This is a genomic window from Embleya sp. NPDC059237 (assembly GCF_042754105.1).
Classification (GTDB): domain Bacteria; phylum Actinomycetota; class Actinomycetes; order Streptomycetales; family Streptomycetaceae; genus Embleya.
The window spans coordinates 1,273,246-1,330,916 of the sequence record NZ_JBHZAE010000001.1; the positions used below are offsets into that span (position 1 = coordinate 1,273,246).

The 57,671-nt window shown below is 70.7% G+C and carries 53 protein-coding genes and 1 tRNA gene (1 of these 54 running past the window's edge); 36 read left to right on the forward strand and 18 right to left on the reverse strand.

The window, feature by feature from the left end:
* Positions 1-564: 564 nt before the first annotated feature.
* On the forward strand, positions 565-864 hold the full coding sequence (locus ACFXKZ_RS05580) for a hypothetical protein (protein ID WP_379996684.1): 300 nt from the start codon (positions 565-567) through the stop codon (positions 862-864).
* Here ACFXKZ_RS05580 and ACFXKZ_RS05585 read toward each other — a convergent pair.
* From ACFXKZ_RS05585 to ACFXKZ_RS05600, 4 genes are all read right to left on the reverse strand, one after another.
* Entirely contained in the window at positions 833-1,078 is a 246-nt protein-coding gene (locus tag ACFXKZ_RS05585) for a hypothetical protein (protein WP_078974732.1), read from the reverse strand. The two genes, ACFXKZ_RS05580 and ACFXKZ_RS05585, sit on opposite strands and share 32 nt — an antisense overlap.
* Positions 1,075-1,365, reverse strand: coding sequence for a hypothetical protein (locus ACFXKZ_RS05590; RefSeq protein WP_126639535.1), 291 nt, complete (start codon positions 1,363-1,365; stop codon positions 1,075-1,077). The genes ACFXKZ_RS05585 and ACFXKZ_RS05590 overlap by 4 nt, the downstream gene beginning before the upstream one ends.
* A 157-nt stretch (positions 1,366-1,522) precedes the next feature.
* Complete coding sequence (locus ACFXKZ_RS05595; RefSeq protein WP_379996686.1) at positions 1,523-1,990, reverse strand: hypothetical protein; 468 nt, start codon at positions 1,988-1,990, stop codon at positions 1,523-1,525.
* Between the two features lie 8 nt (positions 1,991-1,998).
* Positions 1,999-2,508, reverse strand: coding sequence for a SigE family RNA polymerase sigma factor (locus tag ACFXKZ_RS05600; protein WP_379996688.1), 510 nt, complete (start codon positions 2,506-2,508; stop codon positions 1,999-2,001).
* Between the two features lie 302 nt (positions 2,509-2,810).
* Here ACFXKZ_RS05600 and ACFXKZ_RS05605 point away from each other — a divergent pair, with 302 nt between their 5' ends.
* From ACFXKZ_RS05605 to ACFXKZ_RS05660, 12 genes are all read left to right on the forward strand, one after another.
* A complete protein-coding gene (locus ACFXKZ_RS05605; RefSeq protein WP_379996690.1) occupies positions 2,811-3,194 on the forward strand; it encodes a hypothetical protein in 384 nt (127 codons plus the stop codon).
* A 166-nt stretch (positions 3,195-3,360) separates the two neighbouring features.
* On the forward strand, positions 3,361-4,650 hold the full coding sequence (locus tag ACFXKZ_RS05610; RefSeq protein WP_379996692.1) for a cytochrome P450: 1,290 nt from the start codon (positions 3,361-3,363) through the stop codon (positions 4,648-4,650).
* Between the two features lie 519 nt (positions 4,651-5,169).
* The gene (locus ACFXKZ_RS05615) at positions 5,170-5,922 is read left to right on the forward strand and encodes an SAF domain-containing protein (protein WP_379996694.1); all 753 of its coding nucleotides are present in this window, start codon (positions 5,170-5,172) and stop codon (positions 5,920-5,922) included.
* Entirely contained in the window at positions 5,919-6,911 is a 993-nt protein-coding gene (locus tag ACFXKZ_RS05620; protein ID WP_379996696.1) for a hypothetical protein, read from the forward strand. Before ACFXKZ_RS05615 ends, ACFXKZ_RS05620 begins: the two co-directional genes overlap by 4 nt.
* A complete protein-coding gene (locus ACFXKZ_RS05625) occupies positions 6,901-8,808 on the forward strand; it encodes an ATPase, T2SS/T4P/T4SS family (protein ID WP_379996698.1) in 1,908 nt (635 codons plus the stop codon). Before ACFXKZ_RS05620 ends, ACFXKZ_RS05625 begins: the two co-directional genes overlap by 11 nt.
* Positions 8,809-8,812: 4 nt before the next feature.
* Positions 8,813-9,784 carry a type II secretion system F family protein gene (locus tag ACFXKZ_RS05630; protein WP_379996700.1) on the forward strand — a complete coding sequence of 324 codons (972 nt, stop codon included), beginning with the start codon at positions 8,813-8,815 and terminating at the stop codon, positions 9,782-9,784.
* Positions 9,781-10,656: a type II secretion system F family protein gene (locus ACFXKZ_RS05635; RefSeq protein ID WP_379996702.1), complete on the forward strand. Its 876-nt coding sequence runs from the start codon at positions 9,781-9,783 to the stop codon at positions 10,654-10,656. Before ACFXKZ_RS05630 ends, ACFXKZ_RS05635 begins: the two co-directional genes overlap by 4 nt.
* A 44-nt stretch (positions 10,657-10,700) precedes the next feature.
* Entirely contained in the window at positions 10,701-11,006 is a 306-nt protein-coding gene (locus ACFXKZ_RS05640) for a hypothetical protein (protein ID WP_379996704.1), read from the forward strand.
* 97 nt (positions 11,007-11,103) lie between these two features.
* The gene (locus ACFXKZ_RS05645) at positions 11,104-11,463 is read left to right on the forward strand and encodes a TadE family protein (protein ID WP_379996706.1); all 360 of its coding nucleotides are present in this window, start codon (positions 11,104-11,106) and stop codon (positions 11,461-11,463) included.
* A 5-nt stretch (positions 11,464-11,468) separates the two neighbouring features.
* A complete protein-coding gene (locus ACFXKZ_RS05650) occupies positions 11,469-11,918 on the forward strand; it encodes a TadE family protein (protein ID WP_379997316.1) in 450 nt (149 codons plus the stop codon).
* A 5-nt stretch (positions 11,919-11,923) separates the two neighbouring features.
* Entirely contained in the window at positions 11,924-12,391 is a 468-nt protein-coding gene (locus ACFXKZ_RS05655; protein ID WP_379996708.1) for a pilus assembly protein TadG-related protein, read from the forward strand.
* Positions 12,388-17,205: a LysM peptidoglycan-binding domain-containing protein gene (locus tag ACFXKZ_RS05660; RefSeq protein ID WP_379996710.1), complete on the forward strand. Its 4,818-nt coding sequence runs from the start codon at positions 12,388-12,390 to the stop codon at positions 17,203-17,205. The genes ACFXKZ_RS05655 and ACFXKZ_RS05660 overlap by 4 nt, the downstream gene beginning before the upstream one ends.
* A 78-nt stretch (positions 17,206-17,283) precedes the next feature.
* Here ACFXKZ_RS05660 and ACFXKZ_RS05665 read toward each other — a convergent pair whose 3' ends face one another.
* On the reverse strand, positions 17,284-17,850 hold the full coding sequence (locus ACFXKZ_RS05665; RefSeq protein ID WP_379996712.1) for a prepilin peptidase: 567 nt from the start codon (positions 17,848-17,850) through the stop codon (positions 17,284-17,286).
* 145 nt (positions 17,851-17,995) lie between these two features.
* Here ACFXKZ_RS05665 and ACFXKZ_RS05670 point away from each other — a divergent pair, with 145 nt between their 5' ends.
* Genes ACFXKZ_RS05670 through ACFXKZ_RS05690 form a run of 5 tightly spaced genes read left to right on the forward strand, consistent with a single transcriptional unit; the run spans position 17,996 to position 25,047 of the window.
* Positions 17,996-18,937, forward strand: a complete 942-nt coding sequence (locus ACFXKZ_RS05670; RefSeq protein WP_379996714.1) for an AAA family ATPase — start codon at positions 17,996-17,998, stop codon at positions 18,935-18,937.
* Entirely contained in the window at positions 18,934-19,935 is a 1,002-nt protein-coding gene (locus tag ACFXKZ_RS05675) for a hypothetical protein (protein ID WP_379996716.1), read from the forward strand. The genes ACFXKZ_RS05670 and ACFXKZ_RS05675 overlap by 4 nt, the downstream gene beginning before the upstream one ends.
* Positions 19,932-22,814, forward strand: coding sequence for a hypothetical protein (locus ACFXKZ_RS05680; protein WP_379996718.1), 2,883 nt, complete (start codon positions 19,932-19,934; stop codon positions 22,812-22,814). Before ACFXKZ_RS05675 ends, ACFXKZ_RS05680 begins: the two co-directional genes overlap by 4 nt.
* Complete coding sequence (locus ACFXKZ_RS05685) at positions 22,811-24,145, forward strand: TIR domain-containing protein (protein WP_379996720.1); 1,335 nt, start codon at positions 22,811-22,813, stop codon at positions 24,143-24,145. The genes ACFXKZ_RS05680 and ACFXKZ_RS05685 overlap by 4 nt, the downstream gene beginning before the upstream one ends.
* Entirely contained in the window at positions 24,142-25,047 is a 906-nt protein-coding gene (locus ACFXKZ_RS05690) for a DUF4231 domain-containing protein (RefSeq protein WP_379996722.1), read from the forward strand. Before ACFXKZ_RS05685 ends, ACFXKZ_RS05690 begins: the two co-directional genes overlap by 4 nt.
* Positions 25,048-25,101: 54 nt before the next feature.
* On the opposite strand, the gene ACFXKZ_RS05695 is transcribed toward ACFXKZ_RS05690, so the two are convergent.
* From ACFXKZ_RS05695 to ACFXKZ_RS05715, 5 genes are all read right to left on the reverse strand, one after another.
* Positions 25,102-26,217: a terpene cyclase gene (locus tag ACFXKZ_RS05695; RefSeq protein ID WP_379996724.1), complete on the reverse strand. Its 1,116-nt coding sequence runs from the start codon at positions 26,215-26,217 to the stop codon at positions 25,102-25,104.
* Positions 26,218-26,385: 168 nt separating this feature from the next.
* Complete coding sequence (locus tag ACFXKZ_RS05700) at positions 26,386-27,519, reverse strand: FAD-dependent oxidoreductase (RefSeq protein ID WP_379996726.1); 1,134 nt, start codon at positions 27,517-27,519, stop codon at positions 26,386-26,388.
* A gap of 128 nt (positions 27,520-27,647) precedes the next feature.
* The gene (locus tag ACFXKZ_RS05705) at positions 27,648-27,998 is read right to left on the reverse strand and encodes a hypothetical protein (protein ID WP_379996728.1); all 351 of its coding nucleotides are present in this window, start codon (positions 27,996-27,998) and stop codon (positions 27,648-27,650) included.
* On the reverse strand, positions 27,995-28,657 hold the full coding sequence (locus ACFXKZ_RS05710) for a hypothetical protein (RefSeq protein WP_379996730.1): 663 nt from the start codon (positions 28,655-28,657) through the stop codon (positions 27,995-27,997). The genes ACFXKZ_RS05705 and ACFXKZ_RS05710 overlap by 4 nt, the downstream gene beginning before the upstream one ends.
* Entirely contained in the window at positions 28,654-28,821 is a 168-nt protein-coding gene (locus tag ACFXKZ_RS05715; protein WP_379996732.1) for a hypothetical protein, read from the reverse strand. Before ACFXKZ_RS05715 ends, ACFXKZ_RS05710 begins: the two co-directional genes overlap by 4 nt.
* Before the next feature lie 249 nt (positions 28,822-29,070).
* Between ACFXKZ_RS05715 and ACFXKZ_RS05720 the strand changes: the two genes are divergently transcribed.
* A tRNA-Leu gene (locus ACFXKZ_RS05720) sits at positions 29,071-29,154 on the forward strand.
* Positions 29,155-29,326: 172 nt separating this feature from the next.
* On the opposite strand, the gene ACFXKZ_RS05725 is transcribed toward ACFXKZ_RS05720, so the two are convergent.
* Positions 29,327-30,055, reverse strand: coding sequence for a TetR/AcrR family transcriptional regulator (locus ACFXKZ_RS05725; RefSeq protein ID WP_126639629.1), 729 nt, complete (start codon positions 30,053-30,055; stop codon positions 29,327-29,329).
* A gap of 433 nt (positions 30,056-30,488) precedes the next feature.
* Here ACFXKZ_RS05725 and ACFXKZ_RS05730 point away from each other — a divergent pair, with 433 nt between their 5' ends.
* From ACFXKZ_RS05730 to ACFXKZ_RS05760, 7 genes are all read left to right on the forward strand, one after another.
* Positions 30,489-31,988, forward strand: coding sequence for an MFS transporter (locus tag ACFXKZ_RS05730; RefSeq protein WP_379996734.1), 1,500 nt, complete (start codon positions 30,489-30,491; stop codon positions 31,986-31,988).
* Positions 31,989-32,027: 39 nt separating this feature from the next.
* Entirely contained in the window at positions 32,028-33,035 is a 1,008-nt protein-coding gene (locus ACFXKZ_RS05735) for an isopenicillin N synthase family dioxygenase (protein ID WP_379996736.1), read from the forward strand.
* A gap of 336 nt (positions 33,036-33,371) precedes the next feature.
* Positions 33,372-34,367, forward strand: coding sequence for an isopenicillin N synthase family dioxygenase (locus ACFXKZ_RS05740; RefSeq protein ID WP_379996738.1), 996 nt, complete (start codon positions 33,372-33,374; stop codon positions 34,365-34,367).
* A 91-nt stretch (positions 34,368-34,458) separates the two neighbouring features.
* Positions 34,459-35,223 carry a class I SAM-dependent methyltransferase gene (locus tag ACFXKZ_RS05745; RefSeq protein WP_379996740.1) on the forward strand — a complete coding sequence of 255 codons (765 nt, stop codon included), beginning with the start codon at positions 34,459-34,461 and terminating at the stop codon, positions 35,221-35,223.
* Between the two features lie 70 nt (positions 35,224-35,293).
* The gene (locus ACFXKZ_RS05750) at positions 35,294-36,022 is read left to right on the forward strand and encodes an NAD(P)-dependent oxidoreductase (protein ID WP_379996742.1); all 729 of its coding nucleotides are present in this window, start codon (positions 35,294-35,296) and stop codon (positions 36,020-36,022) included.
* 160 nt (positions 36,023-36,182) lie between these two features.
* Positions 36,183-36,938, forward strand: coding sequence for a transposase (locus ACFXKZ_RS05755; protein ID WP_379996744.1), 756 nt, complete (start codon positions 36,183-36,185; stop codon positions 36,936-36,938).
* Between the two features lie 283 nt (positions 36,939-37,221).
* Positions 37,222-38,133, forward strand: a complete 912-nt coding sequence (locus ACFXKZ_RS05760) for a hypothetical protein (protein WP_379996746.1) — start codon at positions 37,222-37,224, stop codon at positions 38,131-38,133.
* 110 nt (positions 38,134-38,243) lie between these two features.
* On the opposite strand, the gene ACFXKZ_RS05765 is transcribed toward ACFXKZ_RS05760, so the two are convergent.
* Genes ACFXKZ_RS05765 through ACFXKZ_RS05780 form a run of 4 tightly spaced genes read right to left on the reverse strand, consistent with a single transcriptional unit; the run spans position 38,244 to position 42,999 of the window.
* Entirely contained in the window at positions 38,244-39,722 is a 1,479-nt protein-coding gene (locus ACFXKZ_RS05765; protein WP_379996748.1) for an FAD-dependent monooxygenase, read from the reverse strand.
* On the reverse strand, positions 39,719-41,305 hold the full coding sequence (locus tag ACFXKZ_RS05770; RefSeq protein ID WP_379996750.1) for a class I adenylate-forming enzyme family protein: 1,587 nt from the start codon (positions 41,303-41,305) through the stop codon (positions 39,719-39,721). The genes ACFXKZ_RS05765 and ACFXKZ_RS05770 overlap by 4 nt, the downstream gene beginning before the upstream one ends.
* Before the next feature lie 53 nt (positions 41,306-41,358).
* Positions 41,359-41,898 (reverse strand): SRPBCC family protein, encoded by a 540-nt coding sequence (locus ACFXKZ_RS05775; RefSeq protein ID WP_379996752.1) that lies wholly within the window; start codon positions 41,896-41,898, stop codon positions 41,359-41,361.
* 57 nt (positions 41,899-41,955) lie between these two features.
* Complete coding sequence (locus tag ACFXKZ_RS05780) at positions 41,956-42,999, reverse strand: 3-oxoacyl-ACP synthase III family protein (protein WP_379996754.1); 1,044 nt, start codon at positions 42,997-42,999, stop codon at positions 41,956-41,958.
* A 264-nt stretch (positions 43,000-43,263) separates the two neighbouring features.
* Here ACFXKZ_RS05780 and ACFXKZ_RS05785 point away from each other — a divergent pair, with 264 nt between their 5' ends.
* Complete coding sequence (locus tag ACFXKZ_RS05785) at positions 43,264-44,280, forward strand: amidohydrolase family protein (protein ID WP_379996756.1); 1,017 nt, start codon at positions 43,264-43,266, stop codon at positions 44,278-44,280.
* Positions 44,277-45,077, forward strand: a complete 801-nt coding sequence (locus ACFXKZ_RS05790; RefSeq protein WP_078974696.1) for an arylamine N-acetyltransferase — start codon at positions 44,277-44,279, stop codon at positions 45,075-45,077. Before ACFXKZ_RS05785 ends, ACFXKZ_RS05790 begins: the two co-directional genes overlap by 4 nt.
* Before the next feature lie 262 nt (positions 45,078-45,339).
* On the opposite strand, the gene ACFXKZ_RS05795 is transcribed toward ACFXKZ_RS05790, so the two are convergent.
* The 3 genes from ACFXKZ_RS05795 to ACFXKZ_RS05805 form a co-directional block, all read right to left on the reverse strand.
* On the reverse strand, positions 45,340-45,699 hold the full coding sequence (locus ACFXKZ_RS05795; RefSeq protein WP_379996758.1) for a transposase: 360 nt from the start codon (positions 45,697-45,699) through the stop codon (positions 45,340-45,342).
* A gap of 184 nt (positions 45,700-45,883) precedes the next feature.
* Entirely contained in the window at positions 45,884-46,681 is a 798-nt protein-coding gene (locus ACFXKZ_RS05800) for a VOC family protein (RefSeq protein ID WP_379996760.1), read from the reverse strand.
* Between the two features lie 60 nt (positions 46,682-46,741).
* Entirely contained in the window at positions 46,742-47,410 is a 669-nt protein-coding gene (locus ACFXKZ_RS05805; protein WP_160161564.1) for a flavodoxin family protein, read from the reverse strand.
* 201 nt (positions 47,411-47,611) lie between these two features.
* Between ACFXKZ_RS05805 and ACFXKZ_RS05810 the strand changes: the two genes are divergently transcribed.
* The 8 genes from ACFXKZ_RS05810 to ACFXKZ_RS05845 form a co-directional block, all read left to right on the forward strand.
* Positions 47,612-48,007, forward strand: a complete 396-nt coding sequence (locus ACFXKZ_RS05810) for a YybH family protein (RefSeq protein ID WP_379996762.1) — start codon at positions 47,612-47,614, stop codon at positions 48,005-48,007.
* A gap of 400 nt (positions 48,008-48,407) precedes the next feature.
* A complete protein-coding gene (locus ACFXKZ_RS05815) occupies positions 48,408-49,649 on the forward strand; it encodes a 3-deoxy-7-phosphoheptulonate synthase (protein ID WP_379996764.1) in 1,242 nt (413 codons plus the stop codon).
* Positions 49,646-50,416 (forward strand): 2,3-dihydro-2,3-dihydroxybenzoate dehydrogenase, encoded by a 771-nt coding sequence (locus ACFXKZ_RS05820; RefSeq protein WP_379996766.1) that lies wholly within the window; start codon positions 49,646-49,648, stop codon positions 50,414-50,416. Before ACFXKZ_RS05815 ends, ACFXKZ_RS05820 begins: the two co-directional genes overlap by 4 nt.
* 13 nt (positions 50,417-50,429) lie before the next feature.
* Positions 50,430-51,131: an isochorismatase family protein gene (locus ACFXKZ_RS05825; RefSeq protein ID WP_379996768.1), complete on the forward strand. Its 702-nt coding sequence runs from the start codon at positions 50,430-50,432 to the stop codon at positions 51,129-51,131.
* Entirely contained in the window at positions 51,128-53,080 is a 1,953-nt protein-coding gene (locus tag ACFXKZ_RS05830) for an anthranilate synthase family protein (RefSeq protein WP_379996770.1), read from the forward strand. The genes ACFXKZ_RS05825 and ACFXKZ_RS05830 overlap by 4 nt, the downstream gene beginning before the upstream one ends.
* Positions 53,077-55,062, forward strand: coding sequence for an FAD/NAD(P)-binding protein (locus ACFXKZ_RS05835; RefSeq protein ID WP_379996772.1), 1,986 nt, complete (start codon positions 53,077-53,079; stop codon positions 55,060-55,062). Before ACFXKZ_RS05830 ends, ACFXKZ_RS05835 begins: the two co-directional genes overlap by 4 nt.
* Positions 55,059-56,444, forward strand: a complete 1,386-nt coding sequence (locus tag ACFXKZ_RS05840; protein WP_379996774.1) for a lyase family protein — start codon at positions 55,059-55,061, stop codon at positions 56,442-56,444. The genes ACFXKZ_RS05835 and ACFXKZ_RS05840 overlap by 4 nt, the downstream gene beginning before the upstream one ends.
* A gap of 881 nt (positions 56,445-57,325) precedes the next feature.
* Positions 57,326-57,671, forward strand: partial view of an IS701 family transposase gene (locus tag ACFXKZ_RS05845; RefSeq protein ID WP_379996776.1) — the start only. The gene runs 875 nt beyond the window's last position; only the first 346 of its 1,221 coding nucleotides appear in the window; its start codon is at positions 57,326-57,328; its stop codon lies off the right edge, out of view.

A 57,671-nucleotide genomic window follows, 5' to 3' on the forward strand; every position in this document is an offset into this window, starting at 1 on the left:
CGCCCGCTCGCCCGCTCGCCCGCTCGCCCGCTCGCCCGCTCGCCCGCTCGCCCGCTCGCCCGCTCGCCCGCTCGCCCGCTCGCCCGCTCGCCCGCTCGCCCGCCTGACGTGCCGTTGGCCGCCCCCGGTTCTGGGGGCTTGGGGGTCCGCGGCTCCCGGCTGGGTGGCGTTGGTTGCCCCGATGGGGTCTGGGGCTTTCGGCTGGGTGCCGTTGGTCGCCCCGGTTCCGGGGGCTTGGTGGTCTTGCGGCTTCCGGCCAGGTGCCGTCGGTCGCCCCGACGTGGTCTGCGGCTTTGGCCGGGTGCCGTCGGGTGCCCCGATGTGGTCTGCGGCTTTGGCTGGGTGGCGTTGGTTGCCCCGATGTGGTTTGTGGCTTTCGGGTGGGTGGCGTTGGTTGGCTCGGTTCTGCGGGATTGGGGGTTTGGGGCCTTCGGATGGGGTGGGTGAGGGAGGGTGGCCGGTGGGGGTGGATGTGTGGGGGTGGGGGCTTTGGGGCCTGGGTTGCGGGAAATGGTTTGGGAACGTGGTTAGTGTGCCGGGGCCGGCTCCGCTATCTTCTGCCGAATGAGCAGGATCCGTAAGACAGCGATCATGGTTGTGGCATGTTTCGGCCTCGCCTTCGCGGGCGTGGCCTCCGCGTATGCGATTCCCGGTCAGCATCCGCAGGTGCGCAAGGTGTGTCGCGTCCTCGACCCCGAGGTCAAGCAGGCCAAGCGCGGCAACCACGTCGGTCGCACCGGTGAGCCGAAGGTTCACCGGCAGCGACACGACGGCGTGATGGGTGAAGTGGCCGACCACTACTGCGTACCGGGTGGCGGGAAGCACCACAAGGTCAACCCAGGTGCACGACCTGCAGCACGGTGACGGTTGTCGTCCCTTCGTTGAGCAGTACCACCACGATCAGGGGCCCCGCCGCTGCGGTGCGGACGATTCGGTCGTCCTCGCCGTAGCGGACGGTGGCCGTGTACGGGTCGCAGACCAGTTTGTACAGCAGCATTCCCCAGTGGTTGAGCGTGGTTTCGGGGAAGCGGTCGATGACCTCTTGGTGCTCGATGCCGATCCTCGGGCGCCACGTCACGCGGCACTGCTTTGCGCTCGGCCGCGGGAGATCCACTTGCGGACGATTTCCTCGTCCACCTCGTCGAGGTCCGGGTCCAGGCCCGTGGCCCGAACCTGCGCCGCGAGGGCGCGTGCGTGCGGCAGGCCGGCGATCAGTTCCTCCGCCGCCTGTACGTAGCGGGCCAGCAGGCCCGGCAGATCGCCGATCGGCGTCAGATTCACCAGACGCAGGAATTCGTGGCGGGCTTCGGGGTGCGGGAGCGCATGCGCGATGCGATCCACGGTCCACGGGTCCGTGCTGTTCACGCCGGCCCTCTCCTCACTCCGGACGAATGATCCGGGATCAGATTAGGGGCCGAGCGCGGGTGTGGGGGGCTACGACGTGATCAGCAGATGACAATCCGCATTCGGTGGATGGCGATCCGCATCGATAGGTGACAATCCCTCAATTTCCGGCTATTCACTAGCATTTGACCCCCTTGACGGCCAAGCACTTGGCCTTGCGCTCGTCTTCGAGCGTGGTGGTCGGCGGTGTCGTGCGCCCGCCGCTCCGCGGCTGCGTCTCCGGCGGGGTCCGCTCCTGTCGCGTCTCCGCCTGGGCCGTCGGCCGGTCGCCGGCGGACTCCGGTGCCGCGGACGCGGGTTGGGCGGAGGCCGGCGCGTCCACGGCGGGGTTCGGCCGGGCCGTCTCCGTGGCCCCCGTCGTCGCCGCGGGCCGAACGTCGGTCCCCGGCCGCACGGTTGCCTGCTGCGAGGGCGTCAGGAACAGCCCCGTGCCGGCGATCACCAGTACGCCCACCCCGGCGCCGAGGGCCGCCACGCGGCGGCGCCGGCGGATCCGCTTGCCACCCGCCACGGCCGCGTCCACCACGCTCGGGAAATCGGGCTCGGGCTGATCGAGCATCAGCGCGAACAGGTCGCGATCGTTCATGGTCGGCCTCACCGTTCGGACAGCTCCCACATCTGCTCGCCGACGAGTTCGCGCAGCCGGTTCAGCCCGCGCGCGCTCTGGCTCTTGACCGTGCCGGTACTGATCCGCAGGGCCTCCGCCGTCTGTTCGATGCTCCAGTCCTCCCAGAAGCGCAGCACGAGCACGGCCCGATAGCGAGGCGGCAGCCGGAGCAGCGCCGCCTGCAGGGTCATCCGCAGATCCGGCGACGAGGACTCCTCGCTCGGCCGCTGCGGGAGTTCGTCCACCGGCTCCTCGCGCCAACGGCCCTTGCGGTGCTGGTCGATGTACGTGCGGGTGAGCACCACGCGGGCGTACGCGTCCACATTGCCGTCGCGGTTCAGTCTGCCCCACGCCGTGTACATCTTCATCAGTGTGGTCTGGGTGAGGTCCTGCGCTTCGTACCAGTCGCCGCACAGCAGGTACGCGGATCGACGCAGCTGGGCCTGGCGGGCCTCGGCGTACTCGCGGAACTCCCGTTCACGGGCTGCCTCCCTCACGCGGTCGGCAGCGGAGTTGCCAGGGGGTGGTCGCGGGAATCGCGCACCGTGATCTCCTCCTCACCGGGTCCCCCGCGGGCATGGCCCGAGAGCGCCCGGCCGGTGCCGGGGCGTGCGTTTGCCTGCATATCGAGGGGCCTGTCACAGGGGATACGCGCGCCGACGGCCCCGGGTTGCACGGCGGTTCGGAGATGTTCCGCACGTGGGCGGCGTGGGTCGGCGGTGCAACGTGGCTCGGTCGGCGGGCGTATTTCTCTTGTGGAAGGTCCGAATGTCCGACTGTCCAGTGAAGGGGTACGCACATGACGAATCGTCAAAGCCGGCCGCCCGGGCAGGCGATGCGTCTGGTGGGGCCGGTCGCCGCCGTGTTCGCCACCGTCGGGATCGCGGTGGGGTCCTGGGTCGGCATCGCGTCCGCCTCGGGCGCCGGGGAGCCGAAGTCGGTACCCGCCTCGGTGACCTCGGTGGTCGACCCGACCGCGGACCGGACCGCGACGCACACGGTGCCCGGGCCGCGTGCGGCCACGGGCCGGCCCACGGTGGTCACGCCGGGGAAGCCGTACGTGGCCAGGAAGTCGGACCTGGAGCGCAACGCGCGCGTGGACCCGAAGCCGGCCACGGGCCGACGTGGGCCCGAAACGGCAGTGCTCCCGCGCACGGCGCGCGAGCCGGACGCGAGGCCGTGAAGCGGTGGCGGCAAGCGGCGAATACGCTCGAGCCCGCCGCAAAACACGTCGGCGCACCGGCCCGGGTCCACTCCCGAACCGGCGCGCGGCGCGGATGCCGGCTGCGGGCCCCGGCCGCTTCGGGGACCGCGTCGTCTCGTCCCCATCCCCGTCGAGGAGTTGCCGCGTGGTTCCGATCGCCCCGGGCGCAGTGCCGTTGCTCGGACATACCCCGGCGTTGTTGCGCGGGCGCTGGGACTTCGTGTCCTCGCTGCGGGCGCACGGGCCCATCGTGCGGATCCGGGTCGGGCCGAAGGAGTTGTACGTCCTCAACGATCCCGCGCTCGTGCGCTGCGTGCTGGTCGAACACGCGGACACCGTCGAGCGGGACGGCTTCTTCAAGCAGGCCCGGCTGCACATCGGTGACGGGCTGGCCGCTTCCGACGGGCCGCTGCATCGGGCCCGGCGGCGTACCGTGCAGCCCGCGTTCCAGCGGTCCCGGATCGGCGGGTACGTGGATGTGATCCGGCGGCAAGCCGAGGACGCGAGCGCGCAGTGGTTGCCCGGATCCACACTCGCGCTCGATCGGGAGATGAGCGAACTCGGCCTGGCCACGCTCGGTCGGCTGATCTTCGGTGAGGACCCGGCCGCGGACGCCGCCGTTGCCGAACTGCGGCGCTCGTTGCCGATGTTCATCCAGGAGGTGTTCACCCGCACGGTGCTGCCCGAGTGGGCGCGCCGGTTGCCCACTCCCGGCAACCGGCGTTTCGCCGAGACCGGCGCCCGGTTGCGCGACACGATCGCCGCGGCGGTGGACGCGGGTTCGGGGGAGGGGCTGCTCGGCGAGTTCGTCGGGATGGGCATGTCGCCGGAGGTGGTGCGGGACGAGGTGGTGTCGATGCTGATCGCCGGCAACGACAACACCAACGCCACCCTCTCGTGGGCCTTTCACGAGATCGGCCGCAACGAGGACGTCCGCAAGCGGCTGCACGCCGAGTTGCACGAGGTACTGGCCGGCGGGCCGCCGACCGCGGAGAACCTGGGCGCCCTCGTATATACAAGGAGTGTTATCGACGAGACGCTTCGGCTGTACGCGCCCTGGCTGGTGGTGCGTCGGGCCAATCGCGATGTCGACGTGATGGGGCATCACATCCCGAGTGGTGGCGACGTGTTGTACAGCCATCACGCGCTGCACCGGGACCCGGAGTTGTTCCCCGACCCCGAGCGCTTCGATCCGGACCGCTGGGCGGAGCCCGGCTTCCGAGGGCGTGCGCGCGGCGTGTACATGCCCTTCGGCGCGGGCGTGCACCGGTGCGTCGGCGAACACCTGTTCCTGGCCCAGATCGTGACCACCGTGGCGGTGGTGTGCGCGCGATGGCATCTGGAGCCGGTGCCCGGCAAGCCGTCCCGGCCACGGACGAGCGCGCTCCCGCGCCCCGGGCACCTGCCGGTACGGGCCATCCGCCGACGCGTCTGAACTCCGCCGAATGGTCCGGACTTCGCCGCCATGCCACCCGATCGTCAACGCATCGACATGACGACACATCCGCCGTTTTGCCGGATCGGCCCACGGCGCGCGAGAGTTCCTCGCACATCGGATCGAGTACCGTGCGCGGCGTCGGCTCGGCCGCGCGATATCACGTTCGGGCGCGCGCGGTGCGGTCCGAACCCGGCCGGCCAACAATTGCCCGAAAGTGCTTGCGGCGGGGCTCGTTTCGGGACCATCGTGGGGCCCGTTCGGTGTCCGGAACGAGATGCTTGCCCGTGATCTTGGGTGGGGTCGGGTTCGTCACATGGCGTCCGCGATCGTGCTGGTTGACGGGGTGCGTCGAAGTCGCGGAATGCATCGAATGATCAACTTCGGCGGCGGTTTTCGAGCCGTTCACCATTCACCTGACAGTGTGTGTGGTGGAAGATACGAGCGGTAGCTCCGAAGTGGATCACGGTCCGCGCGGAACCTGGGTGGACCCGGCAGAGCAAGGGGGCGGAGCCGGTGGTGAAGGCAGCTACGGAACGGCCATCGGGCAACGGCGTCGCGACACCGGGCGCGACCGCCGGCGCGATGCCGGTCACGCCCACGCGCAGCCTCGGCGCCAGACGCCGGCGGCCCGCGCTCATCGCGCTCTCGGTCGCGCTGATCGCGGCGGGCGGACTGGGCTCGGCGGCGTTCTATCAGATGGGCGACAAACGGGTGCCGGTGCTCGCCGTGGCCCGCACGGTGCCCTACGGCCAGACGATCGCCGCCGAGGACCTGCGGGTCGTGGAGATCAACGACGCGCCCGGGCTGCGCCCGATCGGATCCGGCTCCAAGGGCGTCATCGTGGGCAAACGCGCCGCCGTCGAGCTGCGCGCGGGCTCGCTGCTGACCTCGGATCAGGTCACCGAGAAGATCGCGATCCAACCCGGCGAGACGCTGGTCCCGATTGCCGTGGACGCCACCAGGATGCCGGTCCAGCGGGTCACCCCGGGCACCCGGATCCTGGTCGTGACCTCGGTTGCCGCGCCCGCCGGGGCCAACGCCGTGCCGGCGCAGCCCGTCACCATCGCGGCCACCGTGATCCGAGCCAGTGCCGCCGACCCGAACTCCGGTTCCGGCAAGGCCGTCCTGGACGTGGCCGTGCCCGCCAAGGACGGCCCCACGCTCGCCCTGCAGGTGGTCGACGGTCGGTTCTCCATCGTGGTGCTCAACACCGGGAACGCGGACGCGGCGCCCAACCCCGCGCCGGGCAAGGCCGGAGGCACCCCATGACCGTCGTCGCGGTCACCGGCGGCACGGGCGCGCCCGGTGCCACCTCGACCGCGCTCGCACTCCTGCTCACCTGGCCGCTGCCCGCCGGCCGCCGGGTGATCCTGATCGAGGCCGATCCGGACGGGGGTTCGATCCTCGCGGGCGCGCTCCAGGGTCGGGTTTCGGCCGAATACGGCCTGCACCAACTGGGCGTGGCACACCGTCAGGGAAATCTCGTCGACGCCTTCTTCCGGCAACTCGTCGACCTGTCCGACGGCCGCCGCGAACGCCTGCTGCTGCCGGGCCTGGTCGACCCCACCCAGGCCTCGGGACTCGCCTACACGTGGGATCCCATCTCGCAACTCGCCGCCGGGCTGGGCAACCAGCAGATTCCGCACGACGTGATCGTCGACCTCGGCCGGCGCGGCACCACGGGCGCGTCGGCGATCGTCGCGCGCCGCGCCGACCTGGTACTGCCGGTCGTCCGCGGCACATTGCCCTCGCTCGCCCAGGCCCAGCCCCGACTGACCGCGCTGCGCAACGACCTCGACACGCACGGGACCGGATCCGACTCGATCGCCCTCGTGGTGATCGAACAGGGACGCTACTCCCGGCAGGAGATCGGCAAACACCTCGAGGCGCCCGTACTCGGCCTGGTGCCGTTCGACCCGGAACGCGCGCGGGTGTTGTCCGACGGCGAGGGCGACACCGGCAAACGTTTCCTGCGTTCGAGGTACATGCGGGCCGCGCGGACCACCGCGGACGCGGCGATCAACTTGGCCGCACAGCGACGCATGCGCCTTGCTCCACGCCCCACGTCCGGCGGGCAGTTGCCCGCCGGTCCCGAGGCGCCGGCGCCGAGCGACGGCTGGGCCCAGGCGGCGGCGTACATCCGCCGATCCGACACCGAGCCTCGCCCCGAGTCGCGTCCCGAGGCCCACCCCGAGGCACCCGCCGAGGCCGAACCGGCGCACCGCCCGGCCGGCGAGGAGGCCGGTCATGTTCGATAACGCCCGCCCCCTGCACCCGGATCCGCACAACAAACCGGAACCCCCACCCCCCGCCGAGACCGGCGGCCACCCGCAGATACACGTCGTCCCGGGGCGCCCCGAGACGGAGGACGTGTTCTACGCGCCGCCCCCGCTGCGCACCTGGCCGGAGGGCTTCCAGCGGGCCGGCGCCGATCCCGCGAGCGGCCCGGAGCACACCTGGTCGGCCGGCGCGGGCGCGCTCACGCCCGCCGTGGGCCACGTCCCGCCGCCGACCCCCGCCAACGGCACACCCCTTCCGCCGACCGCGATGTCCGCGCCGACCGCGGTGCCGGCCCCACCGCACGCCGTGCCAGGGGTGAACGGCCACGTCAACGGCGCCGCCCGCCCGGCCGGTTCGCGCGACGGCATGTTCACCGTGCCGCCGACCGCGAGCGTGAGCGCCAACGGCGTCGGCACGGTCAGCCGCCGCCCGTCCGCCGCGCCCGCCCCCACCGGCACCGGCCCGCACGCCCCGCTCACCGCCGCCCCGAAGCCGCCCCGCAACCCGTCCGGAGAACCGGTCGTGGACCCGGCCGTGGTGCGGATACTGAAGGACCGGGCGGCCGAACAGCTGCACGAGTTCGACAAGTCTGCGCCCGGCATGACCACCGGCGACCGGGAGCAGCGCGGTCGCGCGATCGTCGCCCAGGTGGTCGCCGAGTGGGCCGACATCACCGCCCGCGAGCGCGGCATCTCCACCACGCCCGCCGAGGACCGGGCGATGGCGCGCGCGGTGTGGGACTGGTTGTTCCGTGCCGGGCCGTTGGAGCCGTACCTGACCGACCCGGCCGTGGAGAACATCCTCGTCAACGGCTACGACACGGTCTGGGTCGACTACGCGGACCGCCCCCGCGTCCAGGTGCCCCCGCTGACCGCCTCCGACGACGAACTCCGCGAGTTGTTGCGCGACCTGGCCCGCCGGCACGGCAGCGGCGAGCGCACCCTGTCCACCGCGCAGCCCACCCTGGCGCTGCGTCTACCGGACGGCTCCCGGCTCCAGGCGATCACCGAGGTCACCCCGCACACCTACGTGACCATCCGCCGGCACCGGGTGCGTGACGTGCGCCTCGCCGAGCTGATCGGACTCGGCACCCTGGACCGCACGTTGGCGGCCTTCCTCGGCTCGCTGGTCCGGGCGAAGAAGAACCTGATCATCTGCGGCACCCAGGGCGTCGGCAAGACCTCGCTGCTGCGTGCGTTGTCCCACGAGATTCCCCGGGACGAGCGGATCGGCACCTTCGAAACCGAACTGGAGTTGTTCCTGCACGAGTTGGGCCACCTGCGCCAAGTGGTGGCGATCGAGGCCCGCGAGGGCAACGGCGAACGCGGCATCGACGGCAAGTCGGCGGGCGAGTTGACCATCGGCGAACTGATCCCCTCCGCGCTGCGCATGTCGTTGTCGCGGATGATCGTCGGCGAGGTGCGCTCCAGCGAGATCGTGCCGATGTTGCGCGTGATGACCAACGGCGAAGGCGGCTCCATGTGCACGCTGCACGTGCGCGAGCCGGACATGATCTTCGACCGGATCGCCGAACTCTGCCTGGAGTACGGCGCGCACATGAGTCCCGAACTGGCCTACCGGCTGGCCTCCAACGCCGTCGACTACGTCGTCTTCGTGCGGATGATCGACGAGACGGCCATCGGCGGCAAACGGCATCGTTTCGTCTCGCACGTCCTGGAGGTGACCGGGATGGGCGAACACCGCCGCCCGGCCGTGAACACGATCTTCGCGCCGACCGCCGACGATCCGCGCGCCACGGCCCGGATGTACCCCTCGGACATGCCGGATCTGATCCGGGCCGGGTTCAGTCCGCATCTGCTGGACGAACCGCACGGCTGGCGCCCGTTGCGGCTCAAGCTGCACCAGGCCGGGTGATCGTATGGGTGACGCGTTGTTGGTCGCGGTGTGCGGATGCCTGCTGGTCGGCGGTGTGATCGGATTGATCGTCGGGCTCGTCGGCACCTACGACGACCCGACCCCCAAGCCGCCGGGCCGCATGGAGTCGGCGATCCGCCGGATGCGGTCCGGACCGGTGACGGCCCGCCAGCGCACCGCCCGCCGGATCCGGCTGTCCGTCGGTGTCGTGGTGGCCGCGCTGGTCTGGCTGTTCACCGGATTCCTGGGCGCCGGGCTCCTGGTGATCGCCGCGTTCTCCGGGTTGCCCTGGCTGCTCGCGCCCACCAGGAGCGACCACAGCGTGATCAAGCGCCTGGACGCACTCGCCGAGTGGACCCGACGGATCGCCGACCTGATCGAACTGGGCGCCGGGCTGGAGAACGCGATCCTCACCTCGCGGGCCACCTGCCCGGAGCCGATCGTCGAGGAAGTCGGCGATCTGGTCAGCCGATTGCAGTCCCGGTGGCGCCCCGAGGAGGCGCTGCGGGCGTTCGCGGCCGATCTGGGCGACGCCACGGCGGACAAGATCGCGGCGGCGCTGATCCTGCGCTCCTCGGACCGCGGGCCGGGCCTGGCGATGGCGCTCAAGGACCTCGCCACGACCGTGCGCGAAGAGGTGCGCCAGCGCCGGGCGATCGAGGCGGACCGGGCCGGCGCCCGGATGGCCGTGCGCTGGATCACCTACATCACCCTGGGGGTCACCTCCCTGGTCGTGGTGATCAACCGCGACTACGCCGCGCCGTACGGCACAGCGCTCGGGCAGATGGTCCTGCTACTGATGGCGATCGCCTACGTCGGCACCCTGGTCTGGATGCGTTCGCTGGCGGCCGATCGGGTCAAGCCCCGCTTCCTGGTGGCGGATCCGCGCAGCGTGGTCAAGGCGGCCAGGGCGGTGGACGTGCAGCAGGAGCAGGGTGTGCACACCGCGCCCGTATTGCGGGGTGAGTGGTCGTGATCCCACCGATGGTGATCGTCAGCGGGTGTGTGCTCGGCGCCGGAGTGGCGGTGCTGGTTCGCGAGTTGTGGCCCGCGCCGCCGGACCTGGGCAACGCGCTGCACCGCCTGTCCGGGATGCCGAAGCGGCGCACGGAGCAGACGGGCAGCAAGTACGACGACCGACTGGTCGCCATGGTCCGGCACGTCCCGGGCTTCAGGGTGCCGCACCGCGAACTCGACCTGGTCGGCGAGACCGTCGCACAATTCGTGCGCACCAAGGCGCTGTTGGCCCTGCTCGGACTGCTGTTGCCCGCGATGCTCTCGGCAGTGCTGACCGCGGCCGGAATCGGCATCGCGTTCTACGTACCGCTGTTCCTGTCCCTGGCGGTGGCGGCGGGGATGTGGTTCATCCCCGACTATGCGCTGCGCGACCAGGCCAAGTCCGCCCGGATCGAGTTCCAACACGCGGCTGCCGCCTACCTGGACCTGGTGGCGCTGGGCCGGGCGGGCGACGCGGGCCCGGCGGAGGCGTTGGAACGGGCCGCGGCCGTGGGGGACGGTTGGGCCTTCGCCCGGATCCAGGACGCGTTGGCGCGGGCCCGCGTGGGCAGCGCCGACCCCTGGGACGGACTGCGCGACCTGGCCAAGGACCTGGACCTGCCCGAACTGGCCGACGTGGCCGACATCATCGAGATGGCCGGGACCGAAGGCGCCGCCGTGTACGGCACGTTGCGCGCCCGGTCCCAGTCGCTGCGCGTGGAACTGCTCGCGAACGAACACGAAAAGGCGAACGCGGACTCGGAACGGCTCACCGTTCCGGGGACGATGCTCGTGGTGATCATGGGAATCCTGCTCGGATTCCCGGCAATTTCCCGGATGTTCTCGGTATGAACGACCTTCGGATTCCGAGCCGTTCTCCGGAAGGAGTACAGGCAATGTCAACCGGTTCCTCGTCCCCAGCGGTGCTCGATCGTGTCGAGACCGCCGTGCACAGAGTCGCCCCGGCTCCGGTCGCCTTCGTGTTGGTGGTCACCGGCGGCCTGGTGGACCGCTATCGGCGACTGCGCAAGGAGCGCGACCACGGCGCGGTCAGCATCGAGACGGCGATCATCGTCGCGGTGTTGATGGTGGCCGCGGTCAGCATCGCGGCGGTGATCTACACGATGTACAAGAAGTACCAGGACGGCCTGAAGAAATCCGACGACAAGTACGTGCCGCCGGCTCCGCAGAACGACCAGTAGCACGGCCCAACCCTCCGTGACCGACGTGCGACGAAGCCGACCCATCGCCGCGATCCGACGCCGCCTGCGCCAGGCAGGCGGGTCGGATCGCGGCAGCATGTCCATTTCGATGGCGATCATCTTCCCGGTGTTCATTCTCGTGCTGTTGTCGGTGATCCAGGTCTGCCTGTGGTGGTACGCCCGTGAAGTGGCGTTGCAGGCGGCCCAGGAGGGCGTCGAGGTGGGGCGTGCGACGAAGGGGGACCGCGGGAAGGCGGAACAGCGCGGCCGAGATGTGGTCAAGGACCTCGGCGGGGGAATGCTCAAGGATCCGAAGGTGATTCCGGAGCGAACCGGCGAGGGGCGGATCCGGGTGACCGTTCGGGGTACGTCGTTGTCGATTGTGCCCGGCCTCGGGAGTCTGACCATCACGCAGCACGCGGACGGTGTCGTCGAGCGGTGGACGAGTTCGGGCTGATGAACATGTGGGGGGCGAGGGTGTACAGGGGGAGCCCGCGGGCGGACGAGGGGTCGTTCGCTCTGGAGGCAGCGATACTCACGCCCGTGTTGATCGCGTTCCTGTGTCTGATCATCGCGTTCGGCCGAACCTCCGTGGCCGGCAACGGTGTGGACGCGGCGGCGAAGGCGGGGGCCCGGGAGGCGTCGATCGCCCGGGATCCGGGCAGGGCGGACGCAAACGCCAGGGCGGCCGTGAAGAGTTCGCTTGCCCAGGACGGGCTTCACTGCACGCCACACACCGAGGTCAAGCTGCCGGGCTTCACCACCGAGCCCGGTACGCCCGGGATCGTCACCGTCTCGGTCACGTGCACCGTGTCGTTGTCCGATGTGGCCTTCCCCGGCATCCCGGGTTCGAAGACCCTGCACGGCACCTTCACCTCGGTGCTGGATACCTACCGGGGGAGGAACGGATGACATCCGTGGCCCGCACGCGTGTTCGCGGCGCCGACGTCGACCCCGACCCCGGTGACCGCGGCAGCCTCGCCATCATGCTCGCGATCATGATGGCGGTGATCATCCTGCTCGTCGGCCTGGTCATCGACGGCGGCGGCAAGTTGCGCGCCGACTCCAAGGCCGACGCGTTCGCCCAGGAGGCGGCGCGGGCCGCCGGGCAGGCGATCGATCCGACCAAGGCCATCCCGGGGACGGCGATCGTGGTCCCGGAAAACAACGCAAAGCAGGCGGCAAAGAACTATCTCGACGCTCACACCATGGTGAAGAGCGGAAACGCCGTGGTCACCAAGGACGGTCGCCAGATCGACGTCTACGTGACCATCGAATACAAGACCAAGGTGGCCGCCTTCTTCGGCGTCTCCACCGTCACCGTCAAAGGCCATGCCCGTGCCGGGCTCGTCCATGGGATCCGAAACCCGGAGGACGCACCGTGACCGTTACCCAAGGCCCTCGTCCCGGCGCCGGTCCGGGCACCGGGGCACACGCACGAAATCGTGCCGACCGGGGCAGGCGTCGCGGACCCGGAAGATTCCTGTTCGACCTGATACGCGGCCTGCTCAGCCTCGTGGTGCTGCTCGCGTTGCTCGTCGGCCTGCCCGCCTCGCTCGTCGTGGCCACCACCGACGTGTTGCCCCACCGGCTGCCCGCACTCGACGAGATCGGCAAGATCCTCACCCAACCCGACGACGGACGCGGCTTCCTCGCGGCACTCGCCCTCGTCTTCTGGGGCGCCTGGCTGTGTTTCGCCATCTCGGTGATCGTGGAAATCCCCGCCCAGCTCCGCGGGTTGTCCGCGCCGCGCATTCGCGGCCTGGGCTGGAGCCAGAAGGCGGCGGGCGCGCTGATCGGCGGCATCATGCTGATGCTCCCCGCCGGTACTGCGCTGGCCGCCGGCGAGGCGCACGCCGCGCCGCAGCTGCCGGAACACGTGTCAAGTGCGCCCACTCGAGCCGTGGAGCAGGAAATTCCGGTCCGGGTACAGGATCCCGGGCCGACCGCAGGACCTACGCACACCGTGCAACGCGGCGACTCGTTGTGGACGATCGCCGAGGAGCGATTGGGCGACGGCAAACGCTGGAACGAGATCGCCAGGCTCAACGACGGCAAGACGATGGCGAACGGGCAGCGGTTCGACTCGGCGGACTACGTCGAGGAGGGCTGGGTGCTCGCGCTGCCCGCCAATGCCGGGCCGCCCGCCGAGGTCAAGGCCGCGCACGCGCCGGAGTTGCCGGGGGAGGAGCACAAGGCGCTGCCGAAGACGGTCACCGTCAAGCCGGGCGACACGTTGTCGGACATCGCCGAGGAACTCCTGGGCGACGGCGACCGCTATCCCGAGATCTTCGCCGCCAACAGGGACCAGCCGCAGTCGGGCGGCGCGGCGCTGACCGACCCGAACTCGATCCAGCCCGGGTGGACGTTGTCCATCCCGGGCGGAGGCGGCGCGGACCCGGCGCAGCAGCAACAACAGCCGCCGCAACAGCAGCCCCCGCAGCAACAACCACCCCAGCAGCAACCGCCGGCGGAGCAGCCGCCCCGGCAGCAGCCCCCCGCCCAACAACCGCCCGCCGAGCCGCAGAAGCCGTTCGTCGAGACCCCGCCGCAGATCGCCAAGCAGGACCCGATCGCGGTTCCGAACGCCCCCGACGGTGCGGGCGCGCCCGGTGCGGCGTCGACCGAGACGCCGAAGAAATCGGACAACACCAACCCCACCGGCAGCCGGGCCGAGGCGCCGAGCCCGGGTGGGGACGAGAGTTCGGTACCGGTGGGCGCGCTCGCCCTGGGCGCGGTCGGCGCCGCGGGGGTGCTCGGCGCGCTGCTGGTACGCCGTCGACTACAGCAGTCGGTGCGTCGGGACGGGCGCCGGATCGCGATGCCTGCACCGGCCGCCGCCGACCTGGAACAGCAGCTGCGGGCAACCGAAACGCCCGACGCGCTGGACCTGTTCGACCGCACACTGCGCACGCTGTGTGCCCGGATGTCGGACACCGGCCGCACACTGCCCCTGATCGACTCGGTGCAACTCACCGACCGGCAGCTCGAACTGCACCTGGCCGCGCCGTCCCCGCCGCTGTATCCGTTCGAGGCGGTACACGGCGACCACATGCACTGGACCTGCCCGGCCGACGCCGAGTTGCTGCACACCAGCGCGGCGGCCAACGTACCGGCGCCCTATCCGGCCCTCGCGGTGCTCGGCGAAACCGACGACGGACGCCAGCTGTTGGTCGATCTGGAATCGCTCGGCGTGGTCGGCCTGACGGACGGCTCCGGGGAGGACAACCTCGCGGTGCTGCGCGCGCTCGCCGTCGAGCTGTTGTCCAACGTGTGGAGCGACGACCTGTGTGTGACGGTGGTCGGCTTCGGTCGCGAACTGCGTGACGTGGAACGCGAGGGGCGCCAACAACTCCGGTACGCCTACTCGCTCGACGAGGCGCTGAGCCGGCTGGCGACCTGGTCGGACGAGGTGGTCGGCCTGCTCGACGACGCCAAGCTGACCTCGCCCCGGCAGGCCCGGACCAAGGGCATCCTGCCCGACACCTGGCCGCCGGAGATCGTACTGTCCCTGGAGCCGCTGACCGAGGCGCACGTCCCGCACATCCAGCGGCTGACCAACACCTACCCGCGCGCCGCCGCCGCGATCATCGCGCCGGTGCACTCGGAGCCGTGGCTCAGCGGGCTCGGGGTGACCCGACTGCCCACCGTGCCGGGCGTGGTGACGCCCAGTCGGATCAACACCGACGTGCACGTCCAGCGCCTGGAGGACCCGCAGTACCAGGCGTTGGTGAGCATGTTCACCGTGTCCAAGGACCTGGACGGCGTGCCCGCCGACGAGGTGTTGATCCCCGGCCAACGGCCGGAGCGTGAACCGGAGTCGGTCGAGGTGGGCGTCGGTGCCGGCGGCGGGAGCATGTCCTCCGCCGCGTGGTCCGCGGTCGGCGGGATGGAGCGACCGGCCCGCGTCGGCGGGGCGACTGTGGCCGACGTGGCGGCCGAGTTCGAGGTCTCGCCCGGGTACTACCAGCCCGACCCCACCGATCCCGAGCCCGACGAGCGTGTGTTCGGCGCACCCGGACGGCCCGCGCCGACCACGCGCCGCGCCGGTCGCGGCGGGTCGGGGTCGGCTTCCGACACCGACTCGTGGGGGGCCGCCGTATTCCCCGTCGCGGGCATGCCGCTGGCCCCGCCGGAACGGATCGAGCGTGGCGGCGGATCGCCGGAGGACACCGGCTCGTTGCCGCTGCCGTGGTTGCCCGACGACCAGCACGAGGACACCGGACCCGGATCCGGCGACACCGCGCACGCGACCGCGGAGGCCGAACGGGCCGCCGAGCCCGAACTGTTCCAGCCGGCGAACGGCTCGTCCGGGCCGCCCCCGGCGCCGACCCGGGAGTACGAAGCGCCCGTGACCGGCCCGGATGTGGCGCCGGCCGGGAAACCGGGACATGCGGTAGCCGCGGACGCCGCATACGCGCAACAGTCGTATACCGAACCGCCCTATGCGGAACCGCCGTATCCGCATCCGGCATATGGCGGACAAGCCTCGGTGCCGCCATCCTTCGAGGAGCCGATCGCCGACGGATCGGTCCGTGCCGGGTCGGCCCATGCCGAGCCGACCGCCGACGAGGCGGTCGTCGTCGCCCCGGGCCACGAGGAACCGGCCTCGGATTCGGCCGAGTTCGTGGCCCATGCGACCCAGGCGCCGGGGTTCGGGACACCGGACCTCGCGGACTCGACGCTCGGTGAGCCGGTCTTCGGCGCGCCCGCCGCGCCCGAGACGGGCTCCGTACCGGGTCCCGCGAGCCCGCCTGCGGGGTTCTCGTCGGGGGACGACGGGCACGGCGACACAGGACTCGAAGGGGTGGACGATCCCGAGAACCACCCCCACGCATCCACCGGGGAAGTCGGGCAGTCGGCCGAACCGGTGGCGGCCGCAGAGGCCCCGGACGAGGGAACGGCAGTGCCGATCGACGCTCGGACCAGCACCGGTGAGCAAACCCCGTCGTGGGACGTCGCCGACGCCCCGGAGGGTACCTACGAGACCTACGCGGCGCACGCCGCCAACGGACACGGAGGCGTGCGGGCGGACGTGCTCGCCGCCCCCGGGGTCCACGTGTTGGGCCCGGACGACGAGGTCGACCTGATGCAGGGCCGGGGACGCGAGCGGATCGCCCCGGCACCGGGCGAACCGGGCCCGGAGATCGCGGGTCCGGCCGCGTTCGGGTCGGCGGACTCCGGTTCGGCGGCGCCGGGTTCGGCGGTCGCGGCGACCGGCGCGGTCGGCGCCGCCGACGTGGTCGGTGGCGTCGAGATGCCGTCCGCCGAGTACTGGGGCGCACCCGGGCAGGTGCGGGAGGCCCCGACCGCCGAGGACTCCGGGACGTTCCTGGTGGTCGCGCCGGAGGCCGAACCGGCCGTGGCGGACGCGCCCGAGGTCGGCTCGGCGTGGGATGTGGCCCCGCCGGTGGCCGCGTTGCCGGCCGAGGCACCGGCCGCGATCGGTCAGGCGGCCGAGGGCTTCGCGCCGACCTACCCGGAGATCCGGATACTGGGTCAGGTCGATCTGATCGGTGTCGGCGAGGAGGTCGAGCACGGCCGCCGCGCCCGACTGACCGAACTCGCCGCGTGGATCGCCCTGCACCCCGGTCGCCCGCTGACCGAACTCGATGCCGCCGTCTGGCCGCTGGGCGTCACCGCGACCGCGCGCAACTCGGCGATCAGCCAACTGCGGCGCTGGGTGGGCACGAGCCAGGACGGCACGAGCCACCTGCCCGCCGCGGCCGGCGGCGAGGGCTACGCGTTCGGGCCCGGTTTCGCCTGCGACTGGTTTCGCTTCCGCGAGTTGGTCGCGCCCGGTCTGTACGGGAGCCACGAGGTGGCGATGGACTACGCACGGGCGTTGGACATAGTGCGCGACGCGCCGTTCGACGGGGTGGGCCCGCGCCGCTACGTGTGGGCCGAGCCGTTCCGCCAGCAGATGATCGCCGAGATCGTCGACGTGGCGGCCCGGCTGGCCGAGTACCACCTGGACAACCACGACCCGCAGGCCGCCAAGCGGGCCTGCTCGGTCGGCCTGGTGGTGTGCCCGGAGTCGCAGATGCTCTACCGGACCATGTTCCGGGCGACGCACATAACGGGCGACCGCGCGGAGCTGGACTACTACGTGGACCGCCTGGACGGCCTGCTGGCCGGACTCGGCGCCGAACCGGAGCCGCTCACCGTGGAGTTGCTGCGCGACCTGCTGGACGACTGAGCCACATCCGGCCGGGCGGGCACCAGCCCCCCGGCCGGCGGCGCGTCGAGCCGGACGAACACGTCTCGTGACGGTCCGTCATGCACCGTGTACCAGTACGACGACCAGTGCCGCGCCGAGCAGGAACGGCCCGAACGGCACCGAACTGCCGCGCCCGGCCCGCCGGGTGACCGCCAGGACGATCGCGAACAGGCCGACGGCCACGTACGCGAGCACCAGCGCCTGGATCAGCGCCGCCCAGGACGACCAGCCGACCACCAGCCCGACCAGGCCCGCCGCCTTGGCGTCGCCCAGGCCCACCCCCACACCGGCCAGGGCGAGCGCGAGATGCACGAGGTAGCAGGCCGCCATCGCGATCAGCGCCCGCCCGTACGCGTCCCCGTCGAAGGGGATCAGCAACAGCGCGGCGAGCAGCGGGTATCCGGGCAGGGTGAGCGCGTCGGGCAGCCGGAGCAACCGGATGTCGCAGACCACGAGCGCGGCGGCGAGCAAAGCGAAGACCAGCAGCGCGGGCAGCACCGCCTGCGCGCCGACCCGCCAGACCAGCACGGCTGCGTAGACGACGAATCCGGCCACGATCGCGACCCGGTCGCGCCGCAGCACACCCGCGGTGTCCGGGTCGAGGTGGATCGGAGATTTCCGCACGGCATCGGATCCTGTCAGACCGGCGACCGGCCCGGCACCGGATGGGGGCGAACCGGTGACCGATCCCGGATCGAATCGGGCCCGGACGGGCCCGCTTGTGCCGGAATCCCCACCCGGGCGCGGGGCCGGGCGGCACACTGGACAGGTGCCCACAGCCATGGCGTTCGACCCCTCTCGCGAGCTTCCTCCCGCGCCCGGCCCGGAGTTCGCGGGCGCCGGCGCCGTACCGGACGACGGGGTATACGTGTTCGACGACGAGCGGATCGTGCTCGCCGTGAACGTCGCGCTCGCGACCCGGCGACCGCTCCTGGTCTTCGGGCCGCCCGGGTCCGGCAAGTCCACGCTGGCGCCGATCGTCGCCCGGCATCTCGGCCGGTTGTGCCACACCGAGGTGATCACCGCGCGGACCGAACCCGAGGACCTGTTCTGGCGCTTCGACGCGCTGCGCCGGCTCAACGACGCACAGACCCGCGAGGTCGCGCCCACGATCGGCGCCTACTGCGCGTCCGGGGTGTTGTGGAAGGCGTTCGATCCGTACCGGACCCCGCCGGCGCGGGACGGGAAGCCGGCGACGATGCCCGGGGCCGGCCGGGACACCGGGTCCGCGCCCGGGTCCGTGGTGCTGATCGACGAGATCGACAAGGCCGATCCCGACCTGCCGAACAGCCTGCTCGTACCGCTCGACACGCTGAGCTTCCCCGGACCGGACGGCGAGGAGGTGACCGCACTTCCGGGTGTCGAGCCGCTGGTGGTGATCACCAGCAACAACGAACGGGAGTTGCCCGCGCCCTTCGTCCGCCGCTGCATCGTGCTGTCGCTGGAAGCTCCGGACAAGGAGCACCTGTTGAAGGTGGCCCGCGGCCATCTCGGCGCCGGCTACGACGAGTCGACGGCGGATCGGGTGGCGGAGCACCTGCTGAAGGTCGCCGCCGAGTCCGAGTGGGCCGCGGGGCCCAGCACCGCCGAGTTCCTGGACACCCTCCGCGCCTGCCACGAACTCGGCGTCGAGCCCGGGAGCCGCACCTGGGACCTGGTCCTGGAGGTCGCCCTGGACAAGGGCCGAGGGAGTGCGAGGCTGCGCGGGTGAGTACCGCACGGGGGCGGATCCATCTGGGCGACCTGGTCCGGGCGATCGTCGCGCTCGACGTGAGCGACGCGGACACGGCGGCCGAGATCGCCCGCATGCTCGGCATCGCCGGCGACGCGGACGCGCCGGAGTCGCCGGCCGGCCTCGACGAGGCGCTGCCGGCCGACGAGCCGGCCGAGCCGCCGGCTCCGGGGGAGGTCGTCGCGATGCCGGTGTTGCCCGACGCCGGTTGCTCGCTGTTGGTGTTGCGCGGCCCCCAGGCGTCGAGCGAGGCGACCGAAGAACCGGCCGAGTCGTCGGAAGCGCCGGTAGAGGAGCAGGCCGGCGAGGTGGATCGCCTGCTCGAAGCGGGCACGGACGATCGCGCCGGCTCTCCGGAGCCGCCGTGGGTGGGCCGTTGGGCGCCGGGTGTGATGTTCGCGGTCGGCTCGACGGATGTGGTCGGTCGTTCCGTGGATGAGCGGGCCCTCGTCCGGCGTGTGGCGGCTCGATCCTTCCTGCGTGAACTTCCCCGGCGGGCCCGGCCGACCACCCGTCTGGGTGTGCAGCTCCTCCTGGACGCGGGCGAGTCCATGACGCCGTTCCGGGCCGATCAGCGCTGGTTGCGCGAGTTGGCCGGCGGCGTGGTCGGCCGGGACCGGGTCGAGGTGCTGCGCTTTTGGGGCACACCCGCGCGGGGGGTGCGGTGGGTCGGGCGGCGCGAACGGGCGGCGTACCGGCCGCCGGCGGCGGGTACGCCCGTGGTGCTGATCTCGGACCTGGGGTTGCGCCGGTTGCCGTTCAGCGGGGACGCGGCGGCGGGCCCCGGCGAGTGGGGGGACTGGATCGACGCGGTGCGCCGGGCCGGTTGCCCGGTGGTCTGTGTGACGCCGTACCCGGCGCGGGCACATCCGTGGTCGTTGCGGCAGCGGGTGTCGCTGGTGCCGCTGGACCGGCGAACCTCGATTCGCGTGGCCCGACGGGAGACCCGTCGGGTGCGGGGGGAGGTGCGGCGGTGACGGCGGGCTGGGACCGGCCCGATCCGGCGCGGGACGAGTGGGCGGACGCCGTCGACGGGCTTTTGGATGCCGCGGAGTTGCTGCGCACCGTGGCCGAGCGTCAACCGGCGTTGCCGCTGCTGGCCCAGGTGTTGTGTCTGGCGTCCCATGCCGCACCGGCGTTCGTACGACGTGCCCGGATCGAGTTCGTCCCGAACAGCACGGCGAGCCTGGAGGCGGATCTGTGGTTCTCCCCGCTCGTCGAGTCGGCCGACGCGAACGCTCTGGTCCTGGCACCGGACGTCGCGGCCGTGCTGCGGACCCGGCTGGCGCTCGACCGCCGGCGATGGGCGCGCGTGCTTCGGCTCACGGAGCACATGCAGCAGCAGGCCCCCGAACTGGTGCGGCGGTACACCAGGTTGGCGGTGGCGGAGGCGATGGGCGCCGAACCCCGGGACGTCGAACCGGACCTGACCGCCTTTCGGTTCGCACTGATCCCGGACGGCACGACGGGCGACGACCTCGCCCGCTGGCTCGTGCACTTCCTGCCGAGGCTGCCGGGGGTCTTCGCAACCAGCGCACTCGCCCGGACGTTGGTCGACTCGGCGGCGGCGCGGTTGCACGTCGAGCCGCCGACGAGTGCGGGCACGCCGGCGAGTTTCGGTGCGGCGGTGCGCCGAGGGGTGCGGCTGGGGGTGCGGTTCGAGGACGACGGGCTCACGCTGAGTCGACCGCCGAAGGCCGGTGATCGGGTGCTCGAAGTACCTGGTGGGCAACGGGTGCGGGTGGAACTGGCCCCGCCCGGGGAGCGGGATTCCGGCGGATACGCGGTGGAGTTGGGGGCGAGTGAGTCGAAGCACGTGCCGATCGTGGTATTCGCGGACCTGGCGGCGGGTCGGGCCGGGCCCAAGCCCCCGACCGAGCGGCGGCTGTTGCGTACCCAGACGGTATTCGGGGCCACGGCGGCGCTGGCGGACAGGAACCTGCGGGCGGCACTGCGGCCGACGGAGGGCGGGACGGAGCTGCTGCGCTCCTTCCGTGGTGAGCCGTGGTCGACCGAGCGGCTGGAGGAGAGCGCCGAGTTGTCCGACCTGGACGGCACTTCGGGAATCGTGCTGCTCAGGGCGGGCGCCGAGGTGATCGTGGTGGAGCAGACTTTGCTTGCCGAGCCTCGTCGACTGCTTGCGGGCGGCATCCGGGAGGTGGCGATCGTGGGCTTTCGGGTGATCGTCGTGAGCGAGCGCGGGGTCTGGGCAACCCCGGTCGGAGCACGCTCCGACCGGATGATGCAGCTGTCCCGGACCGCCGAGGCCGGCACCCGGATCCAGGCCGCGTACGGGCACGAGGATGTCCTGATCGCATCCGCCGGCGGTGAGGTGGAGATCGTTCACCTCTCCACGGGAGCACGGACCAGGCTCGACTCGCGCTTCGAGCCACGGCCGATCACCGCGATCTCCCGCGGCGCGCCGGGCCGCGCGTTGGTCTTGGCCCAGACCGGCCCGCGGCTCGTGCGCGTGCCCGGTTCCGGGCCTGCCCAGACTGTCGAAGGCGAAGCCCTTCGGGCCGACCTCACCTCGCTCGCGATCGTCGGCGACACGTCGCTGGCGGTGGACTGCGATGGACGATTGTTGCGGTGGGACGGAGACCTGCCGAACGACCCGCCCGACGAAGTGCCGCTGCCGTTCCGACCGATGAGCGTATCGCCGGGGGATTATTCGACGTTCACCATCGTCGGCCGGGGCGGTCCGGTCGAACTCCGCACCGGGGACGGCCGATCCGTCCTGGTCACCCCACGGCGCAGGGACGAGCCGGAGACCGATCGGGCGGCGGACACCCTCATCGCGACGATGCCCCTCGGCCCGGGAGGCGCCGACTTCGCCCGGATCCGTGGCTACGGGATCGGTTGTGTGTGTCTGCCGTTCCGGGCCGAGCCGACCGCCGCCGCCGATGGCGTGCCCGACGCCGAGGCGTGGGCGTGGATGCGCGCGGCAGGCGCGGCGGGACTGCGGGTGCTGGTGGACGTGCCCACCGAGCATGTGGCGCGCGTCCGGGGAGAGATCGACGCGGCGAATGTGCTGCGGTATTGCCGCGCACTGATGCGTGCGGGCGCCGTCGGTATCCGAATCGTGCAGTCGCGGTACTGGTGGAGTGAGGTGGAGCGGGGTGAGCCGCCGGTGGCGAGGGCGAGCGAACTGCTGGGCATCTTCCGCGCTCCGGTAGACGAGTACCCGAGGCGGATCCTCGTGCTCGACCACGACCTGCCGCACGATCCCACCAGGTGGAACGAGAACGACGGATACCCGCCTGCGATGACCAGGAGCCCACCGCCACAGGGCGGTCGGGCGCTACGGGTCGCTCAGGCGTCGTTGGTCCTGGACCCCTCGGAGGAGCACGTCCGCATGCGCTCCATCGCGCCCTACGAAGGCCCGTTGGGCCGAAGCGTGTCCCTGTCCGCCCTGACCGAGGACGCCGCGCCGCTCACCTGGGCGTGCGCGTCGATCCTGCTCGCCCGGCCCGGACTTCGCGCCGTCGCCACGCTGCCGCCCGGCCCGACGAACGCCCGGCTGGCCGCGATGTTGCGCGTGCACCGCCACGAGCCGGCGCTCGCCCGCGGCACGGCGACGCGATTGCCCTCCCTGTACGAGGACGTCGTCGTGCTCCTGCGCCGTCACGAGGACGAGTTCGTGCTGTGCGCGGCCAACCTCGGCGACACGCGCCGTGCCGTCGCGCTGACCACGCCCGGCACGCCGCAGGGCACCCTGGTGGACCTCCTGGACGCGGAGACGCCGCGAACTCTGGGCATCCGTACGGGATCGCCCACGATGCTCACCCTGAACCCGTACGAATACCGCTGGTTCCGCCTGCTCGGCCCCGACGAGCTGTATGCGAGCGGCCCGTGACCATCCGGCACTTTCCCGATCCGCACGGCGCGTCGCCGCCGCGGCCCCGGATCTTCGTCAGCCACAGCACCCGTGCCAAGCCCGACGCGGTCTGCTGCCGCTGCCTGGACGCGCGTGAGGCGCTGGTCGCGCAGTTGGCGGCCGAGGGCTTCGAGGCCGTGTACGACAAGGACTTCCTGCGCAGCGGCGACGTCTGGCAGCAGGAGATCGCCCTGGAGTTGCACCGCAGTCAGGCCACCGTGCTGCTGCTGTCGCGACACGCGATGGAGTCGGCCAACGTCGGCTACGAGGCCGGCATCGCGGACGGCCGGCGGCGGGTCGATGCCCGATACCGGTTCATCGCACTGAAGTTGCCGGATGTACGGCGCGCGGACCTGCCCACGAGTGCGCTCAAGGCGATCCACCTCGGTGAGGTGGACATGTGCGACTGGGCCGACGACGAGATCACCGGAGGTCGCCTGCCCGCCAAGTTGCGCGCCGACCTCGACCAGATCATGCTGTGGCACCTCGACCGTTCCTCGCCCACGCGATACGCGGTCACCTCCGCCCTGGACGGTGCCTACGAAGACCGACTGCGGGCCGCGGCAGACGTGTTGGAGGTGTGCGGCCCGCTGGACCGCGAGGTACTGCGCGAGCGGCTGAGCGAGGCGCTGCTGACCGAGCGTGTCCCGGTTCCGCCGCCGCGACCGGACCCGCTGGTACGGGCGTTGGGCGAGGTGTTGCCCGTGCTGCGGTCGGATCCCGCGTACACGGTGGCCGAGTTGAGTGTGGTGTACGCGCGGGTTCCGGCGCTCGCCGCCGCGCAGTTGGGCGAGTTGGGGGCCTGCGCGGACGGACGGGTCGCGGTGCTGGCGGCGACCCGGGACGGTACCTTGCGGGCCTACCTGCTCCGCGCCAGCGGTCGCCCGCGTCCGTGGCCGCACCTGGAGGTCACGGTGCCTGCCGGGGCGCGGATGGCGGCGGACCTGGTCGCCGCGATCCGGGACGCGGTGGCCGGGTATCTGGGCTACGACGGTTACGACGACCCCGAGTTGGCCGGTGAGTCCGGGTTCCGCGACGTGCTCGACGCGCACGCACTGGAGACCGGGCCGATCGTGGTGGTCATCCGGCACCTGCCGGACGTGGCGCTGGTGCGCGAGTTGCGGGCGTGCTTCCCTCGCCTGCTGCTGCTGTTCGTCACCGACCGGGCCGGCACCGGTGTGGCGGTCGAGGCGATCGAGCTGGCACCGCTATCCACGTCCGGCGAAAAGGAGTTGAAGCGTACGCACGGCCGCGCGATGCAGCTGGCCGGGCGTGCGGAGGCACCGAACCCGCCCTGGAGGCCCGCGTGACCGGTGGTACGGATCCGGTGCTCGAACAGACCTGGCGCGCACAACGACGGTGGTCGCTCGCGGCTTCGACGGCCAAGAACTCGGTGCGGCGCTGGCGCCTGGTCCGGTTGATCCTGGGTGTGACGGGCGCGGTCCTGGTGACGGCCGGCACCCAGGCGTCCGGTGACCTCGGCACGGTGTTGTCGCTGATCGGCGCGCTGTGTGTGGGGCTGGTGCCGCTGGTGACGTCGCTGCGCCTGCAACCGGAGCGGATCGAGGCGTGGACCCGGACGAGGTCGGTCAGCGAGGCGCTCAAAAGCGAGGTTTACCTGTATCTGACGGCGAGCCGGCCCTACGCGGGCACCGAGGCCGAGCGCCGGACGACGCTGACCGCGCGGCGCGCAGTCCTCGAGGACGCCGCCGCCGAACTGCTCGCGCTGCTACCGCAGCCGGTGCCGGGGGCGTACCCGCTGCCGCCGCCCGTGCACGACGTGGACAGCTACGTGCGGGAGCGGATCGACGACCAGGCGGACGGCTACTACGGCACGCAGGTGATCCGCATGCGGCGCGGGCTGGTCCGGATCCAGTTCGCCGAGTTCGTGTTGGCGATCACCGGCATGGCCCTCGCGGTGGTGGCGGGCACGAGCGGCGGCGCCGGGGCGGGGGCGTGGGTGCCCGTGGTGACCACCGTGTCGGCGTCGGTGATGTTGTACGGGTACGGCATGCGGTATCAGGAGAACCTGATCTCGTTCGCCCGCACGGCCGAGCAGTTGCGGCGGTTGCGCGACGATCGTCTCGCCCGGATGCCGCTGGATCCGGCCGAGGAGGGCCGGTTCGTGGAGCGGTGCGAGAACGTCTTCTCGATCGAGACGCAGGGGTGGATGGCCCGGGCGGCGAGCGCGGATCCGGGACCGGCGCAGTGACCCGGGCGGGTGGTGCGGGCAACCGGCCCGGCGGTGACGGCTGGTGACGGAGCGTCAGGCGGTTCGACTACGGAGCGGAGCGGTTGTCGGGTCGGCGGACTCCTCGGCACGGCCGTGCATCGGCTCGTCCGCTACGACGTCCGGCACGGTGTACGGGCCCGAGTGCAGGCCCCAGTCGTAGTAGCCGCGGATCCAGTTGCGCATGCCCTCGACGCTCATCTCCACCGCGATGCGATCGGCGGTGCCCAGGCCGAGTTCGCCGCAGATCTGCGGCATGTACGCCTGGAGCGTCATGAACGTGTCGAGTTGTTCGTAGGTCATCCGGGTCGCCTCGCGTAGCGCGACGTCGTACGAGCAGTCGAGCCGATCGCGCAGCACCGCGACGAGGTTGTGCGAGGCGACCCGGCGGCCCCGACGGCCCGGCGACTGGATGTCGTTGATGTACGCGATGGTGTCGGTCGCCGCCTCGCGCAGCCGGCGCATCAGCGGATGTGCCTGGATCTGCGCGGGCACCTCGAAGCGGCGGCTGCGCTCGATCGCGTCGAGCGAGTGCGGGATGCCGGCGGTGTTGCGGCGCATCACCCGGTAGGAGTCGAGGTCGGGCACCGCGCGGGACTCGCTCATCCGCATCTCGGACGCGTGCGCGGCCAGGAATCTGGCCCAATTCGCCGCGAATCGGTTCTGCCAGGTCACCGAGGTGCCCTCGGACATCGACGCCCACACCTCGGACCAGGCCAGCGTGATCGGGGAGACCAGGTCGGGTGGGGTGCCGGGTTCGCGGAACGGGATGGTGATCAGCTCGCGGGCGATCTCCGCGACGCGGTCCGGGCGTTCGGGGGAGCGGGGGCGCAGGGCGGCGGCGCCGTCCGGGCTCGACTTGGCGTCGGTGCGCGAATATGCCTCGGTGCCGGGGCCGGTGTCGCAGTCGTCGTCGAACAGGAAGGCCAGCGCGAACCAGTTCATCAACAGGAACTGATCGTCGGCGGACGCGTACGGGTAGGTGCGGCCGACCGCTTCCGGCAGATCCCACGCGATGTATTCGCGCATGCCGTCCTCGGTGCGGATCAGCCCGCGTTCGCGGACCCAGTCGAGGTGGCGGCTTCGGGCGTGGTCCAGGTACGGACTGATCGGGGCCTCGAACGGTATCGAGAACAGCACATCCTGCGGCACCTGGTCTCCCACCGGTTGCGTGATCATTGTTATGCCGCATCGGCGTCGCCGGTGCAAGATCCTTTGTGTGTGCGGAGGGTGACGTCGACGGGAGCTTCGACACGTACGGTGATACGTGTACGGGCACCTGTGCCGGCACGTGCCCCGGGCTCGCGGACCGGCTCCGGGTCAGGCCGCGATGTGAGCTTTGCTCTCGGTGGAGAGCAGTGCCTTCAGGTCGTGTACGGCGGCCCGGCCGGCCCGGTTGGCGCCGATCGTGCTCGCCGAAGGACCGTACCCCACAAGGTGGATGCGCGGGTCGCGCGCGGTGTGGGTGCTCTCCATCCGGATGCCGCCGCCCGGCTCGCGCAGGTCCAGCGGCGCCAAGTGCCGCAGTACCGCCCGGAATCCGGTCGCCCACACGATCGCGTCGGCGCGGATCTCGGTGCCGTCGGCCCAGGCCACGCCGAGTGGGGTGACGTGGTCGAAGATCGGCAGTCGGGTCAGCACCCCGTGCTCGCGCGCGGCCCGCACGGCGGCGGTCGGCGGCAGCCCGGTGACGCTCACCACGCTCTCCGGCGGCAGCCCCGCCCGGACCCGCTCCTCCACCCGGGCCACCACGGCCCGGCCGACCTCGGCGTCGAAGTCGCCCTCGCGGAACACCGGCGGCCGTCGGGTCACCCACGTGGTGGTGCCGACCTCGGCGATCTCGGCGAGCGCGTGGATCGCCGACGTGCCGCCGCCGACCACGACCACATGCTGCCCGGCGAACTCGGTCGGGCCGCGATAGTCGGCCATGTGCAGTTGCCGGCCCCGGAACTCGCCGGCTCCCGGGTAGTAGGGGATGAACGGATGCCGCCAGGTCCCGGTGGCGTTGATCAGGGCCCGCGCCGTCCAGACGCCGTGATCGGTCTCGACCGTCAGCACCTCGGCGGGGGAGGCGCCGACGTCGAGGGAGCCACGGGCCACGCCGGCGGACGCCGTTTCACCGCCCCCGGCCGCCGCCTCGCCGCCCGCCCCCGACCGCACCGCGCGCACCACCACCGGCCGTACGACCGCGAGTTCGAAAGCCGCCTCGTACGCCGCGAAATACTCCGGCAGCGCCTGGAACGCGGGCCGGGTCGGGTCGATGTCCGGCACCGCCATCCCCGGCAGCTCGTGGATGCCGTGTACGGCCTCCATCCGCAGGGTCGGCCAGCGGTGCCGCCACGCCCCGCCCGGCCCCTCGTCGGCGTCGAGCACCACGAACGACAGCCCCGACCGACGCAGATGGTAGGCCGCGGCGAGACCGGCCTGTCCGGCGCCGATCACCACGACGTCCACCGCCGCGCGGTCCGTCCCGGCCGAAGCCCCGCCCGCGGGCCGGGGAGCCGCCCCAGCCGATGTCCTCGTCGCGTTCACCGTCTCGGTCACACGAGCGAGAACAGACGGGCCGGGTGGTTGCTTCCCGATCAGCCCGTGGCGTCGACCACGACCACGATCCCGATCACCTGGCCGGCCACGGTCACCAGGCCCAGCCACCGCCGCACCGCGCGCGGCGTCCATCCCGGCAGCGCCATCGACAGGGCGGCCATAAGCAGCGCGAGCAGACTCGTGCCGAACGCCACCAGCGAGCCGTCGGCCGGACCGACGGTCGGCTCCCGGCAGCCCCAACGCTCCATGCAGTCGTTCGTGGCGTTCCAGTAGCCGGCGAGCACGACGGTGCAGTCGACCACGACCAGGACCACCGTGCCGAGGAACAGCGCCCAGCCCACGAGCAGCGCGCGCAGGCCGGGGTCGGGCGCCTCCTCGGGCCCGGTCACTCGGGATCCGCCCCGAGCAGCCGGCCGAGTTGTTCCTGGCAGCGGTCGAGTCGGGCCTGGAGCAGGGTGACCTCGGCGACCAGCTGCGGGACGAGGTCGTCTCCGCCGCGCGGTACATAGGGGCTCGCGTCGGCGGCCACCGGCACGTCGGCCAGGCGCGCGTACGAGCCGAACGACATACCCACCCGCCCGACCGCGCACGCGGTACAGCTGCCGACCAAGCCGCGTCGGCCCACCACCCCGGTACCGGCGTCGACGAGGAGTTCGGCCGGATTGCCGCACCGGCACGCGCCCACCCACACCGAGGTGACCCGTTGCCGGCCGGACCGGAAGCCGCGCTCGTACCGGATGTAGCGGCCGAGCACGTCCACCCGCAGCAGCGCCGCGTGCCGATACTCGGTGACGCACATCAGGGCGCGCGCCTCCGCCCGGTCCGCGAGGCTGTAGAACCCGCAGTCGCAGCGCGGCGCCGGTGGGGCGTGCCGCCGTCCGTACGCGCAGTGCGCCTCGGCGTCGACCTCGTACGCCCGGCTCCGCCCGATCGACACCCCGGCGAAAGCGGCCCGATCACCGTCCACCGACAGCAGCAGCCCGGCGACCTTGTACCCCACGGGCGCGACGCCCGGCCGCTCCTCGGGCAGCCGCCGCCGGCCGATCATCGCCCGCCGGCCGCCGACGGCACCTCGGCCGGCGGCGCCGAGAGGGTGCGTTCGCCGCGCTCCCGCCCGTCCCCGGACCCGGTCGCCGCCGCGCCGACGACCCCCTTGTCCCGTCGTGTCCGCTCCACGACCTCACCCGTCGCCATCGGCCTGCCGAGCTGCATGGGGTTCCCCTCCCGGGATGGATACCGCCCACCGACACCGCCGGAGACCCACCCGACGGCAGCGCTGTGCACGCTTCCCAGGAATGTTCACCCGCCGCGCCCACACCCACACCCACACCCCACGACCCGATCGACACAAACCACCCATCGGATCCGGCCAAACCAACCAACAGGTAACCGTGTCGCAAAGCTCTCCCGAACCTTGCTATCCTTGCCATGCACGCGGGGCGCAACCCCCGCGCACCACTCGTCCGGGTGGCGGAATTGGCAGACGCGCTAGCTTGAGGTGCTAGTGCCCGAAAGGGCTTGGGGGTTCAAGTCCCCCCTCGGACACCGAGGAACATCGGCGAACTTCATTGCCCACAGGTTGTACATGACACGTGCGGATCGAGACTTGTCTCGGTCCGCACGTGTCGTATGCCCAGGGGCGGGGCGAGGGGTGCCGTTCGAGTGGGGGGCTCTGGTGCGGCGCGGGCGGCCGGGGGGACGGGCCGGCCGGTCGCGGTCAGGAGTCGACGTGGGTTGCCATTCCGTCGAGCAGGAATTCGAGGCCGACGGCGAAACTGTGGTCCCAGTCGGTGTCGGCGATGTAGTTGTGGGCGGCGACGGTCGGATAGCAGTCGCGTTGGCTTTCCAGGTATTCCTGGCCGATCCGGGTCTCCTCCGGTGAAAGCTGGAGGCTGGATTGGGTGGCGGTCGCGCCCATCACATGGTTATAGAGTGCCCAGGTCGCCGGGTTCAGTCGATTCTCGGCCAGCCCGGCACGGAGCAGTGCCGATTGCAGGAATTCCATCCAGGTCAGGAAATTCGGGCCTATCAGCGGGCGCTGCCGCGAGGGCACCGTGGCTGCCCACGGGTGGCGCAACATCGCCTGGCGCCAATCGTTGATCAGTGCCGCGATATCGTCCCGGGGGCTCGCGGTGTGCCCGGTCGGGACCGGTGCCTCGCCGAAGATCGCGTCCACGGCCAGGTCGATGACGTCGTCCTTCGTCGCCACGTGCCAGTAGAGCGTGGTCGCGCCCACCTGAAGCTTTTCGGCCAGCCGACGCATCGTCAGCCGTTCCATTCCCTCTTCGTCCAACAGGGCGACGGCCGCCTGAATGATGCGGGCCCGGGTGAGTGGTGGCTCACCGCTTTTGTTTCCGCGTGAGGGGCGCAGCCAGACATTGCCTACGCTCCGGCCGGCGTGGCTACCCGAATTCTGCTCTTTATCTACGATGACCTTCACCTCCATATTCACGTGGCCGCCTCGATAAAGGTGCGCACAACGTATCACTGCGGGTCGTGCCTGCTTCCGCTCCGCTGTCGTGCATTCCGGGGTCGAGGCCCCGGGAAACGGAAGCCGAAGCCCCGATTCGCGCGGGCGCGGGCCCGGGTGTGGTGCCGGTCGGGTCCGACCGCGCACCGCCTCTCCATGGTGACGGCCCGCCACCGGCGAGGACGAACCGGCTCCCCCACGAAGGGGTGACCCGCGCCGCCGCCTGGTCGATTCGAAATTTGGCGCTGGTGGTGAACCACCTTGATTTAAAAGGCAGTTGGTGCCTTCGGACGGCTCCGCGCGGGCTGTCGGGCGCGCGGATTCGGAGCGTTACCGCGCGTCGGGCTGTAGTACGCTCGTCGACTACTAGACCAATGTTCGAGTACCTAGACCGAAGTGCGAGTTGGTTGTGACGGACATTCAGCAGGAAGCCTTCGAGTCCCCAGCGCAGTCGAACAAGCGATGGTGGACCCTCCCGGTAATCAGCCTGGCCACGTTGATGATCGTTTTGGACGCGACGATCGTGAACATCGCGCTTCCTTCGGCACAGCAGGACCTGGGCATGTCGGACGCCAACCGACACTGGGTGATCACGGCGTACGCGCTGGCCTTCGGCGGCTTACTGCTCGTCGGCGGACGTGTGTGTGGCGTACTCGGCCACCGCAGGTCGTTCGCGATCGGCCTGCTCGGCTTCGCGGTCGCCTCCACCGTCGGCGGCCTCGCCGAGAACGTGGGCACCCTGGTCGGGGCACGCGCCGCCCAGGGGCTGTTCGCCGCACTGCTCGCCCCGGCGGCGCTCTCGCTGTTGACCCTGACGTTCACCGACGCGGTCGAGCGCGGCAAGGCCTTCGGCGTGTTCGCCGCGGTCGGCGCGGGCGGCGCCGCCCTCGGCGTGGTGGCCGGCGGTCTGCTCACCGAATACGCCGACTGGCGCTGGTGCCTCTACATCAACATCCCGATGTGCCTGATCGCGCTGGCCGGCGTCCCGCTGATCCTGCGCGACGAACCCAGCGGCAGCCTGCGCACGATCGATGTGCCCGGCGTACTGCTGAGCACCAGCGGTCTGGTTGCGATGGTCTACGCGTTCACCCAGGCCGAGCCGCGCGGCTGGGACGACCCGCTGGTCCTGCTCCTGCTGTTCGGCGGCATCGTGCTGTTGGCCCTGTTCGTGGGCGTGCAGACGAAGTCGAAGAACCCGCTGATGCCCCTGCACATCGTCCTGCACAAGGTGCGCGGCGCGGCCTTCGTGTCGGTGTGGGTGATGTTCATTTCGATCTACGGCTTCTACCTGTTCATGAGCTACTACTCGCAGACGATTCTCGGGTATTCGCCGGTGAAGACCGGCATGTCGCTGCTCGTGAACGCGGTCAGCACGATCATCGGCTCCATGCTGATCGCCGCGAAGCTGCACAATCGGGTCGCCCCGCGATTCCTGATCGTCTTCAGCCTGCTCTCCGCCGCGGCCGGGTTGTTGATCCTCACCCAGCTCGAAGCGGACAGCTCGCACGTGTTCATGGCGTACCTGGTTCCCGCGCAGATCCTCACCGGGATCGGCCTCGGCTGCCTGCTCGCGGTGGCCACGAACCTGGCCATGGTCGACGTCGGTTGGCACGAGGCGGGAATCGCGTCCGCGGCGTACAACGCGGTCCAGCAGGTGGGCGCCGCGCTCGGTACGGCCCTGTTCAACTCGATTCAGACCAGTGTCACCTCGTCCTACCTGGACGACCACGGAAACGGTAAGGCCGCGGTGAAGTCCGGGATCGTGCACGGATATTCGGTGGCGCTCTGGGTGGCCTTCGGTGTGCTCGCCGTCGGCGCGCTCGCCGTCGGGTTGATCTCCCGCGGCAGGCAGACGGCGCCGAGCCCGCAACCGGAGACGGCGGTCCCGAGCGTCGAAGTGGGTTCCTGAGGAATACCGAGAGAGCAGCGGCTGGGAAGGAGATTGGTCATGGACTGTGATCGGTCACCGGTCACCGTGGTGGACGGCTACGTGCCGCTCATCGACTTGTCTTCGAGGGACAGCGCCCGGGGGCGCGCCGCGATCGCCGACGCCATCGGCGGAGCGTGCGAGGATTCCGGGTTCTTCATCATCGTCAACCACCGTGTCCCGGCGAATCTCGTCGACCGCATGTACACGGCGACCAACGGCTTCTTCACGTTGCCGGACGAGAAGAAGAACCTGGTGGCCAATCGCCCCGGCGTATCCGGCTTCCGCCGGATGGGCGGCACGACCGCGCGCAGCATCGGTCGAACGTCGCCTCCGGACCTGTGCGAAGCCTTCTCCGCGCACACCACGGGCGAGTTGGGCGACGAGGAGCGTCGTCGGCTCGGCGATCAGTGGGCGACCTGGACGCTGGCCAACATCTGGCCCGAGGAACCCGCCGACTTCAAGCCGGTCTGGCAGGAGTACATGGCGGTGATAGGGGAGCTGTCCGCGGACCTCATGCGGCTGTTCGCCCTGGCCCTCGGGTTGGCCGAGGACTTCTTCGAGGACAAGTTCGACCACCACGGCTCGTCGGTCACGGTCAACTACTACCCGCCGCAACTGGAACCGCCGCTGCCGGGTCAGCTGCGCCGGGGTCCGCACACGGACTTCGGCGGGCTGACCGTGCTCTACCAGGAGGACGAACGCGGCGGCCTCCAGGTGCTCCAGGGCGGGACGAGGTGGCGTGACGTCCCGGCGATCCCGGGCACGTTCGTCGTCAACATCGGCGACTTGATGGCCCTGTGGACCGGCGGGCGGTGGGTGTCGACGATGCACCGGGTGGTCAACCCCGCGCGCGGGGACACCTCGTCCCGACTGACCATCCCGTTCTTCTACATGCCCAACCACGACGCGCCGATCGAGCCGATGCGTCCCTTCCGGGAGACGCGCGCCATCGACCGATACGACACGGTGACGGCCGGGCAGTGGATGTCACGAAAAATACAGAAGTTGTTCGCTACCGACGCGTAGCGCATAGGAGGGGCCCATTCCTTCCAGCGGCCGATCCGCCGATGAACCGCCTCCCTCGCGGGGGTTGTTCATCGCGCGGATCGGCCATCTGTCGTTGGCTTTTCGCGAAATCGAGCGCGAAATTCGGCCGGGTCCGGATGAGTTGACAGATTTTGCTGCCGGACATGGCCGGCACCGGCGACCCCGCCTAGTGTCAAAGCGTGGCGCCGATCGCGGCCGAGTGTTCGGGAAAGTCGGCGAAACATCATGGAAACGTCAAGGATTCACCGCGTCGGAGTCATCGAAGTCAAAGACTCACAGAGGCGGAGAGTCACAGAGTCGGAGAGGAAGTATCCCGTGGGTAGTGACGAGTCGACCGTCACCGTGGCCGACGGTTTCGTGCCGGTCATCGACCTATCGTCCAGGGACACGGCTCGCGGGCGGGCAGCCATCGCCAAGGCGATCGGCAATGCGTGTTCGAGTTCCGGGTTCTTCATCATCGTGGGTCACGGGGTGCCCCGGGAACTCATCGACCGCATGTTCGACCGAACCAATTCCTTCTTCAAACTCCCGGAGGAGGAGAAGGACCTCATCGCGAATCGCCCCGGGGTCTCCGGATATCGCCGCGCCGGCGGCACCCTCGCCCGCAGCCTGGATCTACAGACCCCGCCGGACCTGTGCGAGACCTTCGCCGCGCATGTCACCGGCGAGTTGAGCGACCAGGAACGCGGGCAACTCGGCGACGAGTGGGCGAGTTGGACCCACAAGAACATCTGGCCGAAGAATCCGCCGGACTTCCGGTCCACCTGGCAGGAATACATGCGGGTGGTCGGGGATCTGTGTGCGGATCTCATGCGACTGATGGCCCTGGCCCTGGAATTGGACGAGGACTTCTTCGAGGACAAGCACGACCACCACGGTTCGTCGGTCGCGGTCAACTATTACCCGCCGCAAATCGAGCCGCCGTTGCCGGGACAGTTGCGCCGGGGTCCGCACACCGACTTCGGCAGCGTCACCGTCCTGCACATGGAGGACGACCGCAAGGGACTCCAGGTGCTCCAGGGCACCGAATGGCGCGATGTCTCCGCCATTCCCGGGAGTTTCGTGGTGAACCTCGGCGACCTGATGGCCCTGTGGACCGGTGGCCGCTGGGTGTCGACGATGCACCGGGTGGTCAATCCGGAGCCTGGGGACACCACTTCCCGGCTGACCATGCCGTATTTCTACCTGCCCAATTACGACGCCTCGATCGAGCCCATGCAGCCGTTCTCCGAATCGTCCGCGGTGGATCGTTTCGACACCGTGACGGTGAGCGAATGGGTGTCCCGGAAGGTCCAGAAGATCTTCTCCTGATGTCCTCCGCGCCATGGAGGTCGGGGGTCCGACTTCGGTCGGTTCACCGTGCTGTGCCCAAGAACCGTGCTGTTCCCAAGAAAGGTCAAGGATGATGCAGAAGACCGTCCACCTCGACAGGATCAGCGAGCAGTACCAGGCCTCGAGCACCCAGTACGACAGCGTGAAGAACCTTCCTTACGCCTTCGTCGAACGGGAGACACTGCTCGGGGGCCTTCCCGATCTGACCGGGAAGTCGGTGCTGGACGTCGCCTGCGGCACCGGCTACTACTCGCGCCTGTTCAAGCGTCTGGGCGCCGAGCACGTAGTCGGTGTGGACATCGAGAAGAGCATGATCGACTGTGCCCGGGAGGTCGAGGAGAAGGACCCGCTGGGCATCACGTTCGACGTCTGGGACGCCGCGCAGCTGCCCGTGCTCGGCGAGTTCGACGTCGTCGCGCCGATCTGGGCGTTCGTGCACGCCAAGGACGTCGAGGAGTACTACGAGATGGTTCTGCGCTGCACCCGGAACCTCAAGTCCGGCGGCACCATGGTGGCGCTGTGCTCCAACCCGGACATCGACATCGAGAAGATGTCGGTCTACCCGCGTTACGGCCTGTCCATCACCCCGAAGGAAAAGCACGGGGACCTCCAGGTCATCCACATTCAGATGGATGTCGAACCGCCGGTCGGCTTCGACGGATTCTTCTGGCCCGCGGGTATCACCGAGGAGGCCATGGCCCGAGCCGGTCTGGTCGACATCCGGCGCCGGCCGAATCTGGCCCCGGGACACGTCGCGGGCGTGTCGACGAAGGGCTACTGGGCGGACTTCGTGGCGAACCCGCCGTTCGGTCTGTTCACCGCCACCAAGCCGTAGTCCGCCGGCGTCCGCCGGAAATCCACAAAAGTCGGAGCCGCGCCCACCCTGCCGAGATGGAGAAAAGCCTATGAAGATCGCTGTATTCGGAGCGAATAGTTCGACCGGACGACGCCTCTCCGAACTGGCGATCGCCGATGGTCACGAGCTGACCGCCGTCGTCCGCCGGCCCGACAGTTTTCCGCTGAGCGACCCGCTTTTGCGGACGGTCGGCGCGGACGTATTCGACAAGGACGCGGTCGAGCAGGCGGTGATCGGGCAGGACGCGATCATTTCCATCCTGGGAATACCCTATGGGCGAGAGCCCGTCACGGTGCTTTCCCGGGGGCTCACCAATATCACCGACGCGATGTCCGCGCACGGCGTCAAGCGGTTGGCCTGTGTGAGTTCTCGACTGCTTGCGGTCAGCTCTCCTTCGTCGGCCGGGGAAAAGCCGCTCCAGGAGTCCTTCCTCTATCGGCGGATGATCTATCCGACGCTGACCAGGATCGGTCGCACGCTCTACGCGGACATGCTTCGCATGGAGCAGATCGTGCGCGCGACCGATCTGGACTGGACGATCATCCGGCCGTCGGCGCTCTACAACACGGACACGCTCACCGATTACCACTTCGCCGCGCCGGAGACGCCGGGTCTGTATACCTCGCGCATCGACCTGGCGCATTCCCTCCTGCGCGAGGTGACCGAGAACGAGCATGTCCGAACGGTCACCGCTGTGTTCACCACAAAGGGTGTTCCGACCTTTCGTGACGTGCTCGTGAAGGAAGTTATGCGGATCGGTTCCTGGGGCAGCAAGTAGCCACGGGAGCAGGCCCGTAGACGGGAGATGACGGCACCATCCGAAATGGATGGTGCCGTCATCTACCTATATGTGACATCGTCTCCGAAAATCACCCCCGGATCCCAAAGCACCTCCGAACGGGCCGAGTTGCGTCCGCGGCGGCGGGCTTGTGTCTCATATGGGGTCACCTGTCCGGTGGTGCGCCCGCCCCGTGGTGGTGGGTGATGCGCTGTCGGGGCGGTTGGTGTCGGATCGTCTGTGGGAGTTGGTGGTTCCGTTGTTGCCCGGGTTCGGGGTGCGGCGGCAGGGGGGTGGTCGGGCGCCGGTGGAGGAGCGCGCGGTGTTCACGGCGGTGGTGTTCGTGCTGACCAGTGGGTGTGCGTGGCGGCAGTTGCCGGCGTGTTTCGGGGTGGCGTCGCCGACGGCTCATCGTCGGTTCATGGTGTGGACGAACGCGGGGGTGTGGCCGCGGCTGCACCGGGCGGTACTCGACCACCCGCACTCACGCGAGGGAATCACGCGGTGCGAGGCGGTCGTTCCGGTCGCCGGCCCAACCGGGGCACCCGGATCCGGACCGGCGGGATCCGGCCGTTCATCTCAGAGCGAGAATGAGCCGGCGGCCCCCTCGACACCCCCACGCCGGCCCCGCTGGGTGACGTTCGCGAACCGCGCCGTCCACCCCGGTCGAGCGCTCCGGCCCGCCGCGCACCGGCCCCCGAGGAGCCGACTCCCATGCAGGTCAGGGGTATCGACGGGACCCGAGGCGGTGGGCGGCGGCCCCACCCGGGCAGCCCGCCTCGACGGATCCGGGCGCCTGCGGCGTTGGCCCGCCGAGCCGATCTTCGCGACTCTCCGCAGGGGGCGCGGCCCCCCGTCGGCCGCCGGTCGGCCGGCTGAACCATATAAGACGCGGAAGCGCGCTGTGGCGTTTTGATGCCACAGGTGTGACAATCTTGATCCATATCATGGCGGCATCCGGCCGCACACTCAAAGGAGCGTTTCAAGGGGGAGATGCACCGATGGGGAAAGATTCTCGACTCGCAATATCTCTGGAAATCCTGCAGTGGACTCCGGAGCGTTTGGCCCGAGAAATCAATCGACGGTACGGGGATGGCACCGTCAGCCTCAAGGCGCCGTACGGTTGGATCAAGGGAGCATATCCGCGGGGGCGGGTACCCGGCTTCGTGGCGACGATTTTATCGGAGAGTCTCGGCCGCGTGGTCGAAATCCGCCATATCTGGCCGCAGCGTTTTCCCGAGGCGGAATCGACGGGAAACGACAGCGACCTCCGACTGAGCCCGCCGTGGTCCGAGGAGCACGTCGACCGCATCCTCCGTCCGCTCGTCGAGCAGGACGACGAGGAACAACTGCAGGCGCCCTTCCTGGTGCCCGGCGCGGGCCTGGTCCTGCTCGCCGTGGACTGGCTGACCGCCGAGAGCAGACCGGCTTCCGCCCGGACGGAGGGCGCCGAGCTGGACCCCGAGATGATCGACATGCTCTTCGGCCGGATCGCCCGGCTGCGCCGCCTCGGCGACGCGCAGAACTGCGCCCTCGTGCTGAACTGGGTGGTGCACGAGCTGCGGTGGGCCCGACACCTGACCACAAACGCGTCCTTCGACGCACCGACCGCCAGGCGGCTGTACGGGGCCATCGCCGAACTGGCGCAACTCGCGGGCTGGTTGGCCGCGGATCACGGCAAGCGGGCGCAGGGCCAGCAATATCTGCTCGCCGGTCTGCGTGCGTCCAGCCTCGCGGGCGACCCGAACCTGGGCGCGTACATCCTGTCCTGTCTGAGCTATCACCTCATGCGCGGCGGCAACGGCCTGGACGCGCTGCGGCTGATCCGGCTCGCCGACGCCGGGGCCGACGCCTCGGCGCCGACCGTGCTGCGCTCGTTGCTGGCCTCGCACGAGGCGCGCGCGCACGCCCAGTTGGGCGACGAGGCGGCCTGTAGACGGTTGTCGGCGAAGGCCGCCGCGCTGTTCGACGCGTCCGGGGCGGAAACGGATCCGCCATGGGCCGTCGGACCCAAGCGACACCTGGCCGCCGGCGCGGGGCGCGCGCAGTTGGCGCAACGACGGAACAAGGCGCCCTACGTGTATCCCGCACAAAAGCGCGTCTCGGCCTGACCCGTGCGCTCGGCGGCTCCCCGGGCCCGCCGGCGCCGGGCACGGCCGCGGCCGCGGCGGGGTCACAGGCATTACATGCATGCCTCACCGGCAGCACATGAACACGTGGATCACGAGGACTTCGGCGACTCCGTGGTGCCCGCCGCGCTTCGCGGGGACGCGGGTGAGCCGGCGGCCCGGCTTCGGTGCGACCGGGCCGGCGTTACCGGTTGCGGGTCCTCGGCCGGTGCGAGCCAGCCGCCGAGGGTGTAGGTACCGGCACTTCGCGCGGACGACGCGGGTGAGCCGACGGCCGCGTTTTCGGACGACCGGGGTGGTGTCCTCGACGTCGGCGTTTCGGTCGGGTCCAGCCGACCTCCGAGGGTGTAGGCGGAGCTCTCCTCGGGGTCCGGGATCGCCGGGGTGACGGACGGCGAGCCGGCGAACTCCCGTGTGCCGTGCAGCCACGCGACGAAGTCGTACAGCTCGCCCGGCGACATCGCGGACAGCGCCTTGTTGCGGGCCTCCGCCGCCGCGTCCGCGGCGTGCCACAGCGCGATGCTGTCCCGGGCCAGCCGATGCACCCGTGCGGTGCGCTCCCGGCGGACGGCGTTGTACCGGCCCAGCCGGGCCGCGAACCACCCTGCCGGGCAGTCCAACAGCTCACCCAGGACCACGGCGTCCTCGAGGGCCATACAGGCGCCCTGGGCCGCGTAGTGGAGCATCGGGTGGGCCGCGTCGCCGAGCAGGGCGACCCGTCCGTCCGTCCAACCGTCCACCGGTTCCCGGTCGACCAGCACCCACGCCTTCCAGTCGGCGCCCAGTTCGAGCAACCGCCGGGCGCTCTCGCAGAGCGCACCGAACTCGCCGAGCACCTCGGACGCCGGCACCGACACCCCCGAGAAGGTCTCGGCGGGCGCGTTCTCCGCGCTGGGCGCCAGGTTGAGAAAGCGCCCGCCGGCGATCGGGTAGTGCACGAAGTGCCGCCCGGGTCCGGCCCACCACGTCACCGACATGTGGCGCAGGTGCGTCGGCACCCGCTCCATCGGCACGATCGAGCGGTACACGGTGATGCCGGAGTTGCGCGGCGCGCCGTCGCCGACCAACTGCGCGCGGACCGCGGAGTGCAGCCCGTCGGCGCCGACCAGCGCGTCGGCGCCCAGGCTCGCCCCGTCGGCGAGCAACACCCGCACCGTGTCCGGCTCGTGCGCGTAGCCGACCACCGCGTGCGCGGCCCGCAGGTCGATCCGCGCGTGGCTTCGGCAGGCGTCGAGCAGCAGCCGGTACAACTCCCCCCGGTGCACCACCACATAGGCGTTGCGGAAGCGGTCGCGGTAGTGCCGGTCCAGCGGCATGGCCACCACGTGTTCCCCGGTGACCCCGTCCATGAAGCGCAGTTCGCCCACGGGGACGGCGATCCGGCCGACCGCCTCGGCCAGGCCGAGGCGGTCGAGCGCGTGCATACCGTTGGGGGCGAGCTGGATGCCGGCGCCCAACTCGGTGAATTGGGCGTTGCGTTCGCACACCACGATGTCGTGGCCGCGGGCGGCGAGGGCGAGCGCCGAGGCGAGGCCGCCGATGCCGCCGCCGGCGACGGCGATCGTACTCACGCCGGTTCCCCCATCTGCGACCCGCCGGAGGTGCCGTCGAGCAGTCGGATCAGCTCCAGGCGCTTGATCTTGGTGGTGGCCGTCTGCGGCAGGTCGGCTTTGCGCCACTGCGTCGGCTCGGCCATCCGCGGCAGATCGGCCACCGCGGCGCGCCAGGCGGCGTGGTCCAGCGGCCGGTCGTCCTTGGTGCACACCACCGGTCGGGGCGGGCCCTCCGGCATGGGCACGATGACCACCTCGGCCAACTCGTCGAGCCGGGTGAACAGTCGGTCCTCCACGTCCAGCGTGCTGCCGAAGCCGGGGATCTCGTCCACCTCCCGATCCATCAGGTGCAGACAGCCCCACCGGGTGCGGTAGCCGAGGTCGCCCATCCGCCACCACTCCCGATCGGCCTGCTTGTGGAACCGCTCCTGCTCGCCCAGGTAGGTGTGGATGCGACCGTCGCTGCTGATCTCGATGAACCCGGGTGAGGTCGGCGAGGGCGGATTGCCGTCGCGGCTGATCACCCGGACTCCGGTCATCCCGGGGAAGGGGATGCCCACACACCGTCCGTCGGCTTCCGCCGAGCGGTTGCGCCCGTAGGAGCGCGCCACGCTGGGGCCGACCTCGCTCTGTCCGTAGATCTGTCCGAACTTCGGCGCGCGGCGGCGGGACGCGCCGATCAGGGTGCGCACCGTGCGCGGGTGCAGCGCGTCGAAGGTGCTGCTGAAGAACTTGACGTTGGACAGCGGCGCGCGCGGGTCGTCCGCGAGCCGTTCCCAACTGAGGTAGGTGTTCGGGTGCGCCTCCAGTACGGCCGGCCGCCAGCGCGCGAACAACGTCGCGGCGTGTTCCGGGTCCGGGTTCGCCAACACCGCCACCGGGAAGCCGCGAAGCAGCGAGATGGCCAGCGCGGTGAACAGCCGGGAGTGCACGAACGAGACGTGCATGGCCACCGTTTCGCGCCTGCGCATCAACGTCGTCGCCAATGCCTGCGGCCGGTAGCGGGCCTCCAGGCTGTAGCCGGTGTGCACGGCCAGCTTCGGGATCCCGGTGGTGCCCGAGGTGTGCGTCACCAGCGTCGGGTGCTCCGGCGGCATCCACAGCGCCGGGACGTGCGGGGCCGCGGCGGGCTCGGCCAGGCTCGTCGCGCGCGGGTGTTCGCCCGCGGCCAGCAGGACCCGGTCGGCGTGGGTGAACACCGCGTCGGGGAGCGCGGATTCGAGCTTGGCGGCGTCGGTGATCAGCACCGGCCGCTCGACCCGGTCGAGCAGCGCGGTCACCGTCTCGCCGTCCAGGTACGGGGACAGCAGCACCGGCACGGCACCGATCCGCGCGGCCGCGACGGCCAGCAGGGTGATGTCGAACGCGTTGCTCTTGTACACCACCACGTGGTCGCCGGGCCGCACCCGCGCGCGCCACAACCGGGTGCCGAGGTCGCTCACCAGTTCGGCGGCGTCCGCGATGGTCATGCTGCGGCCGCGTTCCGGGGCGATGTCCAGGTCGTGGTCGAGCATCAGGACGTTCGACGGGTATTTGGCGGCGGCCCGGTCGAACAGCGTGCCCAGGCGTATGCCGCGATTACCTATGCGCTGCAGAAGCATGTGTCATTCTCGATTCAGCTGTGTCATATCGGCGCCGGCCGGCCGAGGTGCGCTCAGTCGGCCTCGATGACCTTTTTGAGCCGCGCCACGGTGGCCGCCATGTCCTTTTCGAGCTTTGCTCCCCATTCGGCGAAGAATCTCTTCTTCTCGTCCTCGGTCATCTCGGCGGTGATGCCCCGAATTCCCTCCGTGGCGGTACCCATCCGGAAGGTGTGCACGAGGGTGGATCCGCCCGGGGCCGGGGCGATGTCGAATCCCCAGACGCTGTCCTGGGCCCGTCCGTCGTTGGTCCGCATCGCCCAGCGGAAGCGGCGCCCGGGTTCGGCGGCCACCACCTCGGCGTGCGTGTGCCAGACGCCGCGGACCACGGGAGCCCACGAAACCACGTCCGTACGACGGAAGTTCTCGCCGCGGAAGACCGATCCGACCGCGCCCGGCGCGCCCTCGACCCATTCCCCGCCGGTGCACTCCTCGCTCCACTCGCGGCAGCGCGGCAGGTCGCTGAGCACGGCGTAGACGGCCGCCGGTGATTTCTCCACCCGCGTTTCGAAATCGACCTCGAACAGGGGGGTGGTAACGCTGCTTTCACTCATGGATGAAATCATCCCGGGCACCGGCCACCCGGTACAACGAAACGGTGGTCGGATTCGTCAGGTGTCTTCGGATGTCCGTCGATCCGCGCCGCGTGGCCCGTCCCATTCGACGAGTGCCAGACCGACGGCCATGCCCCCGCCGAAACCGGCGAGCAGTACCGAATCGCCGGCTTCGAAGCGGTCGGCGGCGGCATCCAGGGAAATGGGTATGGACGCCGCGCCGGTATTTCCGAAACGTTCGACGGTGGTGTGCGTGCGCTCGATCGGGAAGCCGAGGTCGTCGGCGAGGGCCTCGATCATCCGGCCGTTGGCCTGGTGCGGCACGAAGTGCGGCGGCCGCGCGGGGTTCGGCGCGTGCTCCGCCAGGAAGGCGCGGATCAGCGGGCCGACCTGCTCGGCCACGAAGTCGCGGACCGCCCGCCCGTCCATCCGGAAGTAGTGCAGTCCCTGATCGAGGGACGCCGGCGAGGCCGGGATCCGGGAGCCGCCGGCGGGCACCCGGATCAACTGGCGCTCCGCCGGATAGGTGGCCAGTCGGGTGGCCAGGACCCCGCGACCGGCACCGGGGCCGAGCACCACCGCGCCCGCGCCGTCGCCGAACAACACCGAGGTGCGGTGGTCGCTCGGATCGAGGGTGCGCGAGTAGATGTCGGCGCCGATCACCACGGCGTGGCCGCCGGTGCCCCGGATCATCCGCTCCGCGGTGGTGAGCGCGAAGACGAAGCCACTGCACACGGCGTTCAGGTCGAACGCCGGGGTGCCCGGAGGGACATCGAGTTCGGCCGCGACGGCGGCGGCGGTCGGGGGTTGCGGCGAGTCCGGCGTGGACGTCGCCACGATCACGAGCGAGACCTGTTCGGCCCGGACGCCGGCGTTGCCGAGGGCGGCGCGCGCGGCCATCGCCGCCAGGTCCGAGGTGGCTTCGTCGGCCTTGGCCCAACGGCGCTCGCGGATCCCGGTCTTGCGGGTGATCCACTCGTCGGTTACTCCGGCCGGCGTGCCGACGTCGGTATTGGTCACCACGTCGCCGGGGAGGTAGGAGCCGGTACCGAGGATCCCGACCGCGTCCCCACCCGGTGCTCCGACTGCGTGCGTAGTCATATTCACCCATCTCGTGTCGGCGCGGAACAGCAATCCGGGCCGACGACCCGATCGACGCCCGGTGCGGCTGCTCTGCCCGGAAAGATTGGCAGCGGTGTCGCGGGATTTCCAGACAATGCATCGGGAACTGTCATCTCGGTCGGCGGCGCGGAAACCGACCGGTCCGCAGAAGGTGACAGACTCACCGCCGGCACATCGACACTCCCCGACGCCGAAACTAGGGTCGAGTATTGCTGTGCCGGACCGTCTGGACGAAGGAAATTCATGCGGACAAGCGCTTCCGTGGCCGTGGGCACGCCTTGGTCGAACGCCATCGACGTACATCACCACATCGTTCCCGAATTCTATGTCGAGGAACTGCGGAGACTCGGGTTCGCATCGACGTTGCCCGGCGTCGACAAACCGGCGTGGAAAATCGAAACCAGCCTGGACATGATGGACCGGCAGGGAATCCGGGCGGCCGTGGTCAACATCTGGCCGGGGGTGCCGGCGGTGGACGCGGACACCGGGGCCCATCTGGCCCGGTGGATCAACGAGTTCATGGCAGAGCTGGTGTCCCGGCACCCGGGTCGGCTTGGCGCCTTCGCGGTGTTGCCGCTGCCGCACGTGGACGCGGCGCTGGCCGAGTTGGAGTACTGCCAGGACGTGCTCGGCCTCGACGGCGTGGGGCTGATCACCAACTACAACGGGGTCTACCTCGGCGACCCGTCGCTCGACGAGTTCCTGGCCGAGGCGGCGCGCCGCCGGGTGCCGATGTTCGTGCACCCGACGGTACCCCCGTCCACCGGCCAGCCTGCCTTCGGACTCCCGGCCTCGCTCTGCGAGTTCCCGTTCGAGACGGTCCGGCTGACCGCTCAGCTCCTGTACAACCGCACGCTGGAGCGGCACCCCGGGCTGCGGCTGATCCTGTCCCACGGCGGCGGTGGCATGGCGTACTTCGCCGGCCGCCTCGCGCTCGGGCCGCTGATCGTCTCCGACCTCGCCGAGCGGCTGCCGGAGGATCCGATCGGGTACCTGCAAAAGCTCTACTCGGACACCGCCATGATCGGCGATCCGCACGCGTTCGCCTCGGTGCGCTCGTTCGCCCGGCCGGATCGGATCCTGGTCGGCTCCGACTTCCCGTTCATGCCGGAATCGTTCAGCGCGGAGAACGGCCGTTTCATCGTCGACCACGGCGCGTTCTCGCCGGACGAGCTGACCCGCATCCAGTTGGGCAATGCGGCCGAACTCTTCCCGCGATTCGCGGACCACTCGGAATCAGAAAGGGGATCGCTGACGTGATCGACGACGCCATGGTATCCGCATACCTGGATCGCATCGCCGCGGAACGGCCGGAGCGGGCCGACCTGGAGTCGCTGCGCGAGTTGAACCGGAGGCACCTGTTCGCGGTTCCCTTCGAGAATTTGAGCTATCACCTCGGCGAGGACATCCTGATGGATGAAAGGGTGGTCGCGAAGGTCGTCCACGAGCGTCGGGGCGGCGGTTGTTACGAGGTCAATCCGGCACTTTCCTTCCTGTTGCAAAGCCTCGGTTACGAGGTTTCGATAATGCCGGGCCGGGTGTGGATCAAGGGCAATCTCACCGCCCCGCTGTGCCATCTCGCGCTCAAGGTCCGGATCGACGGCGGGGAGTGGCTCGTCGACGTCGGCTTCGGTCGCAACAGCAGGTATCCGCTGTCCCTGGACACCGACGCGGTCCAGGAGGACCCGAACGGCGCGTTCCGGATCGAGCGGGCCGACGACGGCGGCATCGACGTCGTGGCGAACGACACGGCGCTGTACCGGGTCTACGACGTGCCGTGCGAACTGTCCGACTTCGCGCCCACGCTGTGGTGGTATCGCACCGCGCCGGACTCGCCGTTCCTGCAGAACCTGTTCTGCTCGCTGCCGACCGAGACCGGCCGGGTCACCCTCAAGGAGGACCGGTTCAGCCGGGTCGAGGGTGATCGACGGGAGAGCGTGACGATCACCGACGAGCAGGAGCTGTTGACCGCGTACGACAAGTGGTTCGGTATCAAGCTGGACCGGCTGCCGGTCAAGGTGATCACCGACGGCACGGTGCAGATCGCGTTCGACTAGGTCCTGTCCGGCGGATCTTGGTGGATCAGGCCGCGTCGTCCGGTGCCGTGCCTCGGCGTGCCGGAGGAGCAGCCGCATGGTGGTTCCATTCGGCTGTTTCTCCGGTGCGGCGAGGTGCGGTGCCGGGCGGCGCGGACCCGCCAAGATCCGCCGGACAGGGCCTAGGAACGCGGATCCGAACATGGTGCGGGGCCCGGGCGAGCACGTCGGCGCGCGGGCCCCTCGTCGCGTCGGCGCGTGGTCACGTGTGCGACGGCTGCGCTCACGTGTCTCGTGTGCGGCGAGCGGTGGCGGCCAGGGCGATCGCCTCGCCCCATTCGATCTCGTCGCGGGAGTCCGGGTGGTCGAGTACCGCCCGGTGCAGCCGCGGCCACACCCCCGCGTTCGTCCACACCATGAACCGACGATGAGCCGTCGGCGACGCCACCCCGAAACACGCCGGCAACTGCCGCCACGCACACCCACTGGTCAGCACGAACACCACCGCCGTGAACACCGCGCGCTCCTCCACCGGCGCCCGACCACCCCCCTGCCGCCGCACCCCGAACCCGGGCAACAACGGAACCACCAACTCCCACAGACGATCCGACACCAACCGCCCCGACAGCGCGTCACCCACCATGACGCGCAGCATGCCACGGCAGGCGCCCCCGGATGTGGGCAACTCCCTTACTCCCGCGCCTTGTTCACGCTTCGTACCCGCGTGTGGACACAGCGGTTGGGAGCGCCGTCGAACCCCGGACACGACATCGTCCCGAAGCCCGCACGAAACGGACTTCGGGACGATTTCCGGGTGCCGCCCCCCGTCAGGTCGCCGCGCCCACCGCGACCACCTCGAACGGGGTGCCCTGCTCGTCGGCGACCAGGACGCTCGGGCCGCGCGGCGTGTCGTACGGACCGGTCACGACGGAACCACCCGACGCGGTCACCTTCGTCACCGCGGTCGCCAACTCGGCGACCCCGAACGTGACCAGCCAGTGCGACGCCGCCCCCGCGCCCGCCTCGGCGAGGCCGGCCACGGGGCGGCCGTCGAGCCGCAACACGACGCCGTTCGCAGCGTCCGGGCCGCCGCCCGAACTGCCCGGCCCGCCCGGCTCGGGCGTGACCGTGTAGCCGAAGACCTCGACATAGAACGCCTGCGCCGCCGCGTGATCCCGGGTCAGGCACCGATGCCACACCGCCGCGCCGGGTACGTCCGCGACCTCGGCGCCGAAGTACTCGTCCGCCTGCCAGATCCCGAACACCGCTCCGCCCGGGTCGGCCGCCACTGCGAACCTGCCGTGCGTGCCGACGTCGGTCGGCTCCACCGTCAGCGTCCCGCCCGCCCGGACGATCCGCTCCGCCACCGCGTCGGCGCTCTCGACCGCGATGCAGACGAGCCACGCCGACGGCGCGCCCGCCGGCTCCTCGAACCGGGGACCGATGTCGGCGACCGTGCGACCGGCCAGACTCGCCGTCAGATAGTGGTCGTACTCCTCGCCCCGGTCCAGGAATTCCCATCCGAACAGGGCTCCGTAGAACTCGCTCGTGTGTTTGGGATCAAAGACCCGGACCTCCACCCAGCAGGGCGTACCCTCCGGCCACGCGGTGTCGCGAAATGTCATGCGGGGTTCCTCGGTTCGTTCGTGTCGCCGGACGGTGCCCATCGCCGGATCGTGCTCGCCTCAGATGTCGAGGCCGAATTTCCGCAGCCGTTCCTCGCTCACCAGGGTGATCCCCGGCTCCGGTTCGAGTCCGCGCTTGAGCGCGCCCGCGACCTGGAGGGTGCGCAGCGTCTGGTACTCGATCGCGCCGAGGTTGTCGTCGGTGACGCTGTTCGCCTCGTGCCGCGAGATGGTGCCGGTGCCGTACGGCGCGCCGTTTCCGGGCTGGTGCAGCACCGCCGCGGCCGAACCGTTGGAGACGATCACCGACCCCCAGTGGCAGAACGCGTTGTGCAGCGCCAGGATCGTCGCCTGCTGGCCCGCGTGCGGCATCGACCCCGAAGCAAACGCGGAAACCGCCTTGTTCATCAACTTGCCCGGAATGGCGACCGGTCCGGTGTGGTCGAAGAAGTTCAGGATCTGCGGCGCGGGCAGTCCGTAGTGGACCGGCGTGCCGATCATGATCGCGTCGGCCCACACCAGGTCGTCCAGGCCCGCCTCCGGAATCTCCGCCGTGGCGGTCGCCAGATCCTGATACGCCTGCTTGTCCAGGATCATCGGATCGGGCAACTCGGCCACCTTGCGCACGCGCACCTCGGCGCCCGCGGCCCGAGCCGTCTGCGCGGCCTTTTCGACGAGCTGGTAAATGTTGCCGCTGCGCGAATGGAAGATGATGGTGATGTTGGTCAAGGGGTACGCTCCCGGTGAGCCGATATCGTCTCTGCGTGGGCAGATATCGCCGACATCATGCCGGGTCGACAAAAGATCGGCCCAGATATGATTTCGGGATCTGTCAGGTCCGTCGGGGTATTGCCGGGGCCGGAAAACCCGAGGTGACAGACATGCCCCTCGGTTCTGTCCGACTCCGCCGCCTGATGCTGTACTCGAACCATGTCTGCCATTCGAAACGACGTACGCCTTCCCGCCGAGCCGGCCGAGCTCCTGCACACTTTCGTGGGCGCCTTCAACGACCGGAACCTCGAACTGCTCCAGGAGCTTTTCGAACCGGAGGGCATGCATGTGCGCGAGCCGGGAGTCACCACGGCGGGCGCGCAGCGGCGGGCCGCGCTGCCGACGGTGCTGCGCCATCGCATCCCGATCGCCGTCTCGCTGCGCAATGTCTACGTGGTCGGCGACATCGCCCTGGTGATCAACGACTACGTGCACGACGGGGTGGGCCCGGACGGTGTTCACGTGCACATCGAGGGCACCGCGACCGATGTCGCCCGGCGGGGCGCGGACGGCTGTTGGCGGTACGTGATCTCCAACCCCTCGGGCACGAGCTGAACGATCCCGGGCGGCCCCGGCCGGCCCGCGGCGCGTTCGCACGGCGGTAGGCGCACCGCGGCGCCGGCCGGTCCCGACACCGGGTCCGAATTCATTTCCCGGTGCGTATTCACGCCCTGTTTTCGATCCGGGATTTCGGCCCGTACCGGCACCCTCGCAGACGGTAAATGCCCGGCCAAGCCGATTTCCGCGAATCTGTCAGATGTCCGGCCAGCTGACAGACTCGCACCGACCTGACGAACCGGAACCCCCGCCCTTGGCGCGTTCGGACAAAAGAGCGAGGGTGGGGGCGTGTTCTCTTCAGTCGTTTCGGATCACCGTCCAAGTAAATTCCGAGACCGGACGGCCGCGCCGAATAACCGCGGCCGTCCGGGTGGGCATTCAATCGCTGGAGCCGGCATTGACCAGTGACCTGCTGCCGATTCTGCGGCAATCGGCCGCGCAACAGCCGGACTGGGAGGACGACGCCCAGATCCACAGTGTTCGACAAACGCTGGCGGGACGCCCCGGCCTGGTCGGCGAAACCGACGTGCGTACGCTGCGCCGCGGCCTCGCGCAGGTGAGCGCCGGCGCGGCGGAGGTGATCCAGGCCGGCGACTGCGCCGAGGATCCCGGGGAGTGCGGCGAGGCCGATGTCGCCCGCCGGATCGCCGTCCTCGACCTGCTCGCCGGTGCGATGGAACGGCTCGGCCGCCGCCCGGTCGTGCGCGTCGGGCGCATCGCGGGCCAGTTCGCCAAGCCCCGATCCCGCCCGACCGAGTATGTCGGTGGCATCGAACTTCCGGTCTACCGCGGTCACTTGGTCAACGGCCCGAAGCCGGTGGCGCAGGAGCGGCAGCCCGATCCGCTGCGCCTGGTCACCGGCTATCTGGCCGCGTCCGAGATCATGGGACACCTGGACCGGCACCGGGCCGCCCACCCGAGGGTGCCGGTGTGGACCAGCCACGAGGCGCTGGTCCTGGACTACGAACTGCCCCTGGTGCGGCGGACCGAGTCCGGTGATCTGCTGCTGACCTCGACGCACTGGCCGTGGATCGGCGAACGCACCCGCCAGGTCGACGGCGCGCACGTGGCGCTGCTCGCGAAGGTGGTCAACCCGGTCGCGGTCAAGGTCGGCCCGGACATCGACCCGGTCGAACTGATCGAACTGTGCTCGCGGTTGGACCCGGACCGCCTGCCGGGCCGACTCACCCTGATCATCCGAATGGGCGCGGACACCATTGCCGACCGGCTGCCCGCCCTGGTCCGCGCGGTGCGCGCGGCCGGTCATCCGGTGGTGTGGCTGAACGACCCGATGCACGGCAACACCGTGGTGACCGAACGCGGTTACAAGACGCGCTACGTGCGCACGCTCCGCCGCGAGGTCGCCGCGTTTCGCGCGGTGCTCGCCGAGGCCGGCGAACACCCGGGCGGCGTGCACCTGGAGACCACCCCGGACCAGGTCACGGAGTGTGTGTTCGACACGTGGGAGGCCGACCGGGCGGGCGAGGTCTACACCAGCTTCTGCGATCCGCGCCTGACGGTCGAGCAGGCACTGCTCGTCCTGGCCGCCTGGGACGCCGAGGTCGCGCCCGACGCGTGGACGGCGGCCGAGGCCGGGTCGGGCTCGGCACATCAAGCGACAGGAGGGCAATCGACATGACGAACGAGGTCGCGGTGGTCACCGGCGCCGCCGGGGGGATCGGCGGCACGGTGGTGCGCGCGCTCGCCGAGCGCGGCACGACGGTGGCGGCGGTGGACCGGGACGCGGACCGGCTGCGCAAGTACGTCGCGGAGCTGGTCGCCGAAGGGCTGCCCGTGACCGCCTTCCCCGCCGACGTCACTGTCGCGGACGAGGTCGAGGCCACGGTGGCGGCGGTCGAGGCGCAGCTGGGCCCGGTGCGCTTCCTGGTCAACGCGGCCGGCGTATTGCGGCTCGGCCCGGTCCGCGAGATGTCCGACCGCGACTGGGCGGACATGTTCGCGGTCAACGTCGGCGGGGTGTTCCACATGTCCCGCGCCGTGGTCGACCGGATGGCGCCGCGCGGTGCGGGGGCGTTGGTCACGGTGTCCTCGAACGGGGGCAGTACGCCGCGCGCGAAGATGGCCGGCTACGCCGCCTCCAAGGCCGCGGCCACGATGTTCACCAAGTCGCTCGGCCTGGAGGTGGCCCGGTACGGCATCCGCTGCAACGTGGTCGCGCCCGGGTCGACCGACACGCCGATGTTGTGGTCGATGTGGCACGACGACAGCGGGCGTACGCACACGTTGGAGGGCGACCCCGACGCGTTCCGCGTCGGCATCCCGCTGGGCAAGCTCGCCCGGCCCGAGGACATCGCCGCCGCGGTGCTCTTCCTGCTGTCCGACCAGGCCGGGCACATCACGCTGCACGAGCTGACGGTCGACGGTGGCGCCACGCTCGGCGCCTGAAAGGAAAGCGATCATGCCCGGTATCCCGGACATTGCCCCATATCCGCTGCCCGGCGAGAGCGATCTGCCGGCCAACACCGCCCGGTGGACGGTGGATCCGGACCGTGCGGTCCTGCTCGTGCACGACATGCAGCGCTACTTCGTGCGCCCGTTCGCCGCCGCCCAGCGCCGCGAACTGATCGACAACATCGTGCTGTTGCGAGAACGCTGCGCCCACCTCGGGATGCCCGTCGCGTTCACCGCCCAGCCGGGCTCCATGACCGCCGAACAGCGCGGCCTGCTGCTGGACTTCTGGGGTCCGGGCATGCGGGTGTCCGCCGAGGACCGGGCGGTCGTCGACGAGTTGGCCCCGCGTCCGGGCGACTGGCTGCTCACCAAGTGGCGCTACAGCGCGTTCTTCCGCTCCGACCTGCTGGAGCGCATGCGCGCGTGCGGCCGCGATCAGCTCGTGGTCTGTGGGATCTACGCGCACGTCGGCGTGTTGATGACCGCCGTGGACGCGTTCACCAACGACATCCGCACCTTCCTGGTCGCCGACGCGGTCGCCGACTTCTCCGCGGCCGACCACGCCCTCGCCCTGGAATACGCCGCCCTCCAGTGCGCGGTGGTCGCCACCACGCGAGGGCTGCGCACCGACGACGGCCCGCTCGTCCCGGTCGTGGCGGGCGCGCCGCCCGCCGGGGTCGAGGCGACGAGGATCGGGGCCGCGAGATGAGCCCTACGCCCCCGGCCGAGGACGCGGCCCGGGCCCTCCTGGAACGGGTCCTGGCCGCCGACCCGCCGCCGTTCGCGCTGCTGTACCGCCCCACGGTCACCGCCGGCGACCGGGTGGAGATCCTCACCGGGGACATCGGTGTGGTGGACCGCGTCGCCGACATCCCCATCCCCGACTCGCCCTACGGACCGGCCGGCCCGGACGTATTGGCGCTGCTGCCGTATCGCCAACTCGCCGAACGCGGCCTGCCGGCGCCCGACGACGGCGCACCGCTGGTGACGATGACCGTCCGGGAGCAGGCCACGCTCGCCCGCGCCGACGTGCTCGACCGACTGCCGGACGCGGAGATCGACTGGACGGACGGGCACTTCGACATCGACGACGACGCCTACGCCGCGCTCGTCGCCGACGTGCTGAGGGATGAGATCAGCGCCGGCGAGGGCGCGAACTTCGTGCTCAAGCGCCGCTTCCTCGCCGACATCACCGACTACACCCCGGCCACCGCCGCCGCCTTCCTGCGCCGCCTGCTCGCGCACGAATCCGGCGCCTACTGGACGTTCCTGGTGCACACCGGCACCCGCACCCTGGTCGGCGCCAGCCCGGAACTGCATCTGAGCCTGCGTCAGGGCGTCGCGGTGATGAACCCGATCAGCGGCACCTACCGGTATCCCACCTCCGGGCCCACGCCGGCCGGCGTCATGGGCTTCCTGCGCGACCGCAAGGAGACCTACGAGCTGTACATGGTCGTGGACGAGGAACTCAAGATGATGTCCCGGGTCTGCGACCAAGGCGTGCGGGTGGTGGGGCCGTTCCTCAAGGAGATGGCCCGGCTCGCACACACCGAATACCTCATCGAGGGGCGCACCGACCGCGACGTCCGCGAGGCGTTGCGCACCACGCTGTTCGCGCCGACCGTCACCGGCAGTCCGGTGGAGAGCGCCGCCCGGGTGATCGCCCGGTACGAACCAGAGGGCCGCGGCTACTACTCCGGGGTGATCGCGCTGTTCGGCCGGGACGGCGCCGGACGACACACGCTGGACTCGTCGATCCTGATCCGCACCGCCGACATCGACGCCTCCGGGCGGATGGCCATCGCGGTCGGTGCCACCCTGGTCCGCGATTCGCAGCCGGCCGCCGAAGTGGCGGAGACGTGGGTCAAGGCCAACGGCCTGCTGGGCGCGCCGCGTTCGGCGCCGGCGCCGGCCCGTTCGCTGGGCGGACACGCGCGGATACGGGCCGCGTTGCGCGAGCGCAACACCGACCTGGCCCGCTTCTGGCTGGACGGACCCGGGAGCGACGCGGGGGAGTTCCCGAACCTGGCCGGCAGGCACATCCTGGTGATCGACGCCGAGGACGCGTTCACCGCGATGATCGCGCACCAACTGCGCTCGCTCGGACTGCGGGTGAGCGTACGCAGCTACGACGAGCCGTACTCGTTCACCGAGCACGACCTCGTGGTGATGGGCCCGGGACCCGGCGATCCGCTCGACCACGGCGATCCGCGAATCGAGCGCCTGCACGACGGCATCAAGCAACTGCTCGCCGAGCGACTCCCGTTCCTCGCGGTGTGCCTGAGCCACCAGGTGCTCAGCCATCAACTCGGCCTGGATCTGCGCCGCCGCGCGACGCCGCATCAGGGCGTCCAGAAGAGCATCGAACTGTTCGGCCGCCCCGAACGGGTCGGGTTCTACAACAGCTTCGTGGCCCGCAGCGCGTTCGACCAGGCATATCTGCCCGACGTCGGCCCGGTGGAGATCTGCCGCGAGGACGGCGCCAACGAGGTACACGCGCTGCGCGGACCGCACTTCGCGGGCGTGCAGTTCCACGCCGAGTCGGTGCTCACCCGCGACGGCGTCCGCATCCTGGGCACGTTGATCGCCGACGTGCTCGACGCCGGGCAACACCGCGCGACCGCGTCGGCCCGAGGCGCGGAAGGGGTGCATCCGTGAACACCACGCCACACGAGATCGCCATCATCGGCACCGGTCCTCGCGGGTTGTCCGTGCTGGAGCGAGTGTGCGCGAACGAACGTGCCCGGCCGACTCACGAGAGCCTGGTCGTGCACGTCGTCGACCCGGCCGCGCCCGGCGCCGGCGCGGTCTGGCGGATCGAGCAGTCGCGGCATCTGCTGACCAACACGGTCGCCTCGCAGACCACCGTCTTCTCCGACGCCGCGTCGCGGATCGACGGACCGATCGAGCCCGGCCCGAGCCTGTACGAATGGGCCGCCGACCTCGCGCTGCGGCACGCGGCCGGGGGCGTCGAGGCGGATCGATACGACCCGGCCACGCTCGCCGAGGCGGGCCGGCTCGGGCCGAACGACTACCCCACGCGGACCCTGTGCGGCTGGTACTTCGCGGACTGCTTCCGGCGCATCCGGGACGGCGCGCCCGCGCACGTGGAGATCCGCGAGCACCGCTCGCGCGCCGTGGCGATGGCCGACACCCACGGATTCACCGGCGGGCCGCAGGGCGTGCGGCTGGCCAACGGGACCCGGCTGAACCACCTGGACGCGGTCGTGCTCGCCCAGGGACACGTCGCGGCGCGGCCCACGCCCCGGGAGGAGCGCACGGCCAGCCTGGCGCGGATCAACCACCTGACCTACCTGACCCCGACCAACCCGGCCGACGCCGACCTCGACGCCGTCGCACCCGGCCGGCCCGTACTGCTGCGCGGTCTGGGCCTGTGCTTCTTCGACTACCTCGCGCTGTTCACCCTGGGCCGCGGCGGCCGGTTCGAGCGGATCGACGAGCGCACGGTGTACCGGCCGAGCGGCAACGAACCGATCCTGTACGCCAGTTCCCGGCGCGGCCTGCCCTACCAGGCACGCGGCGAGAACGAGAAGGGCGCGCACGGCCGCTACTTCCCGCGCCTGCTGACCCCGGACTACGTGGCCGGGCTGCGCGCGCGGTCCCGGCAGGGCGCGCCGATCTCCTTCAAGCAGGACCTGTGGCCGCTGATCGCCCGCGAGGTGGAGACGGTCTACTACGAGACGCTGCTCCGGCGGAGCGGGCGGGGCGAGGAATGCGCCGAGTTCGCCGAGCGGTATCTGAGCGCCGGGCCGGCCGAGCGCGACACCGTCCTGACCGACCGCGGCATCACGCTCGCGGATCGCTGGAGCTGGGACAGCATCGCCGATCCGCTCCGGGGACGGGAGTTCGCGGACCGGGATGCGTTCCGCAAGTGGCTCCTGGAACATCTCACCGAGGATGTGCGCCAGGCCCGCCAGGGCAACGTCAACGGCCCGTTCAAGGCCGCCCTCGACGTACTGCGCGACCTGCGCAACGAGGTCCGCCTGGCGGTCGACCAGGGCGGCCTGGACGGGGCGTCGCACCGCGACGAGTTGGAGCGCTGGTACACCCCCCTGAACGCGTTCCTGTCGATCGGCCCGCCACCACGACGGATCGAGCAGATGATCGCGTTGATCGAGGCCGGCGTGCTCGAATTGACCGGCCCGGACACCCGGATCCGGATCGACACCCGCACCCCCTCCTTCATCGCCGACTCCACCACGGTCCCCGGGCCCACGGTGCGGGCGCAGATCCTGATCGAGGCGCGGCTGCCGGAACCCGACCTGCGGCGCACGGCGGATCCGCTGCTGCGCCATCTGCTGCACACCGAGGCGTGTACGACCTTCCGCATCCCGAGTTCGGGCGAGGACGAGTACGACTACGAGACCGGCGGGCTGGCGGTGACGGAGCGGCCGTACCGGGTGATCGACGCGCACGGCCGGGCGCACCCCAGGCGCTTCGCGTACGGCGTGCCCACCGAGGCGGTGCACTGGGTCACCGCGGCCGGGATCCGACCCGGCGTGGACTCGGTGACCATCGCCGACGCGGACGCGATCGCGCGCGCGGTGCTCGCGTTGGGCCCGAGCCGGCGCGAGATCGACGCGGCGACCGAGGGCGAGCACATCGAGGTCGTGGTATGACCGACGCCGCGGGCGAGCGACTCCCGCTCGTGGACGCCGGGTTGTTGTCGCCGGTGCGCGCGGGCACGCCGGTGGAGGCGGCGGTCGGCGACGCGGCGTGGTTGCAGGCGATGCTGGACGCCGAGGCCGCGCTGGCCCGGGCGCAGGCCGCGCTCGGTCTGGTGCCGGCCTCGGCAGCCGCGGTGATCACGTCCGCCGCGCACGCCGACCGGTTCGACCTGCGGGCCCTGGCGGTGGACGCGCGCGAGAGCGCCAATCCGGTGGTCGCCCTGGTCCGGGCGCTGACCCGGGTGGTGTCCGCGATCGATCCGCACGCCGCGCGCCACGTGCACCTGGGTTCCACCAGCCAGGACATCTTCGACACCGCCGCGATGCTGGTGGTGCGGCGCGCGGCGGCGCTGCTGCGCGCGGATCTGGCCCGGGTGGCCGCGGCGTTGGGCGCCCTCGCTCGGCGTCACCGCGATACGCCGGTGGCCGGGCGAACCCTCGCGCTGCACGCGGTGCCGACCACGTTCGGGCTCAAGGCCGCGGGCTGGCGGCGGCTGGTCCTGGACGCCGATCGGCGGGTGGCCGCCGTGTCGAACGGGCTGCCGGTCTCGCTCGGCGGCGCGGCCGGCACCCTGGCCGGGTATGTCGAGGCGGGCGCCGACCCGGAGCGGCTGGTGGCGGCGTTCGCCGCGGAAACCGGGCTGCGCGCACAGGCGTTGCCGTGGCATGCGCTGCGGACGCCGATCGCCGACGTCGGCGCGGCCTGGGCGCATACCGCCGGTGCCCTGGGCAAGTTCGCGGTCGACGTGCAGTCGTCGACCCGGACCGAGGTCGGAGAGGTGGTCGAGCCGCACGTGCCCGGGCGGGGCGCTTCCTCGGCCATGCCGCAGAAGCGTAATCCGGTACTGGCCACGCTGATTCGCAGCGCCGCGCTGCAAGTGCCGGGGCAGGCCGCCGTGTTGGCCCAGTGCATGCTTGCCGAGGACGAACGCTCGGGCGGCGCGTGGCATGCCGAGTGGCAACCGCTGCGCGAGTGCCTGCGGCTGACCGGCGGCGCCGCGCACACCGCCGTGGAGTTGGCCGAGGGCCTGGTCGTGCGGCCCGAGCGCATGCGCGCCAATCTCGCCCTCACCGGCGGCGCGATCGTCGCCGAACGGGTCGCCGGCGTGCTGGCGGCGCACCTGGGCAAGCCCGCCGCCGCGGCGCTGCTCACCCGCGCCGTCGAGGCGGCCGATCGACGGGGCCGCCCGCTCGCCGACCACCTCGCGGGCATGCCCGAGGTGGCCGAGCATCTCGACGCCGCCGAGCTGACCCGGCTCTGCGACCCGGCCGGCTACACCGGCGCCGCCGCCGACCTGGTCGAGCGGTCCCTGCGCGCGGACCCCGGGGACTGAGCGGACCCGAGCCGGTCGGTGTCCCCCGCCGACCGGCCCGGCACCCACCCGATACCCGATATCTTCCGCGCGACAATATTCCCGGTATCCCGGTATCCCTTCTCGGCTCGCGTGTTTCGGGAAAATTACAGGCCGTGCACTATCGGCGCGCATCCGACCGCAACGCTGACCGGCCTGACCCGGTGATGACCAGTCTGACCGCGCCCCGACCTTGCCGGCGAACTACTGTGCGATTAAATTCGAACCGCATTGACCTGAAAACGGCAGCAGGTCGGGTGCGGCGGATGCGGGTCCGCGGCACCACGGCTTTGTCGTGAGTCCCGGTGCGGCCCTTGATCGGTCGGCCGGATGAAGGGGGATCAATGAATACGAGCGGACGGCTCCACGACTCGGAAAGGTTGTCGGGCCCGATCGTGGCGGCGGGGCCGAGAAACCCGTCGGTTTATTTCCCCCAACGACCCGTATTGGTTGTCGAGCCATGATCGCCGGAAGAATTCGGACGCGCTAGCCGCTCCCCCCGGGCCGAGTCCGCGCACCGCCCCCGACCCCTGTGCGCCGCCGGCGGTACCGACGGTCGTACCGCCCGACGATCCCGTGCCGCCTGACGTGCAGTCCGCCGTGGCGGCCGGGTGCCCGGCGCCCCGACGCGCGCCGGCGGGTCCACGTGCGCCGGGATCGCGGTCGGCCGCGTCGCCCCGTATTCCGTGAATCCCACCCCACCTCCGCCCCTCGCTCTCGCCTTTCGCACCGGATATCGCCCCCAACGACGACGCTCCCACGCGGCGTGTCACAGCCATGCCTTGTCGTTCTTTTTCAGGCTGCCGTTTTTCGTTGCCGATTTCTTTCGGAAGTGAACCGTTCGTTCAACAACAGGAGTGGTAATGGCGCTCGCCAACGGCAGCCCCAATCATGCGTGTCTGCCAAAATTCGCCGACGGTGGCGCGGATTCCGAGGCGGCCAGAAAGGTGACCCTCGATCGTTTGGTCGCCGAGCTTTCCCCGATTGTTTTCGCCTCCTTGCCGAGGGCGGATCAACGACGTAAAGGCGTGATGTATCTCCGTGGGCTGCTCGGCGCTCCCGGGCGGAAGTCGGTACGGAATATCGCCGCCTTTCTCGGCAAGCAGGTGAACGACCAGGGACTGCATCACTTCATCAACGACTCCACCTGGGACTGGGAACCGATGCGGGAGGCGCTCGGGCGTTATCTCGCCCGGCACACCTCACCCC

Excerpts from the sequence above, each read along its gene's own strand:
- ACFXKZ_RS05785 (WP_379996756.1), top strand. The coding sequence starts at position 43,264 with ATGCGGACAAGCGCTTCCGTGGCCGTGGGCACGCCTTGGTCGAACGCC.
- ACFXKZ_RS05795 (WP_379996758.1), bottom strand. The coding sequence starts at position 45,699 with ATGGTGGGTGACGCGCTGTCGGGGCGGTTGGTGTCGGATCGTCTGTGG.
- ACFXKZ_RS05775 (WP_379996752.1), bottom strand. The coding sequence starts at position 41,898 with ATGAGTGAAAGCAGCGTTACCACCCCCCTGTTCGAGGTCGATTTCGAA.
- ACFXKZ_RS05725 (WP_126639629.1), bottom strand. The coding sequence starts at position 30,055 with ATGGAGGTGAAGGTCATCGTAGATAAAGAGCAGAATTCGGGTAGCCAC.
- ACFXKZ_RS05840 (WP_379996774.1), top strand. The coding sequence starts at position 55,059 with ATGACCGACGCCGCGGGCGAGCGACTCCCGCTCGTGGACGCCGGGTTG.
- ACFXKZ_RS05630 (WP_379996700.1), top strand. The coding sequence starts at position 8,813 with ATGGGTGACGCGTTGTTGGTCGCGGTGTGCGGATGCCTGCTGGTCGGC.
- ACFXKZ_RS05595 (WP_379996686.1), bottom strand. The coding sequence starts at position 1,990 with ATGAACGATCGCGACCTGTTCGCGCTGATGCTCGATCAGCCCGAGCCC.
- ACFXKZ_RS05620 (WP_379996696.1), top strand. The coding sequence starts at position 5,919 with ATGACCGTCGTCGCGGTCACCGGCGGCACGGGCGCGCCCGGTGCCACC.
- ACFXKZ_RS05735 (WP_379996736.1), top strand. The coding sequence starts at position 32,028 with ATGGACTGTGATCGGTCACCGGTCACCGTGGTGGACGGCTACGTGCCG.
- ACFXKZ_RS05650 (WP_379997316.1), top strand. The coding sequence starts at position 11,469 with ATGTGGGGGGCGAGGGTGTACAGGGGGAGCCCGCGGGCGGACGAGGGG.
- ACFXKZ_RS05830 (WP_379996770.1), top strand. The coding sequence starts at position 51,128 with ATGAGCCCTACGCCCCCGGCCGAGGACGCGGCCCGGGCCCTCCTGGAA.
- ACFXKZ_RS05625 (WP_379996698.1), top strand. The coding sequence starts at position 6,901 with ATGTTCGATAACGCCCGCCCCCTGCACCCGGATCCGCACAACAAACCG.
- ACFXKZ_RS05800 (WP_379996760.1), bottom strand. The coding sequence starts at position 46,681 with ATGACATTTCGCGACACCGCGTGGCCGGAGGGTACGCCCTGCTGGGTG.
- ACFXKZ_RS05745 (WP_379996740.1), top strand. The coding sequence starts at position 34,459 with ATGATGCAGAAGACCGTCCACCTCGACAGGATCAGCGAGCAGTACCAG.
- ACFXKZ_RS05710 (WP_379996730.1), bottom strand. The coding sequence starts at position 28,657 with ATGATCGGCCGGCGGCGGCTGCCCGAGGAGCGGCCGGGCGTCGCGCCC.
- ACFXKZ_RS05755 (WP_379996744.1), top strand. The coding sequence starts at position 36,183 with ATGGGGTCACCTGTCCGGTGGTGCGCCCGCCCCGTGGTGGTGGGTGAT.
- ACFXKZ_RS05580 (WP_379996684.1), top strand. The coding sequence starts at position 565 with ATGAGCAGGATCCGTAAGACAGCGATCATGGTTGTGGCATGTTTCGGC.
- ACFXKZ_RS05605 (WP_379996690.1), top strand. The coding sequence starts at position 2,811 with ATGACGAATCGTCAAAGCCGGCCGCCCGGGCAGGCGATGCGTCTGGTG.
- ACFXKZ_RS05645 (WP_379996706.1), top strand. The coding sequence starts at position 11,104 with ATGTCCATTTCGATGGCGATCATCTTCCCGGTGTTCATTCTCGTGCTG.
- ACFXKZ_RS05780 (WP_379996754.1), bottom strand. The coding sequence starts at position 42,999 with ATGACTACGCACGCAGTCGGAGCACCGGGTGGGGACGCGGTCGGGATC.
- ACFXKZ_RS05750 (WP_379996742.1), top strand. The coding sequence starts at position 35,294 with ATGAAGATCGCTGTATTCGGAGCGAATAGTTCGACCGGACGACGCCTC.
- ACFXKZ_RS05820 (WP_379996766.1), top strand. The coding sequence starts at position 49,646 with ATGACGAACGAGGTCGCGGTGGTCACCGGCGCCGCCGGGGGGATCGGC.
- ACFXKZ_RS05640 (WP_379996704.1), top strand. The coding sequence starts at position 10,701 with ATGTCAACCGGTTCCTCGTCCCCAGCGGTGCTCGATCGTGTCGAGACC.
- ACFXKZ_RS05770 (WP_379996750.1), bottom strand. The coding sequence starts at position 41,305 with ATGCTTCTGCAGCGCATAGGTAATCGCGGCATACGCCTGGGCACGCTG.
- ACFXKZ_RS05825 (WP_379996768.1), top strand. The coding sequence starts at position 50,430 with ATGCCCGGTATCCCGGACATTGCCCCATATCCGCTGCCCGGCGAGAGC.
- ACFXKZ_RS05810 (WP_379996762.1), top strand. The coding sequence starts at position 47,612 with ATGTCTGCCATTCGAAACGACGTACGCCTTCCCGCCGAGCCGGCCGAG.
- ACFXKZ_RS05715 (WP_379996732.1), bottom strand. The coding sequence starts at position 28,821 with ATGCAGCTCGGCAGGCCGATGGCGACGGGTGAGGTCGTGGAGCGGACA.